Origin of the sequence: Budvicia diplopodorum (assembly GCF_009800925.1) — a bacterium.
Classification (GTDB): domain Bacteria; phylum Pseudomonadota; class Gammaproteobacteria; order Enterobacterales; family Enterobacteriaceae; genus Budvicia; species Budvicia diplopodorum.
Genome location: NZ_WOYF01000003.1, coordinates 115344 through 173014 on the forward strand (window position 1 = coordinate 115344; position 57671 = coordinate 173014).

The 57671-nt window shown below is 45.6% G+C and carries 49 protein-coding genes and 1 other RNA gene (2 of these 50 cut by a window edge); 22 read left to right on the top strand and 28 right to left on the bottom strand.

Annotation, left to right across the window (positions count from 1 at the left end):
• Both dpiA and dpiB read right to left on the bottom strand, forming a co-directional pair.
• On the bottom strand, window positions 1-549 hold the 5' portion of the coding sequence (gene dpiA / locus GVI43_RS04530) for a two-component response regulator DpiA (protein WP_159565579.1). Its footprint begins 147 nt before the window's first position; only the first 549 of its 696 coding nucleotides appear in the window; the start codon lies at window positions 547-549; the stop codon falls past the left edge of the window.
• Window positions 536-2155, bottom strand: coding sequence for a sensor histidine kinase DpiB (gene dpiB / locus GVI43_RS04535; protein ID WP_425482121.1), 1620 nt, complete (start codon window positions 2153-2155; stop codon window positions 536-538). Before dpiB ends, dpiA begins: the two co-directional genes overlap by 14 nt.
• A gap of 367 nt (window positions 2156-2522) precedes the next feature.
• Here dpiB and citC point away from each other — a divergent pair, with 367 nt between their 5' ends.
• From citC to sspB, 12 genes are all read left to right on the top strand, one after another.
• A complete protein-coding gene (gene citC / locus GVI43_RS04540; protein WP_159565581.1) occupies window positions 2523-3599 on the top strand; it encodes a [citrate (pro-3S)-lyase] ligase in 1077 nt (358 codons plus the stop codon).
• On the top strand, window positions 3596-3892 hold the full coding sequence (gene citD / locus GVI43_RS04545) for a citrate lyase acyl carrier protein (protein WP_159565583.1): 297 nt from the start codon (window positions 3596-3598) through the stop codon (window positions 3890-3892). Before citC ends, citD begins: the two co-directional genes overlap by 4 nt.
• Window positions 3889-4785, top strand: a complete 897-nt coding sequence (gene citE, locus GVI43_RS04550) for a citrate (pro-3S)-lyase subunit beta (protein ID WP_159565585.1) — start codon at window positions 3889-3891, stop codon at window positions 4783-4785. Before citD ends, citE begins: the two co-directional genes overlap by 4 nt.
• Window positions 4786-4805: 20 nt before the next feature.
• The gene (gene citF, locus GVI43_RS04555) at window positions 4806-6359 is read left to right on the top strand and encodes a citrate lyase subunit alpha (RefSeq protein ID WP_159565587.1); all 1554 of its coding nucleotides are present in this window, start codon (window positions 4806-4808) and stop codon (window positions 6357-6359) included.
• A 7-nt stretch (window positions 6360-6366) separates the two neighbouring features.
• Window positions 6367-6906: a citrate lyase holo-[acyl-carrier protein] synthase gene (gene citX, locus GVI43_RS04560; RefSeq protein ID WP_159565589.1), complete on the top strand. Its 540-nt coding sequence runs from the start codon at window positions 6367-6369 to the stop codon at window positions 6904-6906.
• On the top strand, window positions 6890-7795 hold the full coding sequence (citG, locus tag GVI43_RS04565; RefSeq protein ID WP_159565591.1) for a triphosphoribosyl-dephospho-CoA synthase CitG: 906 nt from the start codon (window positions 6890-6892) through the stop codon (window positions 7793-7795). Before citX ends, citG begins: the two co-directional genes overlap by 17 nt.
• A gap of 34 nt (window positions 7796-7829) precedes the next feature.
• Window positions 7830-8969 carry a 2-methylaconitate cis-trans isomerase PrpF family protein gene (locus GVI43_RS04570; RefSeq protein ID WP_159565593.1) on the top strand — a complete coding sequence of 380 codons (1140 nt, stop codon included), beginning with the start codon at window positions 7830-7832 and terminating at the stop codon, window positions 8967-8969.
• Between the two features lie 442 nt (window positions 8970-9411).
• A complete protein-coding gene (locus GVI43_RS04575) occupies window positions 9412-10845 on the top strand; it encodes an anion permease (RefSeq protein WP_159565594.1) in 1434 nt (477 codons plus the stop codon).
• Between the two features lie 423 nt (window positions 10846-11268).
• Entirely contained in the window at window positions 11269-11697 is a 429-nt protein-coding gene (gene rplM, locus GVI43_RS04580; RefSeq protein WP_159565596.1) for a 50S ribosomal protein L13, read from the top strand.
• A 15-nt stretch (window positions 11698-11712) separates the two neighbouring features.
• Window positions 11713-12105, top strand: a complete 393-nt coding sequence (gene rpsI / locus GVI43_RS04585; protein ID WP_029097064.1) for a 30S ribosomal protein S9 — start codon at window positions 11713-11715, stop codon at window positions 12103-12105.
• A gap of 332 nt (window positions 12106-12437) precedes the next feature.
• On the top strand, window positions 12438-13079 hold the full coding sequence (gene sspA / locus GVI43_RS04590) for a stringent starvation protein SspA (protein WP_159565598.1): 642 nt from the start codon (window positions 12438-12440) through the stop codon (window positions 13077-13079).
• 5 nt (window positions 13080-13084) lie between these two features.
• Window positions 13085-13591, top strand: a complete 507-nt coding sequence (gene sspB, locus GVI43_RS04595) for a ClpXP protease specificity-enhancing factor (RefSeq protein ID WP_159565600.1) — start codon at window positions 13085-13087, stop codon at window positions 13589-13591.
• A gap of 158 nt (window positions 13592-13749) precedes the next feature.
• On the opposite strand, the gene GVI43_RS04600 is transcribed toward sspB, so the two are convergent.
• Window positions 13750-15168, bottom strand: coding sequence for a glutamate synthase small subunit (locus tag GVI43_RS04600; protein ID WP_159565602.1), 1419 nt, complete (start codon window positions 15166-15168; stop codon window positions 13750-13752).
• A gap of 14 nt (window positions 15169-15182) precedes the next feature.
• Window positions 15183-19646: a glutamate synthase large subunit gene (gltB, locus tag GVI43_RS04605; protein ID WP_159565604.1), complete on the bottom strand. Its 4464-nt coding sequence runs from the start codon at window positions 19644-19646 to the stop codon at window positions 15183-15185.
• Window positions 19647-20529: 883 nt separating this feature from the next.
• Between gltB and arcB the strand changes: the two genes are divergently transcribed.
• The 3 genes from arcB to mtgA all read left to right on the top strand — a co-directional run bounded on the left by arcB (window position 20530) and on the right by mtgA (window position 24385).
• Window positions 20530-22860 (top strand): aerobic respiration two-component sensor histidine kinase ArcB, encoded by a 2331-nt coding sequence (gene arcB / locus GVI43_RS04610; RefSeq protein ID WP_159565606.1) that lies wholly within the window; start codon window positions 20530-20532, stop codon window positions 22858-22860.
• A 152-nt stretch (window positions 22861-23012) separates the two neighbouring features.
• Window positions 23013-23663, top strand: coding sequence for an isoprenoid biosynthesis glyoxalase ElbB (gene elbB, locus GVI43_RS04615; protein WP_159565608.1), 651 nt, complete (start codon window positions 23013-23015; stop codon window positions 23661-23663).
• On the top strand, window positions 23663-24385 hold the full coding sequence (gene mtgA / locus GVI43_RS04620) for a monofunctional biosynthetic peptidoglycan transglycosylase (protein WP_159565610.1): 723 nt from the start codon (window positions 23663-23665) through the stop codon (window positions 24383-24385). The genes elbB and mtgA overlap by 1 nt, the downstream gene beginning before the upstream one ends.
• A gap of 102 nt (window positions 24386-24487) precedes the next feature.
• On the opposite strand, the gene dolP is transcribed toward mtgA, so the two are convergent.
• Genes dolP through GVI43_RS04640 form a run of 4 tightly spaced genes read right to left on the bottom strand, consistent with a single transcriptional unit; the run spans window position 24488 to window position 27857 of the window.
• Entirely contained in the window at window positions 24488-25066 is a 579-nt protein-coding gene (gene dolP, locus GVI43_RS04625; protein ID WP_425482122.1) for a division/outer membrane stress-associated lipid-binding lipoprotein, read from the bottom strand.
• Between the two features lie 11 nt (window positions 25067-25077).
• On the bottom strand, window positions 25078-25668 hold the full coding sequence (gene diaA, locus GVI43_RS04630) for a DnaA initiator-associating protein DiaA (protein WP_159565612.1): 591 nt from the start codon (window positions 25666-25668) through the stop codon (window positions 25078-25080).
• A gap of 54 nt (window positions 25669-25722) precedes the next feature.
• A complete protein-coding gene (locus GVI43_RS04635) occupies window positions 25723-26124 on the bottom strand; it encodes a YraN family protein (RefSeq protein ID WP_159565614.1) in 402 nt (133 codons plus the stop codon).
• Window positions 26082-27857 (bottom strand): penicillin-binding protein activator, encoded by a 1776-nt coding sequence (locus GVI43_RS04640; RefSeq protein WP_159565616.1) that lies wholly within the window; start codon window positions 27855-27857, stop codon window positions 26082-26084. Before GVI43_RS04640 ends, GVI43_RS04635 begins: the two co-directional genes overlap by 43 nt.
• A 64-nt stretch (window positions 27858-27921) precedes the next feature.
• On the opposite strand from GVI43_RS04640, the gene rsmI reads away from it, so the two are divergent.
• Together rsmI and rnpB are read left to right on the top strand one after the other, a co-directional pair.
• Window positions 27922-28797 carry a 16S rRNA (cytidine(1402)-2'-O)-methyltransferase gene (rsmI, locus tag GVI43_RS04645; RefSeq protein ID WP_159565618.1) on the top strand — a complete coding sequence of 292 codons (876 nt, stop codon included), beginning with the start codon at window positions 27922-27924 and terminating at the stop codon, window positions 28795-28797.
• 47 nt (window positions 28798-28844) lie between these two features.
• Window positions 28845-29221, top strand: an RNA gene (gene rnpB, locus GVI43_RS04650) — RNase P RNA component class A.
• 144 nt (window positions 29222-29365) lie between these two features.
• Here the strand turns inward: rnpB and GVI43_RS04655 are convergent.
• Complete coding sequence (locus GVI43_RS04655; RefSeq protein ID WP_159565620.1) at window positions 29366-30508, bottom strand: glycosyltransferase family 4 protein; 1143 nt, start codon at window positions 30506-30508, stop codon at window positions 29366-29368.
• A gap of 248 nt (window positions 30509-30756) precedes the next feature.
• On the bottom strand, window positions 30757-32115 hold the full coding sequence (locus GVI43_RS04660) for an asparagine synthase-related protein (RefSeq protein WP_159565622.1): 1359 nt from the start codon (window positions 32113-32115) through the stop codon (window positions 30757-30759).
• A gap of 126 nt (window positions 32116-32241) precedes the next feature.
• On the opposite strand from GVI43_RS04660, the gene GVI43_RS04665 reads away from it, so the two are divergent.
• Window positions 32242-33477, top strand: a complete 1236-nt coding sequence (locus GVI43_RS04665) for an oligosaccharide flippase family protein (RefSeq protein ID WP_159565624.1) — start codon at window positions 32242-32244, stop codon at window positions 33475-33477.
• Here the strand turns inward: GVI43_RS04665 and GVI43_RS04670 are convergent.
• From GVI43_RS04670 to GVI43_RS04695, 6 genes are all read right to left on the bottom strand, one after another.
• Window positions 33474-34478: a hypothetical protein gene (locus tag GVI43_RS04670; protein ID WP_159565626.1), complete on the bottom strand. Its 1005-nt coding sequence runs from the start codon at window positions 34476-34478 to the stop codon at window positions 33474-33476. The two genes, GVI43_RS04665 and GVI43_RS04670, sit on opposite strands and share 4 nt — an antisense overlap.
• 68 nt (window positions 34479-34546) lie before the next feature.
• On the bottom strand, window positions 34547-36685 hold the full coding sequence (locus tag GVI43_RS04675; RefSeq protein WP_159565628.1) for a polysaccharide biosynthesis tyrosine autokinase: 2139 nt from the start codon (window positions 36683-36685) through the stop codon (window positions 34547-34549).
• A gap of 160 nt (window positions 36686-36845) precedes the next feature.
• Window positions 36846-38003, bottom strand: a complete 1158-nt coding sequence (locus tag GVI43_RS04680; RefSeq protein ID WP_159565630.1) for a polysaccharide export protein — start codon at window positions 38001-38003, stop codon at window positions 36846-36848.
• A 779-nt stretch (window positions 38004-38782) separates the two neighbouring features.
• On the bottom strand, window positions 38783-39088 hold the full coding sequence (locus GVI43_RS04685; protein WP_159565632.1) for a heavy-metal-associated domain-containing protein: 306 nt from the start codon (window positions 39086-39088) through the stop codon (window positions 38783-38785).
• Entirely contained in the window at window positions 39085-39447 is a 363-nt protein-coding gene (locus tag GVI43_RS04690) for a mercuric transporter MerT family protein (protein ID WP_159565634.1), read from the bottom strand. Before GVI43_RS04690 ends, GVI43_RS04685 begins: the two co-directional genes overlap by 4 nt.
• Window positions 39425-40558 (bottom strand): transglutaminase domain-containing protein, encoded by a 1134-nt coding sequence (locus GVI43_RS04695; protein WP_159565870.1) that lies wholly within the window; start codon window positions 40556-40558, stop codon window positions 39425-39427. Before GVI43_RS04695 ends, GVI43_RS04690 begins: the two co-directional genes overlap by 23 nt.
• A gap of 398 nt (window positions 40559-40956) precedes the next feature.
• Here GVI43_RS04695 and GVI43_RS04700 point away from each other — a divergent pair, with 398 nt between their 5' ends.
• Window positions 40957-41853, top strand: coding sequence for a LysR family transcriptional regulator (locus GVI43_RS04700; protein WP_159565636.1), 897 nt, complete (start codon window positions 40957-40959; stop codon window positions 41851-41853).
• A gap of 111 nt (window positions 41854-41964) precedes the next feature.
• Here the strand turns inward: GVI43_RS04700 and GVI43_RS04705 are convergent, their stop codons facing one another.
• The 8 genes from GVI43_RS04705 to crcB form a co-directional block, all read right to left on the bottom strand.
• The gene (locus tag GVI43_RS04705; protein ID WP_159565638.1) at window positions 41965-42819 is read right to left on the bottom strand and encodes a pirin family protein; all 855 of its coding nucleotides are present in this window, start codon (window positions 42817-42819) and stop codon (window positions 41965-41967) included.
• A 4-nt stretch (window positions 42820-42823) separates the two neighbouring features.
• Window positions 42824-43822, bottom strand: a complete 999-nt coding sequence (locus tag GVI43_RS04710; RefSeq protein ID WP_159565640.1) for a glutathione S-transferase family protein — start codon at window positions 43820-43822, stop codon at window positions 42824-42826.
• Between the two features lie 196 nt (window positions 43823-44018).
• On the bottom strand, window positions 44019-44414 hold the full coding sequence (locus GVI43_RS04715; RefSeq protein WP_159565642.1) for a DoxX family protein: 396 nt from the start codon (window positions 44412-44414) through the stop codon (window positions 44019-44021).
• 285 nt (window positions 44415-44699) lie between these two features.
• Window positions 44700-44987, bottom strand: a complete 288-nt coding sequence (locus GVI43_RS04720; RefSeq protein WP_159565644.1) for a YqjK-like family protein — start codon at window positions 44985-44987, stop codon at window positions 44700-44702.
• Complete coding sequence (locus GVI43_RS04725; protein WP_159565646.1) at window positions 44984-45379, bottom strand: phage holin family protein; 396 nt, start codon at window positions 45377-45379, stop codon at window positions 44984-44986. Before GVI43_RS04725 ends, GVI43_RS04720 begins: the two co-directional genes overlap by 4 nt.
• Window positions 45380-45381: 2 nt before the next feature.
• A complete protein-coding gene (locus GVI43_RS04730; RefSeq protein ID WP_159565648.1) occupies window positions 45382-45693 on the bottom strand; it encodes an ElaB/YgaM/YqjD family protein in 312 nt (103 codons plus the stop codon).
• Between the two features lie 266 nt (window positions 45694-45959).
• Window positions 45960-46625 (bottom strand): DedA family protein, encoded by a 666-nt coding sequence (locus GVI43_RS04735; protein WP_159565650.1) that lies wholly within the window; start codon window positions 46623-46625, stop codon window positions 45960-45962.
• Between the two features lie 458 nt (window positions 46626-47083).
• Window positions 47084-47470: a fluoride efflux transporter CrcB gene (gene crcB / locus GVI43_RS04740; RefSeq protein WP_159565652.1), complete on the bottom strand. Its 387-nt coding sequence runs from the start codon at window positions 47468-47470 to the stop codon at window positions 47084-47086.
• Between the two features lie 432 nt (window positions 47471-47902).
• Between crcB and GVI43_RS04745 the strand changes: the two genes are divergently transcribed.
• Together GVI43_RS04745 and GVI43_RS04750 are read left to right on the top strand one after the other, a co-directional pair.
• On the top strand, window positions 47903-50734 hold the full coding sequence (locus GVI43_RS04745; RefSeq protein ID WP_246201514.1) for a DUF2339 domain-containing protein: 2832 nt from the start codon (window positions 47903-47905) through the stop codon (window positions 50732-50734).
• Window positions 50731-52167 carry a DUF3999 domain-containing protein gene (locus GVI43_RS04750; protein ID WP_159565654.1) on the top strand — a complete coding sequence of 479 codons (1437 nt, stop codon included), beginning with the start codon at window positions 50731-50733 and terminating at the stop codon, window positions 52165-52167. Before GVI43_RS04745 ends, GVI43_RS04750 begins: the two co-directional genes overlap by 4 nt.
• Before the next feature lie 94 nt (window positions 52168-52261).
• Here the strand turns inward: GVI43_RS04750 and GVI43_RS04755 are convergent, their stop codons facing one another.
• From GVI43_RS04755 to parS, 4 genes are all read right to left on the bottom strand, one after another.
• Entirely contained in the window at window positions 52262-52699 is a 438-nt protein-coding gene (locus tag GVI43_RS04755; protein WP_159565656.1) for a DUF1622 domain-containing protein, read from the bottom strand.
• 164 nt (window positions 52700-52863) lie between these two features.
• On the bottom strand, window positions 52864-53133 hold the full coding sequence (locus GVI43_RS04760; protein WP_159565658.1) for a hypothetical protein: 270 nt from the start codon (window positions 53131-53133) through the stop codon (window positions 52864-52866).
• 277 nt (window positions 53134-53410) lie between these two features.
• Window positions 53411-53875 (bottom strand): RES family NAD+ phosphorylase, encoded by a 465-nt coding sequence (locus GVI43_RS04765; protein WP_159565660.1) that lies wholly within the window; start codon window positions 53873-53875, stop codon window positions 53411-53413.
• Window positions 53872-54333 (bottom strand): type II RES/Xre toxin-antitoxin system antitoxin, encoded by a 462-nt coding sequence (gene parS, locus GVI43_RS04770; protein ID WP_159565662.1) that lies wholly within the window; start codon window positions 54331-54333, stop codon window positions 53872-53874. The genes GVI43_RS04765 and parS overlap by 4 nt, the downstream gene beginning before the upstream one ends.
• A 697-nt stretch (window positions 54334-55030) precedes the next feature.
• Between parS and GVI43_RS04775 the strand changes: the two genes are divergently transcribed.
• Window positions 55031-57671 carry the 5' portion of an autotransporter outer membrane beta-barrel domain-containing protein gene (locus GVI43_RS04775; RefSeq protein WP_159565664.1) on the top strand. It continues 482 nt past the right edge of the window, so the window shows 2641 of its 3123 coding nt (coding positions 1-2641); the start codon lies at window positions 55031-55033; its stop codon lies beyond the right edge, outside the window.

Sequence of the window (57671 nt, forward strand, 5' to 3'; positions counted from 1 at the left end):
TGCAATGTCTTCTGCGGTATAGCTGATTTCTGCATCGCGAAAGGCTTCTTGCACCACTTTAAGGGTAATTTCATCAATGCCAATGGGCATGCTCGGTTTAGCCTGAATTCTGGCAAACGTATTAAACATTTCATCTACTTGCCATTGGCTGACGTCTTCGGTCTGCTTACGTACCCGATGCAGGTAGTTGAGCCGTTCCAGCGTTTGCTCTAGCCTTTCGTACGCCACGGGTTTTATCAAGTAGTCAAATACGCCACAGCGAATGGCCTCTGAGACCGTATCAATATCGCTGGCAGCGGTAATAAAAATAACTTCACCCTGATATTTTTTAGCAGAAAGCTCTTGTAGTAGTTCGATTCCTCTGCCGTCAGGAAGGTAGTTATCAAGAATGATAAGGTCGGGCTTAAATGAACCAATCATCATTCGGCCCTGTTCTAGATTGCCAGCTAGCCAGACTTGGCGGCATGCGCTATGGCGTTTAATAAACTCCGCATGCATTTCAGCTAATGGGGTTTCATCCTCAATAATCAAAATATTAAGATATTTCATTTTTGATTCTGTCCTTTCTTTTGGGGATAAATATAGAAAATACTGTTCCACACGGATCGTTATCTTCCAGCATTATAGTACCGTGATATTGATCTACGTAGGTTTTAACCAAATATAATCCGATGCCGTGATCGCCATTGTTTTTAGACGTCACGCCGCGGGTAAAGAGCGTTTCTCTGATTTGAGCGTCTATGCCCGATCCGTTATCCGATACTTCAATAATCAGTTCCTCTCCTTCGTCAGAGAGGTAGCACTCAATCACTTTGTTACTGTCCGGGTTTTTTAGCGTTGCTTCGAATGAGTTATCCAGCAAATTGCCTAAAATGCTTGCCAGTTCATTCTCATTTATTGGCGTTGGCTGGGTGCTAAGTGAGCAGCCTGATGTGAAATGCATTTTCAGGCCAAGTTCGTTTGCCCGATGGAATTTCCCGAACAGTAAGCCAGCAATGAGCCGGTTTTGAAACATGCTACTAATATTATCGATGAGCGACTGCTGATTTGATGATTCAAATTTCACCATTTCTAATGCCCGCTCATATTCTTTCATCTGTAGCAGGCCGCCGATGGTTGAGATCCAGTTTAGATGTTCATGGCGCAAGGTGCGCAAATTCTCAACGTATTGCTGAATTTGAGAAAGCTGGGCGCTTAATATGTGAATTTCGTCGTGACGACGAAAGCTGATAACCCAGCCCTGAAATCCACCGTCGATCCAAATTCCGACCCGATTAGCGACGATCTTTAGCCCGTTAATCATTAATAGGTCATCGACCCGATTATTTCCCTTGGCTTCAAGAAAATAATCTGCGGGTGTAATCAACTCTTGTACCAGACTACCGACCAGATTTTGTTGTGTGTCGGTTAGTTTCAACATTTTTTGAGCATTTTGGTTGATAGCCGTAATTTGACCCAAGGTATTAACGGCCAATAGGCCTTCAAAAACCGCACCAAACAGCGCATCTTGTTGGCGCTGTACTCGGGCAATTTCGGCTGGTTCCATTCCCATCATTTGCTTTTTTATGTGGGCAGAAAATCGCCATGAGAAGAAAATCAGTACGAAGAGAATGAGTATCAGAACGCTGGTCAGAGGGATGATTTGGCTTGAACGCCACATATCAATCTTGCTATTGAGATAGCCAAGCGAGATAACGCCAATGACTTTGTTATCTTTGCTCCAGATTGGGGTTTTCGCGCGCATGGCCAGCCCCATGGAGCCTTCGCTGGAGATGATATAACTTTCACCACGCTCCATTGCTCCCGGCTTATTCCACTGCATGGTATAGCCAATTTTGGCCGGATTAGGGTGGTAAAGACGAATGGATTTTTCATCACCAATAACTATGTAGCTAAAGTTAGATTCCATGCTGATCCTGTCAGCAATCTTTTTTAGCCTAACGGTATCTCTTTGCTCTACGCCTTCAACGATATCGTCCATTGAAGCAATAATTCGAGCCTGATTCATCGCAATTTCACCCACCTTATCAGTGATGTAACTATTTATGCGACGCGTCATGAATTCATTTAGAGCGCCCATAATCAGCGAAAATACGATGAGCAATAATAAGAATACTCGCCATTGGAATGACATATTTTTTAACATATTATTCATATATATTTATTATTATTAATACGCCTTTAACATTATTGTTTTTATTATTATAACTTGAACGAATAAATATAATTAATTTATTTATAAAAGCTATTTAATTAATTAAGAAAATTAAAATCATTAAGACGTTAATGTTTATTAGGCTAACTGTGAAGCAGATCAATTAACTCCAATTGTGTAATTACTATCATGTGATTCAGCCGTTTGCCGATCAATTAACTCATTGTTTTGCGCTAATAATCAGGTTTGTTTAATAAATGTTAGACAAGTTAATTGATATTTTCTAATTTCCCGTTAATTACTGGGCAGATACAGTATTTTCTTTTTACACAAAATACGCACAGAGAATGCGCACAGAGAATGAATCATGTATAACTCAACAATATTCAGTCAGGTAAAGCGATCCGACTATAAAAAAATAGCGGAGATCGCTAAGTTTCTTCGTAAGAACGATCTGAATATTGATACTTCAGTAGAGGTTTTTATTACCGTCACCCGGGACAGTCAAATAATTGCCTGCGGTGGAATTGCTGACAACATTATTAAGTGCGTTGCTATTAATGAAAACGTTCGGGGAGAAGGCATTGCCCTGTCATTAGCGACCGAATTAGTCAATCTGGCTTACGAAAACCATCATACTAACCTGTTTATATACACTAAAACGCAAAACGAAGTTTTGTTCCGCCAGTGTGGCTTTTTTCCAATAGCCTCAGTGCCGGGCATCGTTGTTTTGATGGAAAATAGCAGTTGCCGCCTGCGTCGTTATAGTGAACAGCTATCTAAAAGCCGCCAGCCGGGTAAAAAAATTGGCTGTATCGTGATGAATGCTAATCCCTTTACCTTAGGGCATCAGTACTTAGTACAGCAGGCTGCCGCGCAGTGTGACTGGCTGCATTTGTTTTTGGTGAAAGAAAACACCTCGACTTTCCCTTATGTAGATCGGCTAAGGTTAGTGACTGAAGGCACTTCAGCCATCGCTAACTTAACGGTACATCCGGGTTCTGAATATATGATCTCTCGCGCAACGTTCCCTTGCTATTTTATTAAAGATCAGGGAATTGCCGATAATTGTTATACCGAAATTGATCTGAAAATATTCCGTCAGTATTTGGCTCCTGCATTGGGCGTCACCCATCGTTTTGTGGGCAATGAACCTTTCTGTGAAGTCACCAGTAAATATAACGAAGACATGCGCTACTGGTTAAATACGCCTGAATTATCACTTCCACCAGTTGAATTGGTTGAAATAGAACGTCTCCAGTATGAAGGAACGGCTATTTCAGCCTCTTGGGTTCGCCGGCTATTAGCTAAAAAGCAGATGGATGTTATTTCCCATCTGGTGCCGGATTGCACATACAACTATCTGATATCAAATCCAAATATACGTCAGAAGAGTGCATCACTACCCTCAGAAGAATCTGTAATTACTGTAGGTGAAATATGAAAATTATCAAAGAAGCCGTTGCCGGCACGCTTGAGTCAAGCGATGTCATGATACGGGTAGCTCCGCTGGATGGTTCTGAAATCGATTTACAACTGAACAGTAGCGTTGAAAAGCAGTTTGGCGATGCCATTCGACAGACTGTATTGGATACGTTAACCCAGTTGGGCGTAAACGGTGTTCAGCTCATTATTGACGATAAAGGCGCTTTAGAATGTATTTTACGCGCCCGTTTACAAACCGTGTTGCTTAGAGCCAGTGACAGTAAAGAATTACCTTGGGGAGCATTGAAATGAATGTAGAACTCAAGCAGCGGGTTCGCCGCAGCATGCTGTTTGTTCCGGGCGCTAATGCCGCTATGGTCAGCAACTCTTTTATCTATTCTGCCGATGCAATCATGTTCGATCTGGAAGATTCAGTAGCGCTGAGAGAGAAAGATGCCGCACGTTTGCTGGTTTTTCATGCGCTACAGCACCCTATGTATCAGACGATAGAAACGATTGTTCGAGTCAACGCACTCGATTCCGCGTTTGGTATTAACGACCTTGAAGCCGTCGTTCGCGCGGGCGTTGATATTGTTCGTCTGCCTAAAACCGATACCGCCCAAGACGTTATCGATATGGAAAAGCATATTGCGCGTATTGAAGCTGAATGTGGTCGCGAAGTCGGTAGTGTTGGCATGTTGGCTGCGATTGAATCAGCCGAAGGTATTAATAATGCCGTTGATATTGCACAGGCTTCACCACGCCTGATTGGTATTGCTCTGGGGGCGGAAGACTATGTCCGTAACCTGCGTACTGAGCGTTCACCTGAAGGTATTGAGCTGCTGTTTGCTCGCTGTACTATTCTTCAGGCGGCCCGCGCTGCTGGTATTGCCGCTTTTGATACCGTCTATTCAGACGCAAACAATGAGCAGGGTTTTTTAAACGAAGCCGCTCATATTAAGCAGTTAGGTTTTGACGGTAAATCGTTGATAAACCCTCGCCAGATAGAACTTCTCCACAACCTTTATGCTCCGACCGGCAAAGAGTTAGATCACGCTCAACGAGTGATCGAAGCCGCTGATGCTGCGGCATTAGAAGGCTTGGGTGTGGTTTCTCTCAACGGAAAAATGATTGACGGCCCGATTATTGAACGTGCCCGTCTGGTATTACAGCGCGCAGCGCTTTCCGGCATTCGTGAAGAATAATAGGGTGAGGTAAATTCGAAATGGCTCGTCAAAAACGTATATTAAATTTGTGTAACAGTATCCAAAATACCGTGGAGGCTAATGAGGGTGAATCTCAGAAGCAACCGCTGGTACTGACTCCTTATAGGGATACCTCTAAAGCTAACCTACAGTCAAAAAAACCTCGGGACAAGAAGCTGTGCTCTTCGTTAGAAGATGCTATTCGGCGTTCAGGTTTGCAAGACGGCATGACCATCTCTTTTCACCACGCTTTTCGCGGTGGCGATCTGACGGTAAACCTGGTGATGGACCAGATAGCCCTGATGGGATTCAAAAATTTAACGCTGGCATCAAGCTCTTTGGCTGACTGCCACGCGCCGTTAATTGAACATATCCGCAATGGTGTCGTGACCAATATCTATACCTCAGGCTTACGTGGTCCTTTAGCCGAAGCGATTTCTCGCGGTTTACTCAAAGAGCCAGTACAGGTTCACTCACACGGTGGCCGGGTTAATCTGGTTGAATCAGGTGAGCTTTCAATTGACGTCGCGTTTTTGGGCGTTCCTTGCTGCGATGAGTTCGGTAATGCTAACGGCTACACCGGCAAAGCCTGCTGTGGTTCGCTGGGGTATGCCAAAGTCGACGCTGAGCATGCGAAAAATGTGGTTATGCTGACCGAAGAGCTTCGCCCTTATCCGCATAATCCAATCAGTATTGCTCAGGATCAGGTGGATTTGATCGTTCAGATCGAAAGAGTAGGGGATGCGGCCAAGATCGGTGCCGATGCAACCCGTATGACAACCAACCCTCGTGAGCTATTAATTGCCCGTAGAGCTGCCGATGTGATTGTACATTCTGGCTATTTCAAGCAGGGTTTTTCTCTACAAACCGGAACCGGTGGCGCTTCTCTGGCAGTAACCCGCTTCTTAGAAAGCAAAATGCGCAGTAAAAATATTACTGCCGGTTTTGCCTTGGGCGGTATTACTACTGCCATGGTCGATCTGCATGAGAAAGGCCTGATTGATAAGTTACTAGACGTGCAGAGCTTTGACAGCGGTGCCGCTGCTTCTCTGGCCCGTAACCCTAATCATATTGAAATCAGCGCCAACCAATATGCCAACTTTAGTTCTAAAGGCGCATCGGTTGACCATCTTGACGTAGTGATTCTCAGCGCATTAGAAATTGATACTCAGTTCAATATCAACGTGCTAACCGGTTCTGATGGGGTATTACGCGGCGCATCCGGTGGTCACTGTGATACCGCCGCCGCATCTAAGCTGTCTATCATTGTTGCACCGCTGGTCAGGGGCAGAATCCCTACCATCGTCGAAAATGTAACGACTTTAATTACCCCGGGTACCAGCATTGATATTTTAGTTACCGACCATGGTATTGCCGTCAATCCGGCACGACCTGAGCTGGCTGAACGATTACAGAAAGCCGGAATTAATGTGGTCAGTATCGACGATCTGTATCAACGCGCACTGGTGTTAACCGGAAAGCCTAAACCTATCGAGTTTACCGATCGGGTTGTGGCCGTGGTTCGCTATCGCGATGGTTCAGTGATTGACGTGGTTAATCAAATAAAAGAGTAACGATATTATGCTGCTTCTCCCGGAACAGGCGACCAACCACAAAGTGACGCTACTCGAGATTCTGCTTAGCAGGGAGTCCCGACAGCAGCGTCAGCGTATTTGGTTAGCTGATTACCAAACAACGGTTGTCTCTTTAACCATGGTGATCCCGGGAGAAATCAAAGACAGCGAATTGTCGCGAAAGGCGTTTAATCAAGCCTGGGATGAGATCAATCAGCTTTGTAATCTGCAGAGCTGGATGATTCAGGCGAGTGAAGTTTTTAACTTACCAACCGGCGCTGAAGGGCTATTGGCCATAAAGCAATCGGCTGATGTTGTTAAGCACGCCTGCGTTGCTATGGAACAAAATAATCCGCTGGGCCGACTGTGGGATATCGACGTTATCGGTGAACAGGGATCTATTTCGCGGCAGGCCATTGGTATGCCACCGCGTAGCTGTTTTATTTGCGATCTCGATGCTCGAGTTTGTGCCCGCCAGCGGACTCATTCTATTCAGGATTTACATGCTGCTATGGAGGCGTTGTTTCACCATGCTGACGTCGTTTAATTCTGAAGATGCAACATTTCGGCTAGAAATTAACAGGCTGCCTTGGGTGGCCCGTTACGCCAAGCTGGCTAATAGCGCCATGCTCAACGAAGTTAACCTTACGCCAAAGCCCGGCTTAGTCGATATGCATAATACCGGTGCCCATAAAGATATGGACGTGACGGATTTCTATCGTAGTGCGGAAGCGATAACCGTCTGGATCCCTTACTTTATTGAGTACGGGATGACGACTCACCTACAGCCAGCCGATGTGGTTTTACAAGGTATTCGCCCGTTAGGGTTAGCCTGTGAAGCGTCAATGTACAAAGCTACTTCGGGAGTTAACACCCATAAAGGAACCGTTTTCTCGTTAGGGCTGCTTGCTACCGCGATTGGTCGGCTAGTTTCTCATCAGCGCGCGGTGACCCAACAGACCGTATGTCAGGAAGTTGCTGCAATAAGCCAGGGTTTAGTTAACCGTGAGCTGGCTGCGAATAATCAAGGAAAAACTGCCGGTCAGCGCCTGTTTCTTGAGTTTGGCCTTGCTGGTGCCAGAGGGGAAGCGGAATCAGGCTTTCAGTCAGTGCTTCAGGTGTCATTGCCGGTTTACCAGAGTTTAATTGCTCAGGGAATTTCTCAGAATAAAGCCTTACTGCAAGCGTTATTGAGCCTGATGGCAGTCAACGGTGATACCAATGTCGCTTCACGAGGTGGTATTGAAGGCCTGCTTTGGCTACAGGAAAGCGCTCAGGCATTTTTAGCTGCGGGCGGCGTATTTCAGCCCAATTACATCCAAAAATTGCAAGAATTTGATCGACAATGCATCGGGCTAAATTTAAGTCCGGGCGGGAGTGCCGATCTATTAATTGTTACTTGGTTTTTGGCCCAGTTGCCTGAAAGCCAAAAATAAGAATTTTAATTAACTATTGATAGAGGGATCCATTATGCAAAGTATTCCATGTTTCTGGATGCGCGGAGGAACCAGTAAAGCTGGTTGTTTTATTGAATCAGACCTTCCTGATAGCATTACTGAACAGAACCATATTTTATGTAAAGTCTACGGTAGCGATGACCCTACAGGTCGCCAAATTAATGGTATCGGCGGTGGCACTTCCACAACCAGTAAAGCGATGATTATTGATAAAAGACCGGAAGAGGTTAACGGCATTAATTACACTTTCTGTCAGGTTGATGTAGCAAACAATCAGGTTGAACGTAAGGGCAATTGCGGAAATATATCTTCAGCCGTTGGCCCCTTTGCTATTGAAGCCGGACTGGTTGATGAAATTACTGAGCCGGTAACTCAGGTGCGGATTTTTAATACCAATACTAAAAAAACTATCGTATCCCATGTGCCGGTAAAAAATGGAAAAGTCGTTTATAACGGTGATTATGCCATTTCAGGCGTGCCGGGAACCGGTGCCAGAATTCGTTTAGACTTCGTATCTCCTGACGGTGCCGTAACCGGTAAGCTATTGCCAACGGGTAATGTAAAAGATCTGCTCGACGTTCCCGGATATGGAAAAATAGAAATCTCTATCGTTGATGCGGCTAATCCATTAGTTTTTGTCAGGGCTGCCGATCTGGGAATTACCGGGCGTGAAATGCCAGCAGCCGTTGATGGCAATCCTAACTTATTGAATCATATGTTAGCTATCAGAGAAGCCGCTGCGGTTTTAATTGGTCTGGCTAACGATATGGAAGATGCAAAGCTAAACAGTCAGGCAGTGCCTAAGTTTTGTTTTATTGCTGCGCCGGATGATTACGTCAGCCTTGCGGGTGGCAAGATTGAAAAACGGGATATTGATATACAGGCAAGAATGTTATCAATGGGCAAATTGCATCCTGTATTGGCGATAACTGGCGGTATTTGTATTGGTGTTGCCGCGAAAGTTCCCGGTACGCTGGTCAATGAGGTTGTTGGCGTTGCCGCTGACAAAGATGAATTAAATATCGGCCACTGTAGCGGAATATTATCCGTTGGCGCTCAGGTAAAAATTGATGGAGCAGCGTTTCAGGTATTCAACGGAACCGTTTATAGAACGGCCAGAGTCTTGATGAAAGGTTGCGTTGAGCTAAATTAAGAAATTATTTTTATAAACTTTAATATTTAGGAAATTTAATGTTAAAAATTATGCTTGGTTTAGCAAGGAATATGGTTACTTTATATTCAATGTAATTGTTGCGGCTCCTTTGTGGTGCTTATTCGAACCATAGTAAGCACTACGTTATGAATAATAATTTTTATCAATCAGGTTCTATTGTTTAATAAGATTACAAAGAACAATAAAAAACATTAAATTTATAATTTCTATTCATTCTACATCACATAATTTATATTTTATTAAGTGCATTATTTCAAATGCCCTATAGAGGATTAATGTAATCAGTAAGCTGGGTGCCAGAGATATAAAATATAAATAACCATCTGGTGTGAAAACTACGTTGATACCGAATTTTAATGCTTATATCTGGATGTATAAGCATCGCCGTCATTCTGTTTTTGTCTTAAGGAGAATGTAAGTAATGAGTAAAGATAAATTGTGGAAATTGTTATTATTATTGGCTATTCCAATAGTAGTAGCATTACTTCCAACGCCGGCTGGCTTGCCAAATATAGCATGGCTATTATTTGGTTTATATTTGTCAGCAATTGTTGGTTTAGTGTTAAAACCTTATTCCGAACCAGTGATATTATTAGGAACAATTGCAGCATCTGCCGTTGTTATTGGTAATTTCGGTGGCGATGCGTTAAAGGTTTCTGAAGTTCTTAAAGGCTATGCTTCCGATACTACATGGTTAGTATTTGCCGCATTTACTTTAAGTGCAGCTTTTGTACTTACCGGTTTAGGAAAGCGAATTTCCTATATTCTTATCGGTAAGTTAGGAGGCACGACGCTAGGTTTAGGGTATGTAACAGCGATACTCGACCTGTTAATTGCTCCGGCTACCCCATCAAATACGGCTCGCGCCGGGGGAATCGTCTTTCCAATTATCAACAGCGTAGCGGTAGCATTAGGCTCCGATCCGAACGATAGTCCGCGTAAAGCTGGCCACTATCTCATGGTTAACATTTATATGGTCACTAAAACGACCAGCTATATGTTCCTGACTGCGATGGCACCAAATGCGCTGGCATTAGCCATGATGTCGGATATTTTGAATATCAAACTGAGCTGGACCGGATGGGCATTAGCTGCATCTGTACCCGGCATCATCATGTTAATAATAACTCCGTTCCTCATTTATAAAATGTATCCGCCGGAGTTGAAAAAAGTTAACAACAAACAAATTGCTGCCGAAGGTCTTAAAGCGCTTGGTCCTATGACGATTCGCGAAAAGATGTTAGGCGGGGTGTTTTGTTTAGCGCTGCTTGGTTGGGTTGGCGCAGATTTCCTTAACGTTGAAGCATCAACGGTTGCTATCTGTGCGATGGCGATTACGCTGCTGTTAGGCATCGTGACTTGGGATGACGTTCTTAAGAATAAAGGTGGCTGGAATACTCTGATATGGTACGGCGGTATCATCGGTATGTCAGGCGTGCTGACCAAGGCCGGATTCTTTAAGTGGTTAGCTAAAGTACTTGGTGAGAATCTATCTTTTGGCGATCACGCGATTGTTGCGCTATTGGTTGTGATGTTTATCAGCGTGCTTATTCGCTACCTATTCGCATCAGGTGGTGCTTATGTGGCGGCGATGGTTCCGGTATTTGCTACCGTGGGCTTGGTTGCTGGTGCTCCTCCTATGCTTCTGGCGTTAGGTCTACTGTTCTCTAACTCCTACGGCGGCGCGTTAACCCATTATGGCGGCGCTGCTGCACCAATCGTGTTCGGTGCCGGTTACAACGATATCCGTTCATGGTGGATTATCGGTGGCGTTCTTGCCTTCTTAAGCCTGTTGGTCCATATGACCATTGGTATTGGCTGGTGGGAAATGCTAATCAGCATGGGCATTATCTAAAAATTTAAGATAAGTCCGTTTGTTGAGTCGCCCGAGGGTAGCTATCTGCCCCCGGGCGATTTTCTTATTAAGCTCCGGGCAACACGCAAGAAAAGCCGGGTGAATGTGTAATCTGCCGCTTAGGTTAGTGAAGATTTATCTTCTGAATTGGGCATAAATGTCAGGTTACCAGCGCTATCTTGAGCTAAATCGTCAATAAATGGATTTAGCTGCAAAAACAGGTCGATCTTTGAGGTCGACTTCCCTATAATCTTGCGACCCCACGTTACAACAAAGTTTTTTTCCCAAAAACTTTAATAGTGCCGGCATTGACTGCTCGAAGGGGTAGGTTTGCTGGACTCGATGGTCGTGTGAGCCTCAATAATGTTTCTTAACGTTTTGGTGTTCGCCAACGTGTAACTTTAGATTGGGTAAGTTATTTAAATGAAAACTTTTTCAGCTAAGCCAGAAACAGTAAAACGTGACTGGTATGTTGTAGATGCGACCGGCAAAACGCTGGGCCGCCTCGCTACTGAACTGGCTCGTCGTCTGCGCGGCAAGCATAAAGCGGAATATACTCCGCACGTTGATACTGGTGATTACATCATCGTTCTGAACGCAGAAAAAGTTGCTGTAACCGGCAACAAGCGTTCTGGCAAGATTTATTACCATCACACCGGTTTTATCGGTGGTATCAAACAAGCGACCTTTGAAGAGATGATTGCCCGCCACCCTGAGCGCGTGATTGAGATCGCGGTAAAAGGCATGTTGCCTAAGGGCCCGCTGGGTCGTGCAATGTATCGTAAACTGAAAGTTTACGCAGGTACTGAGCACAACCATGCGGCACAGCAACCGCAAGTTCTGGACATTTAATCGGGATTATAGGCAATGGCAGAGAATCAATACTACGGCACTGGTCGCCGCAAAAGCTCTTCCGCACGCGTCTTTATTAAGCCGGGTAGCGGTAACATCGTTATTAACCAGCGTAGTCTGGATCAGTACTTCGGACGTGAAACTGCCCGCATGGTAGTTCGTCAGCCGTTAGAACTGGTCGATATGGTTGGTAAATTTGACCTGTACATCACCGTTAAAGGTGGTGGTATTTCTGGTCAAGCTGGTGCTATCCGTCACGGTATTACTCGTGCGCTGATGGAATACGATGAATCACTTCGTGCAGAACTGCGTAAAGCAGGTTTTGTTACTCGTGATGCTCGTAAAGTTGAACGTAAGAAAGTCGGCCTGCGTAAAGCTCGTCGTCGTCCTCAGTTCTCCAAGCGTTAATATTTGGCCTTTTAGGCAACTTGTTAATGTTAAAAACCCGGTTTATACCGGGTTTTTTTATTGAGTCAGAGAAACCGAACTCGCTGCTGAAGTTTGCATGTATTTATACTGTTACGGCTGTTAAATCAGAATAGTTGAATAAATCATCAAGCCCCCTGAACAAGATGGTTAAAATCTGCTAAACTAGCGGGCGCTTTGTATGTTTTATCGATTTAAATCTCAAATCAGACCGTTCTGATAATTCATAGTCGAAAGCAAAAAAATTGAGAGGGATTGTCATATCAGGCAATTTTTCGCCATTGGTCATTATTTAGATAAACTTGGAGGTTTTCATGGCTGTCGCTGCCAATAAACGTTCGGTCATGACGCTATTTTCCGGCCCAACTGACATTTTTAGCCATCAGGTTCGTATCGTTCTGGCTGAGAAAGGTGTGAGCGTCGAGATTGAACAGGTCGACATGGATAACCTACCGCAGGATTTAGTCGATCTGAATCCTTATGGTTCTGTACCTACTCTGGTCGATCGTGAGCTGACGCTGTATAAATCCCACATCATTATGGAATATTTAGATGAGCGTTTTCCTCATCCTCCTTTGATGCCGGTTTATCCTGTTGCGCGAGGGACTAGCCGTCTGATGATGCACCGTATTGAGCAAAACTGGTATTCATTACTGGACACTATTCTGACCGGCAATGCTCAGGATGCAGAAGCAGCGCGTAAGCAATTACGTGAAGAGCTTTTAGCCGTTGCGCCAGTATTTAATGAAGCGCCGTATTTTATGAGCGAAGAGTTTAGTCTGGTTGACTGCTATTTGGCTCCATTGCTATGGCGTTTGCCGCAAATGGGTATTGAGCTTTCAGGCGCGGGTTCTAAAGAGCTTAAGCTTTATATGAATCGCGTTTTTGAGCGAGAAGCATTTCTTGCGTCGCTGACTGAAACTGAGCGTGAAATGCGCCTGCATATGCGGGGCTAAGCCTGATGGAGCCAACGCAGATGACACCGCGTCGCCCCTATCTGTTACGTGCTTTTTATGAATGGTTGCTTGATAACCAGCTAACGCCCCATCTGGTGGTTGATGTTTCTGTCCCCGGAATTTCGGTTCCGATGGAGTTTGCTCGTGATGGTCAAATTATTCTTAATATTGCCCCTCATGCGGTAGGTAATCTTGAACTCGGCAATGATGACGTTCGTTTCAGCGCCCGGTTCGCCGGAATACCTCGTCAGGTTCAGGTACCTATGGCGGCTATTATGGCCATTTATGCCAGAGAAAACGGTGCCGGAACGATGTTCGAACCGGAAAGTGACTACCTGAGCGGTGATGAAGACTATGATGAGCCATTGGCTGACGGTCAGGCATCTTCGATCCATTTAGTCTGCGCTGACGATGTTGAAGAGCCAGATAGCAATGAGATCGATGAGAGTCATGATGATGAAGAGCCACCTCAACCACCTCGCGGTCGTCCTGCTTTACGGGTTGTTAAGTAGTTAATTCAGCGATCTGAAATAGATAAAAAGGCGGATATCATATCCGCCTTTTTGCTGCCTTTGATTCAACCAGCTAATGGTAATCTGCTTAATTATCATCGGACCCTCCCCGCCGTCACCGGGATGACGACAGGGTAAGTCAACATGATGTACCAATGCTAAACCTCAAGGTAAGTCATAATCCCCTCGGCGGCTTTACGCCCCTCCGCAATGGCCGTTACCACCAGATCGGAACCCCTTACCGCATCGCCGCCAGCAAAGATTTTCGGATTAGTGGTTTGGTATTGAATTTCGGCCTGTTCGAGAGCGGTGATTCGCCCCTGTTTGTCCAGCGCGACCTGATGTTCTGATAGCCATGGCATGGCGTGCGGCTTAAAGCCAAATGCCATGATCACGGCATCGGCATTGAGTAAATGCTCAGTGCCGGAAATAGCCTGCGGGCTACGGCGGCCGTGAGCATCTGGTGTACCCAGCTCAGTACGCACCACCTTCACGCCGCTGACTTTACCGGCCGAATTAACTTCAATACTGATTGGCTGCAGGTTGAATAGAAATTCAACGCCTTCTTCCCGCGCATTTTTCACTTCACGGCGGGAGCCCGGCATGTTCTCTTCATCGCGGCGATATGCGCAGCTCACGTGGGTTGCACCCTGACGAATAGCGGTTCTGACACAGTCCATGGCCGTATCTCCGCCGCCTAATACCACCACTCGTTTTCCTTCAAGGTTGATATAAGGTTCGCCATCGCTGGTCGGATGGCCCATCAGATGCTTGGTATTGGCAATCAGGTAAGGAAGCGCGTTAAACACACCCGGAGCCTCTTCATTCGCTAAGCCACCCGCCATTGACTGGTAAGTTCCTACGCCGAGAAATACGCTGTCGTATTCGGCCAGTAGCTCACTCATCTGGATATCCTGACCGATTTCAACGTTCAGGCGAAACTCAATGCCCATATCGCTGAATATCTTACGGCGTTTGACCATGACGTCTTTATCCAGCTTAAACGAAGGGATGCCGAAGGTTAATAGCCCGCCAATTTCAGGATGCCGATCAAAAACGACCGACTGCACCCCATTACGCGCGAGTACGTCGGCGCAGGCTAAACCTGCTGGGCCGGCACCGATAATAGCGACACGCTTACCGGTCGGGTGAACCTGTGACATGTCAGGCTTCCAGCCCATCTCCAGCGCTTTGTCAGTAATATAGCGTTCGATATTACCAATGGTTACGGCACCAAATTCATCGTTCAGGGTGCATGAACCTTCACACAGGCGATCCTGAGGACAAACCCGGCCGCAGACTTCCGGCAGGCTATTGGTCTGGTGAGCGAGATCGGCGGCTTCCATAATTCGCCCTTCATTGGCCAGTTTTAGCCAGTTGGGGATGTAGTTATGTACCGGACACTTCCACTCACAGTACGGGTTTCCGCATGATAAACAGCGGTCCGCTTGAGATTTAGCCTGGGTGTCCAGAAAGGGTTCATAGATCTCAATGAACTGAACCTTCCTGATATTCAGCGGCTTCTTCGGGGGATCAACGCGCTGTAGGTCGATAAATTGATAAACATTTTCACTCATGGCTTATCTTCCTCTCACTGCGCCTGAATCCGCAGCTCGGATGCAGAACGACTGCGGTGTCCGAGCAGCGCTTTGATATCGCTGGATTTTGGTTTTACTAAGGCAAATTTCGCCGCCCATTGTGACCAGTTGGCCAGAATCTCTTCTGCTCGGTCCGAGCCGGTATTCTGAACGTGTTCAGTCAGTAAGCCACGCAGGTGTTCTTCATGGATGGCTAGCTCGTCAACGGCTAACACTTCCACCAGCTCCGGATTTACGCGTTTACGGAATTCACCATCCTCGTCCAGCACATAGGCAAATCCGCCGGTCATACCTGCACCAAAGTTGATGCCGGTGCGGCCCAGAATGCAGACAATACCGCCAGTCATGTATTCACAGCCGTTATCACCGATACCTTCAACCACCGTTATCGCTCCTGAGTTACGTACGGCAAAGCGCTCTCCGGCCCGGCCCGCAGCGAACAGTTTGCCGCCGGTGGCACCATATAGACATGTGTTGCCGATGATGGTTGCTTCATGGCTACGGAAGGCTGAACCGACCGGAGGACGGATAATAATCATGCCACCCGCCATGCCTTTGCCGACGTAGTCATTGGCATCACCGGTCAGCGTCAGTTCAACGCCTCCGGCATTCCATACGCCAAAGCTTTGGCCTGCGGTTCCGGAGAAGTGGACCTTTATCGGATCGCTGGCTAAGCCCTGATCGCCGTGTTTTTCAGCGATAGCGCCTGACAGCGATGCGCCCACTGAACGGTCAGTATTACGAATATCAAAATAGAATGATTTACTTTGCTTGGATTCGATATAAGGCCCGGCCTGACTCAGCAAACTATGGTTAAGAATGCCTTGGTCAAACGGCGGATTATTTTCGGTGCAATACAGCGCTTTGCCCGGATGCGGCTGCGCGCAGGCCAGCAGGCTGGACAGGTCTAAGCGATGCTGCTTAGCGGTGAATCCTTCAAGCTCGGTGAGTAGATCGGTGCGGCCAATGAGGTCAATAAGCTGAGCAACGCCCAGTTCGGCCATGATTTGTCGGGTTTCTTGTGCAATGAAACCGAAGTAATTAATCACGCGCTCAGGTAGGCCGTGATAGTGGTCTGCACGCAGCTTTTCATCTTGGGTGGCTACGCCGGTAGCGCAGTTATTCAAATGGCAAATACGCAGGTATTTACAGCCTAATGCCACCATTGGCCCGGTACCAAACCCAAAGCTTTCTGCACCAAGAATGGCCGCTTTTACAATATCCAGACCGGTTTTTAAGCCGCCGTCGACCTGCAGGCGTATTTTGTGGCGTAGTCCGTTGGCGACCAAAGCCTGCTGCGTTTCCGCTAAACCTAGTTCCCAAGGGCTTCCGGCATATTTGACCGAGCTTAGCGGGCTGGCTCCGGTTCCACCGTCGTAACCGGCGATGGTAATCAGGTCCGCATAAGCCTTGGCTACGCCGGTAGCGATGGTTCCGACTCCAGGTTCTGACACCAGTTTGACCGATATCATCGCCTTATGATTAACCTGTTTGAGGTCAAAAATTAGCTGGGCCAGGTCTTCAATCGAATAGATATCGTGGTGAGGCGGCGGTGAAATCAGGGTAACGCCGGGAACGGAATAGCGTAGTTTCGCGATATATGGCGTGACTTTATCGCCCGGCAACTGACCGCCTTCGCCGGGTTTTGCGCCCTGAGCGACTTTGATCTGAATAACATCGGCGTTCACCAGATAAGCGGGCGTGACCCCGAAGCGGCCTGATGCGACCTGTTTAATTCGAGAGACCTTCTGGGTGCCATAACGCACGGGATCTTCGCCGCCTTCGCCCGAGTTAGAACGCCCGCCGATGGTATTCATGGCAATAGCTAAAGACTCGTGGGCATCCGGGCTTAAGGCGCCGATAGACATCGCTGCGCTGTCAAAGCGGGTAAACAGCGATGTTGCTGATTCCACTTTATCAATGGTGATGGCGTTCGCCGGATCCTGTGGTTTCAGCGCCAGTAAATCGCGCAGCGTGGTGACCGGGCGGTTGTTTACCAGATCGGCATATGTCTGATAATCCTGATAATCACCGCTTTTCACCGCCGCCTGTAAGGTGGTCACCACATCCGGGTTATAGGCATGATATTCACCGCCGTGAATGAACTTGAGTAAACCGCCCTGATCCAGCGGTTTGCGCTTTAACCATGCGCGCTTCGACAGGTTCAGCAGGTCTTGCTGGAAGTCGCTAAAGTGAGCGCCGCCAATACGGCTGGAAGCACCTTTAAAGCACAGGTTCATCAGGCTTGAATGTAGGCCGACGGCTTCAAACAGCTGAGAACAGCGATAAGAGGCCACGGTAGATATGCCCATCTTAGACATAATCTTATATAAGCCTTTGTTGATGCCGTTACGGTAGTTCAGCATCACGACCCGCTGATTTTTATCTATCACATTGGAATCAACCATTTTTGCCAGCGTTTCGTAGGCTAAATACGGGTAGATTGCCGTCGCGCCAAAGCCCAGTAATACGGCGAAGTGGTGTGGATCTCTGGCGCTTGCTGTTTCAACAATAATATTGGCATCGCAGCGTAAATTGCGTTCTACCAAGCGCGTTTGTAACGCGCCTACGGCCATTGGCGCTGGAATTGGTAAGCGGTCAGGGGCAATGTTGCGGTCTGATAATACCAACAGCACCGTTCCCTGACGGACCTTACTTTCTGCGTTATCACACATGGCGATCACGGCGGCTTCAAGATCGCCTTCGGCAGGGTTGTAGGTTATGTCGAGGATATCCGAGCGGTAGTGCTCTGCCTCTAAGGTGGTCAACTGCACAAAGTCGGAGTACAGCAGTATCGGGGAAGGAAAGCTAAGCCGGTGAGCCTGACCTTCCGCTTCGCAAAATACGTTCATTTCGCGGCCAATATTGGTGGCTAGCGACATCACGTGCGCTTCCCGCAGAGGGTCGATTGGCGGGTTGGTCACCTGAGCAAATTTCTGACGAAAATAGTCATAGATAATGCGCGGGTGGCTTGATAGTACGGCAAACGGCGTATCATCCCCCATGGAACCCGTTGCTTCTTGACCATTTTCACCCAGAACCCGAATGATTTGCTCAAGCTCTTCATTGGTATAGGCAAACTGTTTTTGGTAGGTTTCTAACTGCACGTCGTCAAGCTCACGGCTGCCGACTCGATCGTCGGGTAGCGCTTCAAGCTGCGTCAGTCTGCGAACGTTTTTTGTCATCCAGCTTAGATAAGGGTGACGGCTTTTTAAATCGTTGTCCGTTTCGTTCGAGTGAAGAATTTTTCCTGTTCGGGTATCAATAACCATTAATTCACCCGGACCAACCCGACCTTTTTCGACCACCTCATCGGGTTGGTAGTCCCAGATGCCGATTTCAGAGGCACAGGTGATGAGCTTATCTTTTGTTATCACGTAGCGGGCAGGGCGAAGGCCGTTGCGATCGAGGCTACAGGCGGCGTAACGACCGTCAGACATCACAATGCCGGCAGGGCCATCCCACGGTTCCATGTGCATGGAGTTAAAGTCAAAGAATGCCCGCAGCTCTTCGTCCATATCCGGATTATTCTGCCATGCAGGCGGTACTAACAAACGCATGGCCCGAATCAGGTCCATACCACCGCTGAGAAACAGTTCCAGCATGTTATCTAAAGAGCTTGAGTCAGAACCGGTTTCGTTAACAAACGGCGACGCATCCTGCAGGTCAGGGATCAGCGGCGTTTTAAACTTATATGAACGGGCTCTGGCCCATTGGCGGTTACCCGTAATGGTGTTAATTTCACCGTTGTGCGCTAAATAACGAAAAGGCTGAGCCAACTGCCAGCGGGGAACGGTATTGGTGGAGAAGCGCTGGTGGAATAGGCAAATGGATGACTCTAAGCGTAGGTCTGCCAGATCGAGGTAAAAGCGCGGTAAATCAACGGGCATGCACAGCCCTTTATAGATACTCACCACGTTGGACAGGCTACAGACGTAGAATGTCTCATCCTGTACCCGTTTTTCGATACGGCGACGGGCCATAAACAGGCGGCGCTCCATATCTAATGAACGCCAGCCGGCTGGGGCATTAACGAATATTTGTTCAATGCGCGGTAGCGATGAGAGGGCTATTTCACCCAGCATATCGGGATTGGTCGGAACCTCTCTCCAGCCGATAACTGACAGGGTTTCGCGCTGTAGCTCTTCTTCGACAATGATACGGCTGGCTTCAGCCTGCTGCGGGTCTTGGCTTAAAAACAGCATACCAACGGCGTAGTTTTTTGCTAACCGCCAGCCTTTCTCTTCGGCTATCAGGCGAAAGAAGCGATCGGGTTTTTGTAATAACAGACCACAGCCATCACCGGTCTTTCCATCAGATAAGATTGCGCCGCGGTGCTGCATTCGTGACAGACCATGAATCGCGGTTCTGACAACTTTATGGCTCGGTTCGCCTTCTATATGGGCGATAAGGCCAAAACCACAGTTATCACGTTCGTTCGACGCGTCGTATAGCATAATCGTGCTCTCCAATTACCCCGGTTGGTGTCCTTGGTATTTGACGTCGCAGCGACGCTTATTCTCCCGAGTTACTGGCGGGAGTAGGTCCTTCTGGCTTCGCTCACTCGCTGCAACCCCAATTACTTTGGGTTATACATAAATAATTATTGTTGTGATGTTGTTGTTTTTTTTAAGGCCTCATCCAGCCAGAGCATAGTCTTGTGGGCACCGTTCAGCCACGCGGATACGTCGCGTTAACGCGTCCTATAATGGCTTAAAATTAGTTTGCCCAGAGAGGAATGTATTAGTGCTGAAAATACATAACACAACAGCTTCTGACTATCAGAGATCCTTGAATGTCCAACTTATATATAAAGAGAATTAAGGTCAAATATGATTCAAAAACTATGGTTTTTAGCATTTTTATGTTTAATTAATTGATTATTAATGTTTTTTATCAATATTTTGTACTGTTCTTTAGGTTTTTAATCGACTTAAAATGTGAGCTAAGTCACTATGTTAAGGGGCTGAATTAAGTTCATGTTCTTCAAATACTAATAAGGCTAGATAGATATCCTGACTTTTGTTTTATATTTGAAGTTTCATGGCGTTATTTGTTGTGAATATGTTATCGGCCAAGCGGTCGACAGTATAAAAAGAAATCATAAATTCAGTGGGATCTTTACGTTACCTTATACCGAAGAGGAATTGGCGCTTAAGGTACTTTTCTGGTTGGAGATATCACTCGCTGAATTAATTTAGTATGGTTCTATTTTTTATGTATATATTGATAGCTCTTAACGCCGTCGCCTGATTTTTCATTCAGATTTAACATGCTTTATTCTCTACTTAAGCCATATTTACGGTATTATTCAGACGACAGTAAATCTTGGGAGTCACCATGAAGCAGTTGCGGAAATTAGCCCAATACTATGTAGATGCGATGGTTAAGTTGGGCCTTGTTCGCTTCTCTATGCTTTTAGCATTTATTCTTATTGTTCTTGCCTTCACCGTTCAAATTTCCGTTACCGTTGCTTTGCACGGTGAGATTGAACGCATTGACGTTATTCGTTCTATATTTTTTGGTTTATTGGTTACCCCGTGGGCCGTTTATTTCCTTTCGATTGTTGTTGAGCAACTTGAAGAATCACGCCAGCGATTGGCCCGTTTGGTGAAAAAGCTAGAAGAGATGCGCGATCGCGATTTAGTGCTGAATCATAAGCTGCGCAATAATATCGAACTGCTCAATCAGGAAATCAATGAACGTATCAAAGCTGAAGAGGCAAGAGAGCAGGCTATTGATGAACTTCATGTTGAAATCGCTCAGCGTCAGCAGGCTCAGATTGAATATGAGCAGCAGTCGATTTTCCTACGTTCATTTCTCGATTCCTCTCCAGACCTTGTTTATTACCGTGATGAAAATGGTCAATTTTCTGGCTGTAATCGGGCGATGGAACTGCTGGCTGGCAGAAGTGAGAAACAGCTGATTGGCCTGACGGCTAACGATATTTATAACAAGGAAGTGGCTGAAAAAGTTATTGAAACCGATGATAAAGTGTTTCGTCACAACGTTTCATTGACCTATGAGCAATGGCTGGTTTATCCGGATGGTCGTAAGGCCTGCTTTGAAGTGAGAAAAGTTCCGTTCTATGCGCTTGACGGCAAGCGTCATGGCCTGATGGGTTTTGGCCGTGATATTACCGAGCGCAAGCGTTATCAGGACGCATTAGAAAAAGCCAGCCGGGATAAAACCACATTTATATCGACTATCAGCCATGAATTAAGAACTCCGCTCAATGGCATTGTTGGCCTTAGCCGTATCTTGCTGGATACTGAATTAAATAGCGAACAGCTCAAATACTTAAGAACGATCTATGTCAGCGCGACCACTCTGGGATATATTTTTAACGATGTGATTGAGCTCGATAAGTTGGAACGCCAGAAAACCCAGCTGGATGTTAATCCGCTTGATTTGATCGATTTTCTGTGTGATTTAGAGAACCTTTCTGGGCTACTGGTCGAACCTAAAGGGTTAACTTTCACGCTTGAGTATGACAAAAATTTACCGGCCTATATTTTGACTGACGGCACACGCCTGAGGCAGATCCTGTGGAATTTGATTGGTAATGCGGTCAAGTTCACCAGTCAGGGGGGAATTATTGTTAGGTTGAGGCGTGAAGGTGAAAGCCGGTTCTATTTTGACGTTGAGGATTCCGGTATTGGTATTCCGTCTGAAGAGATCGATAAGATCTTCGCCATGTATTATCAGGTTCCAAGCATACACGGTGGGCGTCCGGCAACGGGAACCGGTATTGGGCTGGCAATATCTAGGCGATTAGCTCAGGCGATGGGCGGCGATATTATTGTTAAAAGTGAAGTCGGTAAGGGAACCATATTTACGGTGTTTATTAATGCGCCGATAGCGGTAAAAGAGATCGCCCAGACAGAGGAGTTACCTGCACCTTCTTTACGCGTATTATTGGTTGAAGATATTGAGCTAAACGTGATTGTTGCCCGCTCGGTACTGGAGAAATTAGGACACAGCGTTGACGTAGCGATGACGGGAACCGCAGCGTTGGAACAGTTTAAACCCGATCTGTATGATTTAGTTTTACTGGATATTCAGTTACCTGATATGACCGGTTTTGATATCGCCAAACGGTTTAGACAAACCTACGGGACATCAGAATTACCCCCATTGGTTGCCCTCACTGCTAATGTGTTAAAGGGCAAGCAAGAGTATTTAGATTCAGGGATGGATGATGTTCTGAGTAAGCCGCTTTCAGTACCGGAGTTAATGGTAGTAATAAAGAAAATTGGCAACGCTCAGCCAAAAATTTTACCTAAATTACAGGAGCAAGGTGCTATGAAATCCAATGAGTCTATACTCGATTTAACCATGTTAGAGCAGTATATGGAGTTAGTTGGTCCGCAGCTTATCCTTCAAGGCTTGGCGATGTATGAGCAGGTTATGCCCAGCTATCTGTCGGTATTAGAGTCGAATATGACGGCGAGAGATCAAAAAGGTATCACGGAAGAGGCCCACAAGATCAAAGGCGCTTCAGGTTCCGTTGGTCTGCGCCATCTGCAGCAGCTTGCCCAGCAAATTCAAACACCAACCTTACCGGCATGGTGGGATAATGTTGAAGACTGGATTGATGAGCTAAAAGGCGAATGGCGTAACGATGTCAAAACGTTACACGAGTGGGTAGAGTCTCAGGAGAAGAAGTAAGTTCTGGTACTTCACTTTTCGCGCAATTGATTGTTAATAATGCGGCAGACCTCAGGGATGCCGCTTTGTTCATGGCATCGGTATTATTAGCCAGCTTTGGCTCCGTTAAATAAAATTCGTCAACAACGTAGAGTGTGTAACAGGAGTTAGTAATGAAACGGGTTGCAGTCGTATTAAGTGGATGTGGCTTTTTAGATGGTGCAGAAATTCATGAGTCGGTACTTACTCTGCTCGCATTGGATCGTGGCGGAGCTCAAGTGACCTGTTTTGCGCCAGACCAGCCTCAGGCTCAGGTTATGAACCATTTTACCGGCCAGCCAGCGTCAGAAAGCCGGAACGTTTTAACGGAATCCGCGCGCATTGCCAGAGGTAAAATTCAGCCGCTTTCACAGGCTGATGCTTCGCTGTTTGACGCATTGATTGTTCCCGGTGGGTTTGGGGCGGCTAAGAATTTGAGTACCTTTGCGACTCAAGGCGACGCGTGTGAAGTTAATCCGGATTTATCCCGGTTGGTTAAAGCGATGCATCAGGCTGGAAAACCGATGGGTTTTATTTGTATCGCTCCGGCTATGCTGCCTAAGCTACTGGGCGTTCCAGTCAGGCTGACCATCGGCAATGACATTGATACCGCCGAGGTTATTGACAGCATGGGCGGAGAGCATGTGACCTGTCCGGTTGATGACATTGTGGTTGATGCCGACCAAAAGATCGTCACCACTCCGGCCTATATGCTAGCGCAAAGCATTTCTGAAGCGGCTCTGGGTATTGATAAGCTGGTGGCGCGGGTGTTGGTGCTGAGTTAATGAGAAAATCGGCCCGCTTTCGGGTAAAAGGGCGTTTTTTCTTTTGGATTACGCGGATCTGTCTGGCTGTTTTACTGCTCTGGGCGGCAGGCATTCTGCTGTTTGCATTTCTGCCGGTGCCATTTTCTGCCGTTATGGTACAAAAGCAGCTTGGCGCTTGGGTAGGCGGCAATTTTTCCTACGTTGCCCGGCATCAGTGGGTTTCTATGGATGATATATCGCCCAATATGGCGCTGGCGGTCATTGCTTCTGAAGATCAAAAATTTCTTATCCACTGGGGCTTCGATGTTAATGCCATCGAGTCAGCTATTAACCATAATGAGCGCAGGCCGAATAAGATCCGGGGCGGGTCAACGCTCTCGCAGCAGACGGCAAAAAATCTATTTCTCTGGAATGGTCGTAGTTGGGTGCGTAAAGGGCTTGAAGCCGGGCTGACGGTAGGCATTGAACTGGTTTGGACTAAGCGGCGAATACTAACGGTTTATCTCAATGTCGCCGAGTTTGGTGACGGGGTTTTTGGCGTTGAACAGGCCGCTCAGCAATATTTTGGTAAATCGGCGAAAAATCTAACTCAGGCTGAAGCGGCACGTTTAGCTGCCGTATTACCTAGCCCCGTCCGGCTTAAAGCCAACAAACCCTCTGGCTATGTGCTCCAGCGCCAAAATGCGATTATGCGGCAGATGAACCTGCTGGGTGGAAGGGAATTTATTAAGGATTTATAACTTTCAGCGATGGCCCATTTTGATAATGGGCAGCTTTGATAACGAATAGCAAAAACGCCTCATTTGAGGCGTTTTTGATTTAAACAGGCGCTAAAGCTAAACCTATTTCACATACTGGAACACGGTAATCACGCGTTTTACGCCGCTGACGTTACTGGCAACGCTTGCGGCTTCCTTACCTTGGTCTTCGGTTACCAGACCCATCAGGAAAACTTCGCCGTTTTCAGTTACTACTTTGACATTGCTGGACTTCACTTTATCGCTGGTCAGTAACTGGGAACGAATCTTGGTTGTGATCCAGCTGTCGGTCGATGCCGTACCCATATCAACCTTTGAGCCTTGGCGTATGGCGTTATGAACGGTTTCTGCACCGTCGACACCGACGGCAATATTTTTGGCTCGCTCAGCAAGCTCTGCTTTTGGCGATTGGCCGGTGAGCAATACGGTACCGTGATATGCCGTCGTAATAATGCGCGCTTCTTGTTTGATCTGCTCATCTTTGGCAATGGCACTGCTGACACGGGCTTCTAATGTGACATCATCGACCTGAGTTCCCACAGTGCGCGGGTCGGTTGCAGTTTTCGTCGCAACGGCAGCACCACCGGCTACGAAAGCAATACATCCATGCAGCATGGTGGTGGTGAGTAAAATTGCAAGAGCCGTTAGGGTACGAATTTTCATTAAAAACTCCTTCAGTCATCCTGGTGAGGGAATAGGGTGAAATCAATCAGATCGCAAAGACAGTTTACAATCAGCATATGCATTTCTTGTATCCGGGCTCCCCGATAAGAAGGAATGCGAACTTCAACGTCTTGTTGACCGAGTAAACCAGCTAGTTCACCGCCGTCACAGCCGGTTAAGGCAATGATGGTCATATCGCGCGTTACTGCAGCCTCAACGGCTTTGATAATATCACGGCTGTTGCCTCTGCTCGATATCGCCAGCAATATGTCACCGGCCTGGCCTAACGCGCGAACCTGTTTGGCATAAACTTCGTCTTTTAGGCCATCGTTACTGATGGCCGTTAGCGTGACGTTATCAGCGCTAAGAGCAATGGCCGGTAAGCTCGGCCGCTCAGTTTCATAACGGTTAATTAAGTTAGCCGCAAAATGCTGAGCGTTAGCGGCAGATGCGCCGTTTCCACAGGTCAGTATCTTATTGCCATTTAACAGCGATTGCACAATGGTCGTTGCCGCTAAGGAAATGGGAACGGGTAATGCTTCGGCGGCGGCAATTTGTGTCTGAATACTTTCTGTAAAACAGCCTTTGATTCTTTCCAACATAGTATGAGTTCTGCTTACGTATTTCGCTTATTGTGACCCACGATGCCAGAAAAGTTACGATTCTCCGTTGGCATCAAAGGCGTTTGGCAACCATTGTAACTGATTACCGGTGATCGCTAAAACGTCAAATCGACAGTTTGCCGTATCAATGCTTAATTGCCGTTGACTTAGCCAGCGGGAAGCCGCTGATAACAGCCGTTGCCGTTTATGCCAATTGATTGAATCTGTAGCATAACCAAAGTATGAATTTCGCCGATATCTGACTTCCACAAACACCCAGATATCTCCGTCTTGCATAATTAAGTCAAGTTCACCCGAGCGAAACTTGATATTAGCTGCAATAAAAAGCAGGCCCGATCGTTCTAAATGGCGACGCGCTATAGCTTCATAGCGCGCCCCGACCGTATAACTGGCTATTTTACGGGTACTAGCTGGCCCTGACGGTATTGTATCCATGGCAATTGACGGTTAATCACACAGTTTTTGTCTGCCGTGAGTATGCCTGTCGCTCCGGCAACTTGGAAGTCTGGCTGCTGACGCATTTCTGAGAAATGCGAAGCAAGTTCCCAAGCATCGGCACCCAGGCCGTAAAGACGAAGCTGTGAGTAGTCATTGCTGTATTTAGTTCCGGCCTGCTGGTTTATTGCCGGAGATAAACCGACCAGTATTGGAATTTCACTAAACTGCACGCCTTCCATTTCAAAACGGAAATCCGGGCCCGAGCCTGCCTGATAGCTGCGCGAACTGGCATATAGCGACGCTGACGCCGATGCTTTAGAAATATCCAGCATTGGTTTTATCAACGCCAGTTCAGGCTGTGTGGCAATAATATAGATGGCGTCTACCGCGCCTGCCGGTGCTCCGGTTATACCCGATGCCAGTGTGATTGGCTGGCCCTGCAAACGCATTCCGCCACCGCCGGCAATCGCGTCTTTTAAGTCACCCAATTTACCAAAATATTGAACCTGAGCCGCACCGCTGCCGGTAGTGCTCCACTGTTCAGCGAAGGCTTTAGCCGCCCGGGTTCCTAAATCACCGCGTGGAGCAATAATCAGCGGCGATTTTTTTCCTTGAGCAAAAATATGGCGGGCCGCATCCTTCGCTTCATCTTCCGGCGATAGGGCAAAATAGCAGACGTTGAGGCGATCGGTTACTTTCTCTGGTTTGTTCAGCGCCAGAATAGTTAACGTTGAAGGCGATGCGGCTAATTGCTCAACGTCTTTTTTCAGCAACGGGCCAACGATTATCGTCGCTCCTTCCTGCTCAGCCTGAGTTAATAGTTCAGCCAGTGGTTTAGCACCGGTATCGTAAACTTTAACCTGAGAGGCCGCTTTGCTTAGCGATTTGGCCGCGTTAAACCCGTCTTGAATGGTTGGTCCAAACTGTTTACCCGTGCCGCTTAGAGGTAGTAGTAGCGCAATACTCGCGTTAGATGATTTCTGAAAGCTTAACGCACGGGAAAGCTGACTTGGTAACACTTTAGACGCCGGGTGGCTGGCATAACGGTTTTGCCAGTCTTTAATCGCAGACTCTAGCATTTGGCGATCGGCTTTATTGTTCTGGTAAGCCTGCAGCAGCTCTAACCAACTGCTCAGCGTATTTTCATCTGCGTTAATCACTAACGTATTGAGCGTAGCCGGGGTGAACTGCGTTAGCAGATTCCAAGTTTGATCAATTACATTGGGGTGCTCTTTATCGCTAACGAGCGGTTCAATGTTGATGTAAGCCCGTAGCTGAGCCAAAGGATCTTTACCCTGATTAGCCATAATCTGAACTTGGTAATAACGGGCTTTTTGAACGTTAGAAAGATCGGGGACTTTAATGTTTTTTAGCCATAAGAAGGCGTCTTTGTTATCCTGTCGCTTCACCGCGAGTTCTGCGCGCAGAAGCTGCCTTTCTTGATCTTGTGGGATAGGTAATATATTCGGCAATTTTTGCAGAATATCGAACGCTTGTTTGGTGTTGTTTTCAGTAATTAGCGCCCGAACGGCCAGTAGCTGCCAGTTAACTTTGGCATCACCAGAGCTCTGCTCTACCTGTTGTAGATAGTAAGGTGATTTTTCAGCAATCTCACCCTGAATACTATTCGTTGAAGTTTTTAAGCTAGGGCATCCTGCCAGAAACAGCGCAGCCACTACTACTGGCAGCGCTCGGCTTGCCTTGGTACGGAGGTATGTGATTAAACGCATGCTGTATCCAATTTTATTTATATGTTGAGATCGTTAATATTAAATCGGTCATCCGGATGAAACAATGAGCCAACACAATCAAGCAGCGATTTCACCTTCGACACTTTACGTTGTTCCCACACCCATCGGTAACCTCAGCGACATTACCCAGCGGGCATTAGCCGTTTTGGGAAGCGTCGATCTAATTGCAGCGGAAGATACCCGCCACACGGGCTTACTATTGCAACATTTTGCCATTAATGCTCATCTTTTTGCATTACACGATCACAATGAGCAGGCTAAAGCAGACATCTTAATCGGAAAACTAAAAGATGGACACAGTATTGCACTTGTTTCTGATGCCGGAACGCCATTAATTAACGACCCGGGATATCACTTAGTACGCCGCTGTCGTGAAGAGGGCATTCGCGTTATTCCGCTTCCCGGTGCCTGTGCCGCTATAACCGCCATGTCTGCCGCGGGTTTACCTTCCGATCGCTTTTGCTATGAAGGCTTTTTACCGGCTAAAACTAAATCCCGCTGCGATACGTTACGTAGTCTGGAAGAAGAGCCAAGAACGCTGATTTTTTATGAATCCACACATCGGTTGCTCGATAGCCTACAGGATATGGTCACCGTCTGGGGCCCTGAGCGTTACGTAGTATTAGCAAGAGAGCTGACAAAAACTTGGGAAAATATCAAAGGCGCACCGGTTGGGGAGCTTCTTGATTGGGTAAAAGAAGATGAAGTTCGCCGTAAAGGGGAAATGGTACTGGTTGTTGAAGGCTATAAAGTACCAAGCGATGATGCGCTACCTTCTGAAGCGCTGCGCACGTTAGCGTTACTGCAAAAAGAGTTACCGTTGAAGAAGGCTGCTGCGCTGGCCGCTGAAATTCACGGCGTGAAGAAAAACGCGCTGTATAAATATGCGCTGGATCTTCAAGGAAGCAGCGACGAGTAACGATCTCGTTCTGGTATATCTGCCAAGGCGCATGTATACTGCGCGCCGGAGTCGGCCAGACAGTCGCCGCTTCACCGTAGTCCTTTCGGGGAGACGGGTGGAGGGGAGGAAAGTCCGGGCTCCATAGGGCAGGGTGCCAGGTAACGCCTGGGAGGCGCAAGCCTACGACAAGTGCAACAGAGAGCAAACCGCCGATGGCCCGCGTAAGTGGGATCAGGTAAGGGTGAAAGGGTGCGGTAAGAGCGCACCGCGCGGCTGGCAACAGTCCGTGGCACGGTAAACTCCACCCGGAGCAAGGCCAAATAGGGGTTCACATGGTACGGCCCGTACTGAACCCGGGTAGGCTGCTTGAGCCAGTGAGCGATTGCTGGCCTAGATGAATGACTGTCCACGACAGAACCCGGCTTAACGGCCGACTCCCTCATCTTATAAAACAACGTGTTGATGTAATTCTCGCCGTGTCTCAGATAATGGGATACAGAGTGGGATACATCGACAGTTGCCTTTCAGGACAATACGTTCCTTATACTTTTCGGCGAAACGGGATTTTTGTATCTCGGCTGGTGTCTTATATTTCCTTATTGAGTAATAGGTATATCGATTCTATATATTTGGCGATCACGATGTTTTCATCGAATTCACGGGCGATCTTTAGCCGACTGTTACGCCCCATTGACAGCCTTTTTTCATGGCTCAGATTGATCATTCGCTCGAGCGATTCGACTAAGCTTTCAGTGGATTGAGGGGTACACAGGAAACCGCTAATTTCATCATCAACGGTTTCTCTGCAACCAATGTTTCTGGTGGTAATAATGGGTTTACCCATGGCGCCCGCTTCCAACAGCGATTTAGGAACACCTTCCCGATAGTACGAAGGTAAAACGACACAGTCGGCGATAGATAGCTCTTGCTCCACTCGATCGGAAACGCCAAGGTAATTAATAATGCCCTCTTTAACCCATGACTCGATTTTTTGCTTTTCCACTGCGCCGGGATTATGACAATCCAGAAAGCCAAGTAGCCTGAATTCACATCGTTCGCCATATTTAGCCTTTAATTGTCGGGCGGCCTCTGCGTAATGCTCAATGCCTTTGTGATAAAGCATTCTGGCGACCAGAATAAACCGGACCACGCCGTCATCAGGCGCTTCTTTAACTGAGAAACGGGTTAAATCAACGCCAGAACCTGGTATGCGATCGGTGTTGCTGCCGTCTCTAATGATATTTCTCAGAAATAGCGCCCGGTCATCTTCATTTTGGAAAAATATCTTATCAACGTGGCTCTGGCTGAACTTGTACAGAAATGTACAAATTCTAGAAATAACCCCCTTTTTGACAAAGATAATACCCAACCCGGCAATGTTATTAATTACGCGAATATCAAAGCGCTTGGCTAGAATAGAGAAATAGATGTTATTTTTAGGCGTAAAATTAAGAAGCAGGCTAAAACTATTTCGGTAAAGAAGCATTGCCATTTTTGAAAAGGTTATGAGGTCTTTAATCGGATTGACTCCTCCCTGATCGATATCAATAGGAATATATCGGCACCCTAGCTCTGACAATGAAACTGAATAACTGTCTCTGGGGGCAATGGCAACAACGTTATAACCCATATCTAATAATGAGTTTATGGTGTTTTTCCTGAAGTTATATAAATACCAGCTGGTGTTAGCTGTGATAGCTATAGTGTATTTCCTATTTTTTCTGAACATCTCAATTTCCCTATGATGCAATATAAATTCGAATGATTTATAGGCGTAGGGATGCTCACCAGTATTTAGCTGATGGTTTGTGCTATCGCGGTCTTTCCCTACGGATTATCTTTTATTGATGCGTCTGATTTTTAAATAACTACTAAATTTTGATATGGTAGGAGAGCCTCGGTTTCTGATTGCCTATAGTCTGAATTTTGAGGTTGCTATAGCATTAACCGCGCTACGGCAATTATTCAGGTATCTTATTATTTTGTATTTTCTTTTGTTTTTAATAGTGATAATTCTTTTATGCTGATGTTTCCGATGCTGAAATCAACCTGAAAAGGGCTGGTTTTACTATCATTAAAAAAGCCAGGCCAGTAAGTTTGTGCAATTTTAATCATTGGATATTTATATATCCCGTATTTTATTGTCTGGTTACTAGGGATATAAAAATGTTTCTCAATAAAATTATTTTCTAAGAATGGCAGCTTGAATCTATAACCGTTATTATTGGCGATGATATATTTTTGCATTTCTCTTGCAGGTATTATTCTGAACATAAAGATGTATCTTATTACCATATGGAAATCGTTTAATTCATCTTTCAATATCTCTATTTCATCATAAAATCTTTTAACTATAATATTGCCGCGTGAAGTTTGTTGATTCCTTTCTTCAACCAGCGAGTTTAGTAGCATTTCACTGTCTGACGGTGATGAGAGGCAATGTAAAATTTTAGTGATTCTATATAATAGACGGCCCGCTTTTGTTTTTTTATTTCCCCAAATAGGAAGTATTGAGAAAATTTTCGCAATAAAACGAATGAATTTCTTATGGTATAAATCATATAGCCTATCGTGAGGAAGCCCGCACAATAGGGAATCGGCCCCTTGCCCATCGAGGATTAAATGATTTTTGTCTAATTCAAGCTGGTCTGTAATTGCAGGAATAACCAGTGATATTTTATCGGAAATGGGTTCAGCTGCCAGATTCAGAAAGGTGTTAGCCTGACTCTCCAAATTATGGCTTACGCTAACAATCTTAATCGGTATTTGTTTTGACTCGCAAATTTTACCGGCCTTATTGCTTTCATCTGGCATAGAAGACATAAAGCAGTTTACTGCGTTGTCTACTTTATTTAGCTGTTCTGCAATTCCCAAAAGGACCGCGGAATCAACGCCGGCACTGAATAATACGTTATATGGCCCGCTCTGTTGCTCGAGGGAAGCAATCAGGTCAGCTTTAATTTGTTCCTGATAGTCTACTATTTTTGTATTTACATCTTCTTTGTTATCTGGAAAAAGAGTGGTAGTGCCAAACTGCTTTGATAGTGAAAATCCTATATAGGGAGCCATGATGAAAATGTCAGAATATAGTGTGTATGGCGGTAGTATAAAGCCGTATCTCATATAGAAATCGGCAGCGTCCGGTTCGATTTTTGCACCGATCTCATTGATGAGTTCTTTTAACCTATCAGAAATTATTATTTTTCCGTCAAAATAAGTAATGTAAAGCCTATTTGTCAGGCTGTTATTAGTAATGAAATCATCTTTTCTGGTTAAATTCATCGAATTGATAATGGTATCGTCAACGGATATCGTCAGGGGGTCTATGATGATCATGATTTTCCTTTATTTAGAGTGTTGAAAGTTAATTTATATGATTTTTTATTATTTAAGATATTGATAACCACATGATTTTGAAAAATGGTTATAATACGATTAACTCAAAAAAACTTGGTTCTAACGGTGAAAATTTCATCCAGATATAAAGAAGTCCTGTCTAATTTTCTGGGACTCTCTTCGATAAATATGCTGAGCCTTTTGGTTACATTGATAACCATGCCCTATCTTTCAAGAGTGCTCGGTCCTGAATGCTATGGAACGTATTTTATTTATTTCACGGCATCAGCTTTTGCTATTATTGTTACCGATTATAGTACTAATATTACCGGCGTCAGAGACGCTGCTCTAACCAAAAATAATCATCAGTTACAGACGATTTATTCTTACACCCAATCGGTCAGATTTATCTTTGGTATTTTATCTTTTGTGATTTTTAGCAGCTATACGCTATGTGTTACTGGCGATCGAAATGTCCTATTTGTGTTGTCTTACTATTTTATTAGTCTATTCGGTTACTATTTGACTGCTCCGTGGTTTCATCAGGGAACGTCTAATATGATTTTTCTTGCTCTGTCATCGCTAATAGCCAGAATAATACAGATTGCGACTCTATTTTTTTTGGTAAAATCGCCCAATGATTTAGCTTATGCCATTATGTCTAATGCCTTGGTGTTTATTGTTACCGGGATAATTATTTTTATCTATCGACACACTCGTATGGGTATAAAAGAAGAAGTTCGCTTTACCAATTCACTGGATAAAATCAAATCAGGTTTTGATAGCTTTATTGGTGATTTCGCCCCCAATCTTTACAGTAATATTCCTTTATTGATTATCGGGGCATTAACTACTCCGGCTATTTATGCCAGCTATTCCATCGCAATGCGTTTGACAGGGATCGCGGGTTCTATCCAGATTATGTTATCAAAAGCGGCCTATCCGGTGATTGTGAAAGGCAACGGTACGCTGAAATTATTGCTGTTGCTTAATATTATTCTTTCCCTACCTCCTATTGCCGCCATTGTCTTTTTTGGTGACTTCTTGGTCAATATCTTTCTTGGCCCCGGTTATTCTGATGCGGTGCTGTATTTGATCTACCTTTCGGCAGGCATTCTGTTCAACGGCATATTGAACGCTTTTTCTTACGGTTATTTTCTTGCTAACGGTCTTGACCGGACCTTCCGAAATATATCTCTATTTGTATCCGTTTTTTCTGCCCTATTCGGTTATCTGATGATTTATTTTTTTGGCGTTGTTGGTTCTCTTGTAATGTTGGTTTTTGCCAGGTTCTTATTTGTAATCTGCTATTTTGTTGTATACCGCACTACTCAGAAAAGGGTTGATTCACGTAGTAGTTAATCAGAATTATGGTAGCCGTGCCGGGTAGTAATATATTGTTTTAAGTAAATTAGAAATACGCACATGGGCATGATTAGTCCAGAACGGTATCTCATGGCTGAACCGGCATTGAACACGCCAAAAGGGTAGTGAGCTATCAGCAATACGCAGGTAAAGGATATAAACAAAGACAGTGCCATTGTATTGATATTCTGGTTTCTTATTATTGACGTTGCGCTGTAAAAGATTATCAGCAGAAACAAAAAGCAGCCTTCAAAGAAAAAGGGGAGTAATTTTATATTATTTATCGACTCAGGTAGCGTGGGTCCGATGAATGCCATCGGCAGGCCGAGTGGTATAAAGGTGAAGAAATCATACTCACTGTTCCAGAACTCATTGATTCGGGTTGTTCCCCCATTGCGAGAGAAATGCTTTGGCATTATCTGAGTGTATTCAAAGATCGCCTCGATATAATAAATAGATGCCAGAATAATCAGACAAAATATGATGATATTGACGCTAATAGCCAGCTCAGACTTTATGCCATTTTTATAGGCCAATATCGTCAGCATCGATGAATATACGGCTACGGCATAGTGAGGTTTGATAAAGGTTAACAGTGCCAAAGCCACAATTTGAAAAATAGAGAGAAACGATCTTTTTCCGTTAATTAGCTCGATTAGTCCGCCAGTACAAATGCAGAATGAAAAAAGCACAAATATCTCTTTAGAAAAAATGGATGTCCATACGCCAAACGAAGGTAAAGAGAGTAATACCAGAACCAAAACAAGTTGGTTATTACCTAATCGGGCCTTTTCCAACATATAGAGGATGCCGGTTATTGATAGCAAGAGCGATAGGAGAAAGCTGCCTACGGTTCCAAGCAATGAACCAATAACCGACATCAGGTATGCCGTGCTGAAGAGATCATCCCGATCGAGATAATATCCATTGATATAGTCGTTGGTATCTCCCAACGAAGAGAATTGGGCAAAAACAAAAACGGCCAGAAATGAATACAATATTTTGATCAAGACAATATAATAAATTTTGTTTTTAGGTGTTGTTATCAATTGGTTAAGCCTGTCTATTAATAGCTGTAATACTCGCAGCCGCCGTTGCCGTAACGTTTAGCCGCTCTGTGCTCAACCGCATTAAGAACAATCCCTTTAATTTGAATGCTATTTTGTTCGAAGCGTTTGACCGCTGCTTCTATTTCGCCGATCGAGCTGGTTTCAAATCGGGTGACGATGATATTGGTTCCAGAGTATTGTCCGAGAATGGTTGAGTCAGTCGTTGCCAGAATTGGCGGCGTGTCTACGACCACTAGGTCATAGTTATTATTTGCCCACGTAAGAAATTCAGACAGCGTATTGCTCATTAATATCTCTGATGGATTGGTCGGGAGTTTGCCTCTGGGAAGAAAATCCAGACCTTCAACCGTGGTCTGATACAGGCATTGAGTCATTGGCCTGTGGCCTAATAGTATGTCTGATAGGCCATTTTCCGAAGGTCGGTTGAATAAGGTATGTAAACTTCCTTTTCGCATATCCGCGTCGATGAGCAGCACTTTCTTGCTTGACTGGGCGACGACGGCCGCAAGATTACTACTAACAAAACTGTTGCCTACGCCGGAGGTGGCTCCTGCAACCATTAGAATTCGGTTTTTCGTATCCAGACCAGCGAAGCGAATGCTGGTTCTTAGGCCGCGAATGGCTTCAATCGCCAGATCGGTTGACTGCGTTACCGCCAGTAATGCTGGCGTATTCAGCTTCGGTAATAGTCTATTTTTCTTACCGGCTTTGAGTGCATTCTTTGACAGTGGAATATTGGCATAAAGGTTAATGCCAATATTCTCAAGCTGAGAGGAATCATTAATACATCGGCGAAAATACTCTCTGCTTAAAACCAGTGCGATCGACACCAGCAGGCTAAGGATAAATGCCATGCCAACCAGTGATGAATTTGGCTTTATTCTATTTGGCTGAGCTGCCGCGTTATCAATAATTCTAACGTTGCCTACCATGCTGGCCTTGCTGATACTGAGTTCCTGTTGTTTATTTAATAGCAGCATATAAATTTCCTGATCGGACTGCGCATTCCGGGTCAGGCGTAATATTTCTTGTTGGGTTGTTGGTAGCGCGGTAATTCTCTGATTTAGGCGATTTCTTTCCTGTAATAAAGCCTGTTTTTTCTCCAGTAAAGCGCGATAGGCCGGATGTTCTTTGGTATAACGTTTGGATATTTCAGCCTCTTCGAAGATGGCTTCATTGATCTGAGAGGTGATTGATACCATAGACGCCAGCTCGGATTTTGTTTCTAAGGTTAAGTCTATCGACTCATGGGTTTGCCTGAACTGGTTTAGTTTGCTTTCAGTTTGTTCTAACTGAAGCTTTGTCATTGGTAGCTGTTGCTCTAAGAACATCAGGTTTCTGGCGGCTTGTTCCGATTTTCTTTCAACGTTTTGCCGTAGGTAATTATTGCTGATGCTATTGATGATTTTTGATATTTCATCTTTATCTTCACCTTTAAGCTGTAGCTTTAATATTCCTCCGCCCTTAGTAATCTCAGATACTGAAAAATTAGCCTGTAGGTTATTCATTACCGTAAGCCGATCTCGCTTTTTTATCTGGAATTGGGTTCCGACAGGTGCATCGATATCACTAATCAGAATAGTCAATTCATCCTGTTTTTTGATGATATTAATCTGGCCGTCTATCCGAATGTTACTGGCCGTTAGCCGGTAATTTTTTTCTGGTAACACTGTCAGGGTAAATTCTTCATCGTACATTGATTTTGGTATTTCAAATTGAGATATAGCTATCTTTGCCGCGGGACTTCCCTGCATTTGGGCCATGATTTTGCCGAAAACCGGAAAATATTTCTCTGAAGCTTCTATATCTAACTTAAGTTCGTCGATCGTTTTTCCTATAACCATTCGGGATTTAAGTAATTCAATTTCAGTCGCCGACTGCGATTTTCCATCGGGCAGTACTTCGGAGAATTGCTTTAAAATATTGGTAGGCGTATTACTTTCGATTTGAATAAGGATGTCAGCCAGATAAACCGGCGTGGCCAGCAGGCTATAAAGGATGCTGATACCAGTACAGAGTAGGGTGAAAGTAATGACTATCCATTTCTGATCTATGATAATGCCAATAATCTTTCCTAGGTTTACTTCACCATTTTCTTTTAAGTGATGATGCGAATTGTGGTGCTTACACGTCATTCTTATTCCTTTAATTTCACGCTTGTATGTTTAGCTTTTATTTGAACGGAGAGCTTTATTTAGCTTTGTAATACTGCTTTTCACATTATTGCTGAGTTTGCTAAGCGTTGAAAAATGAGTTCGAGCAGCGCTAGATAAGCTGCCCGCATTGAGTCAAATATCACAGTGACCAGTTCCTCATCCAACGGGCAGACTCGGTCATATAGTTAACGCCGGTAATGGTAGGGATAAGCTGAGATATAACGCGGTTCCAGCGGGTGATAGGGGCTGTAGTAATATAGACGATGTCATAAGGCTGTAGCTGAAATTCGTTGCCTAATATCAATGCGGTTGCGTCTTTTGCGTTGAGCTGGTAGATATTGGCCAGTTTCTTTCCTGCCTGTTTATCTTCTTTATTGAGGCCTTGCTCTGGGCGGATAACAAAGATCCCGCTGGCATCACTGACAGTTTGCTCGATACCTTGCGCATTACCCAAGGCTTCGGTCAACGTCATGCCGCTGCGATCCATGCGTAGTGTGCTTTGCTTTCTGACTTCACCCATCACAAAGATTTTCAAATCGTCGTTTCTTGGTATATAGAGAATGTCGCCAGCGTACAGTAGCCGGTTTTGTGTCAGGTCGCCGTTTTGCATTAACGCCTGAAGTGATATGGGATATTTTTCACCGTTCCGGGTCAGCGTTACGTTACGCCAGTCGGCGTTTTCGGTTAGTCCACCGGCCTGATTCAGCGCATCAATGATGGTGAGTGGAATATGATTAATCGGCTGTTGGCCGGATTTTGTTACTTCGCCGGTGACATAAACTTTCTGCGACCGAAATGCGGCAATGCTGATGTCAATTTGTGGTGATTCAATAAACTGTGCTAGCTTTTTGACTAGGATCTCTCGTACCTGATCCATCGTTTTACCTTTGACATACAGCTTACCGGCATAAGGATAGAAAATAGTGCCATCGAAATGTACCCAATTACCCGAGTCGCTAGCGCTACGATATTGGCCCGCTGGCATCGTGAGTTCAGGATGATTCCATACCGTTACCGTTAAGATATCGCCGATACCAATGCGGTATTGATAGTTTTGTAGTTCACTATCCAGCTGTGGGTTGGGCTGCGCCGTTGCAGGATGAATGCGTATGTTTTCGATTAGCTGAGGAGTAATAGGATAGACATTGACCAGCTGATTAATATCAAAATCACTATCGGATTGCTCAATAACGGTTTTATCTGTGATGTTAAAATTAGTTCCGGGAACAAGCGTACAACCATTTAATAAGGTTAATACCGCTACAAGTATGCTAATTCCGTATTTCTTTATCTTCATTCCATTAATACCTAAATAAGTTATTAAATTAAATAATACATAAAGTATTTGATTGCTATTACGAACCAGATTTTCCACGCTACCGCCCATGGAATATGGGTTCCGTATGGCTAATTATTAAATTAAGCTTAAGTTTTAATTTTGAATTGATATGAAAACAACGAGCATCCCTATGTATTAAATAGAGCTGATTTACGTTAATTATAAAATTATTTTTATAAGTTAATTATATCAATGCTGTAATTTTCATGAGTCTATGGAGGCGGGTGGTAATTGTCAATGGTGTGTTTGTGATTTAACTATCGGCGCATTTATTTGGGTTTTTATTATATATTCACAATGAAAAATTCATTATTGATAACGATGATTTTTGTTTATATCTTCTTATTTTTAGTGAGACTGTAGTTTTTAATTACATTGTTTTTGATGTGTTTATCTCGACTTTTTTATTTATTTCTATATGTATAATCAATGTGTTGTAGTGATTTTTGTTTCATATTTGCCCTGAATTAAATAAGCTGTTATAGCACTTTATGATGGACGCTAAATTGTCATTGATTACTTTTGATTTTATTTATTAAGATTTCTTATTTTAATTATGTGAATGTGATGTCAGAAGATTGAGGGATTTTGAGAATGAATTATCTATAAGTGAAGTGAATTTCATAACCAATATATTTATTAATGAGGATACAATTAATTAACGTTTTTATTCTTTGGATGAATATCTGGCGTATGCGGTAAAAGGATTCATCGCATACGTCAGCTAACTGATTGAGCTATTTATTTTCAGATGGGTTACTTTCTTGCTTCACTACTTGATTAACCGTTCCGCTATAGCCAGTTTTATCTATTGATTTCAGCAGTTGGTTTAGGTCATAACCTTCCGGCACTATCACTTCGGCCTGTCGCGTTTTTAGCGATGCTTTCGCTTTAATCACTCCGTCGGTTTTACGCAATGCCTGATTAATTGAGGTTACGCAGAGCGGGCATGTCATACCGTTCACATCAATAATCACTTTAACGTTTTGTGCATAAATCAGCGGAGAGAAACAAAATAGGGTGGCAATGAGTAGCCGTTTCATTCAAATACCTCAAACAACCAGGGTAAGACAAAGGGGTAGAACTGGAGCATTAGTACAATGGGTACGGCCATCCAATACAGGGTGAGCACCTGAGCTCGGCTCAGTCGACCAGTACAAAAGGGCTTTTTAGAAAAATAGAGGCGCCAGAAGCCTGAAATAATCAGGCCCAGAGAGATCGCTATCATCGGTATCTGTAGCCAGCCTAATTGCTCTATGCCGGAAAGACCGGCAGCAGATACGCCAAATACCAGATAAATCAATGGCCCGATGCAGCACAGGCTCGACGCTGCGGCAGCGATTATTGCTGCCGCTAAGGTCGCTAAAGTGCCTTTATTACTACTCTTGAGATTGGTAGTCATAGACAAAAACTTTAGGTTCATAGTAGTTGACCGGATCGCCGTCTACTTCGGCATACGGATAGCCAAAGTTATTGATTGGCGCTTGCTCGGCATCCGGTGATAGATCAAAGTCTCGGCCGTAGTTGAAACCGACCCAGTTCATTTCCCAGTTACCAAACAGATAATCGTTAACCGCCTGAACGTTGGCGTCACTGTGCTCTTTCTTTTCGGTCAGGCGCATTTTTGTCACGTCTGCTGGATCGGCAGGTAACCAGCCATAGCCAGCCAGATAAAACTGAGCCCGGCAGTGTTGCCCGCCGCTGACGTTAGATAGTCCCGCCGTATCGGCGCTGCCAAACGCGGTTCTAGAGTATTTGTCTAACTTGATCGATTTCCCTAAGCGTATGCCAAACATTTCACGGGCTGGAATACCGACTGAACGGCAGAGCGCAACAAAGACTGAGTTAATGTCGGTACATTTCCCTCCCAGCTTGCCGCTTGCAAGAATAGTGGCAACGTCGCCGCTACCGCAGCCAATAACGCTATTATCGCGGAACATATTGGCGCTAACCCAGTTATAAATGAGGTGCGCCTTTTTTAACGGATCGGTTTCACTAGCAATTATTTTATCTGCGGTCTGCTTCACCAGACCGGTGGTTGGCATGTGGGTTGTCGCAAGCAGATACCGTTCTACATCGACCGGATAGCGAATTTTTTTCGGTGTTTTATAGGCTTTCAGATCACCGCTCTTTTCCGGTTCCCAATCCAGCGTTTCAATCACCATTTCTACGGTCATTTCCATTTTGCCTTTGGAATCAGGCCAGGTAGCAAACAGCGTTTTAGCACCATAGCTGTTATCCGCCGTGATGTAGGCATCTTTATAGTTGCCGCGAAACGTTAACTTACGTAACTGCTGGAAATGGGTCTCTTCAGGCACCGGGATCCAAAGTTTAACTACGCCAGAAGAGCCTTCCGGGGCGGTGACATTATAACTCTGAACCAGCGTAAAACGGCGACGACCGTCGGTTGAGCACGTTTCCTGTGCGTGGGTGGTGGTGGTTGCGATAGCTGGCGTTATTAGACCAGCCGTCGACAGAATAGCCGCACTTTTAAGAAAGCTACGCCTTTTCATCATTGAGATCCTTAATATTGGATGGAATGTCACTAATTCACGGATGTGGTCGCGAGCGTTACGCGGGAAAAGATTATCTGACTAATGTACGGAGGTATCAAGCATTATCACCGGTGTAATGAGGCCTATAAATAGCTGTGCGTTTGCCGTTCCGGCAACCATAATTAGACGTTTATCTACATAACTAGATGATTTATCCTATTGCTGGGGTAGGCTAAGGCAGTTGTATAATTTTCAGCGACAATGAAAATCATATATGTTGAGCGTGATAGGCGGGATGACCGTGTCATAAAAATAGCCAACTGTAGTTATTGTCTCTGGACGCTTATTCATTAGCGCGTTAGTCTGGTACCCATTATGTTAATCACTAGCATCTTACGGATTATTTACCCATAGCTATGAATAAAGATAGAGCACTAACGCTTGAAGCGTTGAGAGTTATGGATGCCATCGATCGCCGCCGTAGCTTTGCTGCCGCTGCCGATGAGCTTGGCCGTGTTCCTTCGGCGCTCAGCTACACTATGCAAAAATTAGAAGAAGAGCTCGATGTGGTGCTTTTCGATCGCTCTGGTCACCGGACTAAATTTACCCCGGTCGGGCGCTTATTGTTGGATCGCGGGCGAGTATTACTGGAAGCGGCAGATAAGCTAACGTCGGATGCGGAAGCGCTGTCCCGCGGCTGGGAAACCCACATAACCGTGATTACCGAAGTTCTGGTACCGGCTTCCCGGCTGTTTCCGTTAGTTAACCGTTTGGCAGAAAAGTCCGATACTCAGATATCGATTATTACTGAAGTGCTTGCCGGAGCGTGGGAAAAGCTAGAGCAAGGGACCGCAGACATTGTTATTGGCCCGTCCGGTGCGTTCAGGCAGTCTTCCGAAATTAATTCCAGCCTGTTATATAAAATTAGAAGTCTGTACGTTGCGGCACCTGACCACCCTATTCATCAGGAACAGAATCCTTTGGATGAGGCTACTCGCCTTAAATATCGCGGTATTGTGATTGCCGATACTGCACGCGAGCGCCCGATATTAACCGTGAAGGTGCTGGAAAAGCAGCGTCGGCTGACGGTAAGTTCAATGCAAGATAAACATCGGGCTTTGATTGCCGGGCTGGGGGTCGCTACGCTGCCTTCCGACCTGATTCAGGACGACCTTGCGGCGGGCCGCTTAAAAGTCATTGGTGACGATCCGGGGGCGGAAGTTGACATTATTATGGCCTGGCGGCGCGATCAGATCGGTAAAGCAAAAGCTTGGCTATTGCGGGAAATACCTAAATTACATATCGGGGCATAGCCCCCCGCCGTTAAAGCTATTACTTCCTATGCAGGCTGGAGCATATAGTAATAGGGCCTAACAATACCGACCTATCGCGAAGCCCTTCAGCTATTAACCGCGTTGAATCAATTACGGGAACTGCCCGCTGTTGTAATCGTGAATCGCTTGCTGAATCTCTTCAATGGTGTTCATCACAAATGGCCCATACTGAACGACGGGTTCATTCAGCGGTTTTCCTGCCAGTAGCATTGCTCGTCCGCCCAGAACATCGGCTTTCAGGTGAAGCATATTACCATCGGTAAGTACTGCGGTTTGGTCAAACTGCAGGGTATGGTCGTCGACTTCAATTTCGCCTTCAAACAAAAACAGCAAGGCGTTCAGTCCGGCCGGAATTGGAATATGAATCTCCCCGTGCGGTGACAGGTCAATATCAGCAATTAACGGCTGAGTGACGTGAGCCTGAACTGGGCTAGAGTAAGTTTCGCCATCCATAGTCAGAGAACCGGCAATCAGCACTATCTGGCCGTTTTCCAGCAGTGAGATGTTTGGTAGCTCCTCAGCGGTAAAATTCTGATAGCTGGCTGGTTTCATTTTTTCTACTTTTGGCAGGTTTAGCCAGATTTGAAAGCCGCGCATTTGCCCATCAAGCTGTTGAGGCATTTCGGAGTGAATAATGCCTTTACCCGCAGTCATCCACTGAATGCCGCCGGTTTTTAATTCGCCCCGATGCCCGGCATTGTCTTCATGCAGCATGTTCCCTTCAAGCATATAGGTAATCGTTTCAAAGCCACGATGCGGATGGTCCGGGAACCCGGCGAGATAGTCTTCGGGGTTATCAGAGAAAAAAACGTCCATCATCAGGTACGGATCCATTCTCTGATCGTTAGTCTGGCCCAACGCCCGCTTTAGACTGACGCCTGCGCCGTCTTCAGTGGCCTGAGCGTGGAAGATTTGCTCGACGGTACGGTATTGTAGATTGCTCATACGATTATCCTTTCTGATTGGTGAAGCGGCCATGGCGATCGTGAGGGGTATTCAGATCTTGCTCGGGTCCGATAGATATGATGCCCGTCGGATTGATCGTAGTATGACTGCAATAATAGTGATGTCGGATATGCGAGAGGTTTACCGTTTTTGCAACGCCGGGCAGTTGGTAAATATCTCTCAAAAACCCAGATAAGTTGGGGTAGTCGCTAATGCGCCGGTAGTCGCACTTAAAGTGGGTAACATACACCGGGTCGAAACGTACCAGAGTGGTCCATAGTCTGAGATCGGCTTCGCTTAACTGCTGGCCGGTTAGGTAGCGCTGGCGAGACAATATGGATTCTAGCTTATCCAATGCCTGAAAAACCTTGATGACCTCAGTTGAGTAGACTGCCTGACTGGTTGAAAAACCGGCTTTATAAACACCATTGTTAACATCTTTATAGATCCAGCCGTTCAGGCTATCTATTTCTTCTCGTAATGCTTCAGGATAATAATCTGTCCCTTCCGCACCTAAATGGGCAAACGAGGTGTTAAACATGCGAATGATTTCAGAGGACTCATTGCTGACAATGGTATTTTTTTGTTTATCCCACAGAACGGGAACGGTTACCCGGCCGCTGTAGCCCGGTATAGCCTTAAGATAAATTTGGTAGAGATAGTCTAGGCCGAAAAGCTCATCACCGGTTGTGGCTTCAAAGTTTGTGTCAAAAGTCCAGCCGTGTTCCAGCATTAAAGGGTGAACTACCGAGACCGAAATAACGTTTTCCAGCCCCTTCAGCTTACGCATGAGTAGCGTTCGGTGAGCCCAGGGGCAGGCCAGCGATACGTAAAGATGATAGCGGTTGGGTTCAGCTTTGAATCCGGCATCACCGGTATTGCCTGCGCGGCCATCGGGGGTTATCCAGTGGCGAAACTGCGGTGATGTGCGTTGAAAGTGGCCGTTGCTCGATTTTGTGTCGTACCAAACGTTTTGCCAGATTCCGTTAACGAGTTGTCCCATATGTACCTCCGCCGATAGCCGAGTGGTTATATATCCCTCGTACTTGCAGGCGCATCAGCATTAGTTGCGAGCTCTTTTGAGTATAAAAGATATTGTACGGATTAGCCTGATGGGCCTTTCCATCTCTGTGGGTTCGACTGTTGAATGAAAATATACGGGCTGCGGTAAAACGCGCAGCCCGTTAGTTCAAACTAAATTACCATTTCTTTTTTAGCAGGCCGTCGATACTCCACGCGCCCGGGCCAGTGACGGCTAACAGCAGATAACCACCGGCAATAGTCAGGTTCTTCATAAACATTAATTGGTTAACGCCTTCGGCAAAGTTAGTATGAAGAATAAAGGCCGTTGCCAGCGTAAAGAATGCGGTAATCAGTGCGGTTGTACGGGTCAGTAGGCCAAACAGCACGGCCAAACCGCCGCCGAGCTCAAGTAAAATAGTTAAAGGTAACAAGAATCCGGGAATGCCCATCGCCTGCATATACTGTTGTGTACCCGCATAGGCGTCGCCCAACTTACCGTAACCGGCCATAATGAACAGGATTGGCATTAAAATACGAGCGACAAGTATGGCCAGAGAATTAAGGTTTTTCATTTTTACTCTAGAACTCCATCAGAATTGTTTAATGTGTTTGCCCAGATAACCTGTGCAAGCCTTGTTTGGTTAAGATGGCGTAATCGTAATTTAACGGTGAACGATATGTTAGCTAGAAGAATTGCATAATTAATTCAAAAAAATTGATGTTAAGTTTTGAGTGTAACTTAATGATATTAAATATATTTTATATTGGCGATGTAAAGGTGGATCTTAATGGACTCAGATGGCAGCAGTTTTATTGTTGATATACAGGGGAGGGCTGGAAAGCGGTGGCGGAAATGGTTATTTGGCGTTGAGGCTATTTCTGACTAAGCGCAGGGTACCCCATATGCCCAGTGCTCGTCGGCCCCAAAGCATCAGTTTACGCGGGTGACGTAATACATAAATTGCTATAACTCCGGCACCTGCAGCCGTGATCTTCGGGTATTTCATCAAGGTCAGGCAGCCGTTATCAAACGTCGACGTATATTCAATAAATGCCTGACGATTGACCGCTAATTCAGATCGCTGCCGCGCTATTTTATGCAGTAACAGCGCTTTTTTTAGCTCCCGGCTCTGCTGTTTACTCATTTTCTGTTCCTCAGTAATGAGCTATCCAGCTTTAGCTGATTGCGAGTCTCTTTCAAAAATGTTGACTGACGGGCTTTGCTTATGGCCCATAGGCCGCTGGCCAGAGATAGAACAAACAAAATGCCGGTAAGAATTGACAGTGCCATGAGCCGATATGCGGGATCGATAGCAAAGCAGATAAGAATGAACAGCCCCATGAGGAAAAAACCGGCGAATAACAACGTCAGGCCGATGACGATTAGCAGCTGGGTCAGATGGGCCTTTTGTTCTTCTAGTTCAACGCAAAGCAGTTCAATACGGGTTTCAACCATGCCTAACAGCAGGGCGAGTATGCGTTGGATAGTGCTCAGGGCTCCTTTAGCAGGGCCCTGAGGGTGCGAGTTATCCAACATGCTTAACGACGGGTTAACAGAACGCCGAGCACCACACCTACTGCTGCTCCGATGCCAACGCCTGCCCACGGTTTTTCATGAACGTAATTGTCAGCTCGACCGGCAATTTCTTTAGTTTGGTCAACAATTTTTCCACTGGTATCGCTTAAGCGGGCGCGGGTGTCTTTTAACATACTTTCAGCTTTAGAACGGAGTTTATCGAGTTCAGCTTTAGGTTTGTCTGCGGATGAACTGAGGACCTCTTCTAACGTGTTAGCCAGCGTTTCCAGCTCGCTACGCAATTGGTCTGAAGTGCTTTCTTTTTGCTGTGCCATATGGATATACCCTTAACGTTAGTGAAATGTACTATTAAACATAGTCCATAATCAGAGGTTGTTAAAGGAGAAATTGTGTAATTAGCCTGACCGGTAGGAAAAGAAGTCAACGGCAGGGCGTGATAATATCTTTTTGTATCAGTTAATTACGGCTGGTGAGTGTTTCGAAGGATTTGTTTACGGGCCAGTGCTAGCGCTGCTATGGCCCGGGTGGCACATTTACTTTTGGTTTAAGCGTTTTGGCTATTATAAATCTGCGTTATGCGCTACTTTTTGCCATGCGAGTGTTTTTTGCGCCAGATGACAATAATTGAGCCGATCAGGCCTACAACCAGTAAAACGACGGGTAATAGCACCAAGCATTTCATCAGTTGATCTTCATATAAATCAAACAGCTTGGTTTTTCCTAATCCGTAGCCTAAGCCGGTAAGAATCAGTACCCACAGGAATCCACTCATCCAGTTGAATAACTGGAACCGGCGCGGGCTTAGGCCTGATATACCTGCCAGCGTAGGCAAAAGAGTACGGACAAACGCCAGAAAACGACCGACAAACAGTGCGGCAAGGCCGTGTTTATGGAAAAGATTATGGGCGCGTTGGTGATAGTGTGGAGGAATATGGGACAGCCAGTTTTGTACTATTTTAGTATTGCCGACCCAGAGGCCCTGAAGGAAACCAAGCCAGCTGCCTAGGCTTGCACCGGTGGTAAGAATCACAATCACTAATGGGTAATTAATCGCGTCTTTGGCAACCAGAACGCCCACCAGAAGCAAAAGGCTATCGCCGGGTAAGAATGCCGCAGGTAATACGCCATTCTCTAATAATAAGATAACAAAAAGTATGCCGTAGAGGGTCCATGTCAATGATGGATTAGTGAGCATTGCTATGTCGTGATGCCAAAGTGCTTGCCAGAGCGTTTGTATTACATCCATTTGTTATTCCTAAATCGCTATAACCGGAACGGGTTCCCGAGGGGCTATAAGCTATAAACTGTTGCTAGAGATTGATCTTGCTAAAGTAAGGCTTGGTATCTGGCATTGGTCATAACCTGAACATCCACAGACTTCTTTCAACGTTAAGTAATCTAGAGCTGAATGGGTAAACCATTACGGTAATTGGTACCCTTATGTATAACTTGGGTGAAAATAACACTATCTGATTGATAAAATTTATACATTTTTGCGCTCTCACTTTTTTAGTGTGCTTTATTCGTCAACGGGAGAGCAAAACCTGATGCGCACTGTACCAAAGTTCATCTGACTGAAACAGGGGGAAAAAACCGTTTCAGGCCGATTATGCGGTTCTTTTAACATCTTTACAGAAATAGAGAATGTCAGGATATCATGGGTTCATCAATGGATTTTTTATAAAAACCAAACAAGTCATCTAGTTATTGAGTTTTTATCAGCAATAGATAGCCAATAGACACCGCGGCTAAACAGAGTACTACGTTGAGCATGATATTTAAGCCAGCTTTTAGCCATTCGCCCTGAGTAAACAGCAGCATAGTATCAAAGGAGAAGGTTGAGAAGGTGGTGAGTGCGCCGAGAAAACCTATGCCAATCAGTGGTTTCCAAGTTGGAGAAATTAGCGTTCCGTTTGTCAGGGCAGACATCAGCAACCCCATAATTAGCGAGCCGACAACGTTAACCGCTAAGGTAGCATAGGGGAAATTGGTGCCAAACCAGACCGAAAACCAGTTAGTTATCTGAAAACGGCTAACAGCCCCGACTGCACCACCGAACGCAACAATTATTAACGTTATGCTATAGCTCATTATTTTTTCTCATATCAACGCGATTTTTAACCGGAAGGTAACGATGGAACGCTATCACCGGTGGTTAAGTATAGCGTGTGGAAAATCTGAGGAACAACTGAAGTTTGTCATGGTAAGCCAGCTTTATTCGCGGCTACGGGGTTGGAATTAAGACGTTCTGTTTAATCAACCGACCGATATCTTCTTTTTATGGATGTTAAGGCATTATCGACTATGCCATCTTGTTCTCCTAAACGTGCTGGAGGCGGTTTTATCCATTCAGGAGAATAACGGTCGGTGCGTATTTGGCGCGATATGCTCTATGATTTATTCTGCTTTTTATCGAAAGTTACAATAATCGAATTATGCTGCTATCAATATAGAATACCGGCTGTAGACGACGGTCATAATTCCTGTAAGACTGAAACAACTTTTTATTCAGGATGAATAAGTATGGATTCGTTGATCTTATTTGGAATACTGATTCTTATGGTCATTGTAGCCTCTCCGATTATGGTAATTATTGCTTTAAATCGGAGTCGTGAAGCCAGTGATGCCGTATCTCGTTTAAAGCAACAGGTTGAAGCTCTACAGAAGCAACTGGCGGCCAGAGAAAAGGAATGGGCCGATATTCCGGTTGCTCCTCGTCAAAATGCGACAGCCTCGTCGGTTTCAGAATCCGTCGATCAAACCGTTGGCATTGACGATCGGCCAGCTATTGCTCCGGTTGAAGCGACGCGTCCACTTCCAGACAAGGCGCTACCAGCGCCTAAGCCAGAACCTGCGGTTGTTCAACGCCAGTCGGCTGCTCCTATTGATACCCGCGTTCTGATAGCTGCTACAGGGCCTAAAGCCGTTCCAAACCCGGTCACGCCGGGAACGACACCGACCTCGACGCCTAGAGTACGCCCGCCAGAAGCAGAGCCGGTAGCTAACCCGCTGTCTGGCGTGATGACGTGGCTGTTTAAAGGTAATCCGGTCGCGAAGCTTGGCATTTTGCTGCTGTTTTTTGGTATCGCTTATTTACTCAAATATTCAATCGATCGGAACATGTTCCCGATTGAACTGCGTCTGGCCAGCGCCGCGCTCGGTAGCGTGGTACTGCTGGCGCTGGGCTGGCGTTTACGCCATAAGCAACCGCTATATGGTCTGATTTTGCAAGGCGGTGCGATTGGTGCGCTTTACATTACGGTGTTCGCTGCCTTTAAGCTCTACTTCCTGTTACCTCATCTGTTTGCCTTTGCTCTGATGGTGATTATTTGTGCCGCCAGCGTAGGGCTTGCCGTGATGCAGAGGGCGTTGAGTCTGGCGGTGTTGGCCAGTATCGGCGGCTATCTGGCTCCGGTGATGCTGTCTACCGGCAGCGCCGATCATATCGGGCTATTCTCTTACTATTTGCTGATCTCAGTTGGTATTTTGGCGATTAGCGTGTGGCAGTCGTGGCGAGTGCTTAACCTGATTGGTTTTGCGTTTACCTTTGGCATTGCCGCACTGTGGGGCGCCGAGCATTACCGGCCGGAATATTATCTCTCCTGCCAGCTATTCCTAGTTGCTAACCTCGTGCTGTTTAGCCTGCTGGCCGAGCTGTTTGCCGTGAAGCACCGTATTCAGCAGCATATGGCGATTGACGCCACGCTGTTGTTTGGCCCTGCGCTGATCGGTTTTGGCATGCAGTATATTATTACCGAGCACTGGCCGTTTGGTCCGGCGTTTTCCGCTCTTGGTTTTGGCATTATCTATCTGCTGATTACGTTGGGAACGCTAAAACGCTTTCCGGAACACGGTCGTCGTCTGGCGATTGGCTATTTGGCTCTGGGGGCAAGCTTTGTCACGCTGGCCATTCCTCTGGCGCTGTCGGCTCAGTGGACGGCGTTGGCATGGTCGGTTGAAGGGTTGGGTATTTTGTGGTTTGGCCTGTTGCAGGGGCAGCGGCGAATCAGCTGGAGCGGTACCGGCCTGTTAGCACTGGCACTAGTGGCTCAGCTTACCGCTTATTTTGATAATCCGTGGGACGTATCCACCGCCTTTGTTTTACCGGTGCTTTTCTGCTGCTTTATCGCGGCCGGTAAGTTGTGGCGTCATTATCATCCGGAGAAGACTCCGTGGCAGGCACTGAGCTTAGGTGCGTTGCTTATCGGCATCGCCGTTTGGCTATGGTGGCTGGTGAGCGCGCCAGTTATCCTTTATCGAATGGTCTATCCGCTCGATCCAGAACTGATGTCCTACGTAATAAATACTGAGTTTATTTCACTGCTTGGCCTGAGCCTATCGGTATGGATATGGCGTAAGGCAGGGCTACGTTTAGCGTGGCCAGCATTGAGAAACATGGTCTGGCTGCTGTGGCCGGGGGCGCTGCTGGTTTTATTGGTTCAGCTTACTACCCATTCCCATCCGCTTTATAGCGGTATGTGGAATCTGGTATGGGTTGCCGCTATTGGCAGCGCGGGGCTACTGCTTAAGCGTGATAGTGAAACGCTACGGCCGGTACAAACCAAAGGGCTTCATTTATCTCTGTTCTGGATGATTCTTCTGCTGCTAGGTTCAGAAGTGGTATGGCGAATCGGTCGGTTAGCTTGGGGCATGGAAGAGTGGCGCTTCTATCTGTATATCATTAGCCTGTCGGTTGTTATTCTTGGCGTATGGATCGCCGAGCGCCGGAAATGGTGGCCGGTGGTTACCCATGCGGGCACTTACTGGCTGGGGACGCTCCCGCTGGCTTTAGCTATTCTTGGTCTGCTGGTCTTCGGTAATGCCCTTGACGGGCAAATCATTAACTGGACCTATATTCCGCTGGTCAACCCTTTGGAAGAGGGGGCGATTTTCGGGCTGCTGATGCTATTTGTGTACCTTCAGCGGGTTATTCCGTGGTCCGGTCAGGCTGAACCACTGCTCAAAACCTGGGGGTATTGGCTCATATGGGGACTTGCCGCGTGGTGGTTTAACGGTAGCCTTATGCGTACTCTGGCCTATTATGCGGATTTACCGTGGTGGTTCGATATGCTGTGGGCCTCGCGTCTGATTCAGACAACGTTTGCCATTGTCTGGGCTTTAGTTGCGCTGATCTGCATGATCTACTCTGCGAGAACCGGGCGTCGTAACGTTTGGTTTGCCGGTGCTGCAGTATTGGGCGCTGTTATCATTAAACTATTCTTGGTAGACAGCGCCCACGGCGGCGGTTTGGCCCGGGCCATTGCATTCTTGGGAGTTGCCGTGTTGCTACTGATTGTCGGATATTTTTCTCCATTACCACCCCGCGAGCCGATTGATAAGGAGTCAAAGGCATGATGTTTTTAAAGGATATAAGAAAATTAACATTTGGCCTAACGGCTATGGTGGCTATGGGATGCCTTCCCGCCGCCTTTTTCGCTCAGGCGGAAGACGCTCCATTAACTCCTCAGGAATTTTATCAGGGGGCACAGTTGACTACCGACCGGGTGGCGCCATTTTATCGCCTGACCCTGCCGGAATCGGCGTATTTAAATACCGCATGGGCCGATTTACGGGATATTCGGGTATTTAATAATGCCGGTAAAGCGGTGACGTTTTCGCTCCTGCGGGTTGATACGCCAAAAATTGAGCAAACTAACGTTCCATTACGCATCTTCCCTATGGACATGAACGTAGTGAAAGCAGATAAATCGAATCAGGGCGATTCCAGAGACAAGGTGAAGCTAAAATCGGCAAACGGCGTCGAAATTGAACTGTATCAGGATGAACAAAGCAGCGTAGGGACGTCGTATCTGCTACAGATGAGCGATGGTACGGAGCTAAGTGACGGCTTTAATCAGATTTTACTCAACTGGGCACAGCCAAAAAGCAACTGGCAGGCCAACGTATCGCTCTATAGCAGCGATGATTTGAAAGAGTGGGATAAGCAGGCCGACAATGCCCCGTTGATGGATCTGACTTCTGGATCGGAACGTTTACTGCTCAATCATATTGATATTAATGCCTACAGCGCTAGCCGGCATGCCCGTTACTGGCTGCTAGTGATTGAAGGGAATAAGCAATCGGTGGCTCCGGTTATTGCTAAAGCGGAAGGGATTGTTATTAGCCGCTATTCCAAAACCGAAACGCTGGAATTACCGTTCAGCGCTAAGCCAATATCCGATAGCGAAGTGGAGTATCAACTGGCTCGCCCTCAGCCTCTTTCCAGCTTATCTATTTCGCTGTCTGAGAGAAATACCGTTGTGCCCGTCAGCGTTGAATACCGTAGTCACGCAACGGATGATAAGTGGCTACCGCTGGCTAAGACGGTAGTTTATCAAATGGATGATAATCGCGTATCCGAACCGCTAGCTTTGGATCAGTCATTGGTTCAGAGCGTTCGCCTTAAAGCGATTAACGGCAGTTGGGGAGATTCGCCACCCCGCGTTATCGGTGAACGAAGCCAGGTTGACGTGATTTTTAATGCTCAAGGCAGCCCGCCTTATACGTTAGTTTGGGGGGCTAATTTGGCCTCTTCAGCCACTATCGATGCCAAGCTATTAGTTCCTGCCAGTGAGCTACCGGAAGGTGGTTTGGCTGAGTTACCAAAGGCTTATGTGGGTGAATTTATCATTATTGGCGGCGAAGAACGCCTGAATGCGGTAAGCCCGGCCGAGCGCGCCGGTCAATGGCAAACGTGGTTGCTGTGGGGCATATTGATTCTGGGCGTACTGGGTCTTGGTTTTATCATGATTAAGCTGGCCAAAGAAATGATGGGTAAAGAGAAATGATGGGTAATAAGGGGCAGTAGGTATTGCTTATAAAAAAACCGGCGTTAGTTAATACGCCGGTTTTTTTAACTCATCATCCGATTTAAACGAGCTATTAGCTCTGTTTTTCTAGCTTAGACCCGTCAGCTTTAGGCTCATCAATCTTGAATTCATCAACTGAAGGTTTGGGCAAATGCTGTTGCTCGGGTACGGCGATTGAAAGCGCTTGCGCAGAGCAATCGTCTTTGATGTCCAGATGGAGCAAAAGCGACAGGATTGTCCGGATAACCACGATGGTGAGCAGAGTGGCTAGCTGCCTGTAGCCTGGCTCAAGAATGGTTTTTAGAATTTCGGTGGCGATCAGAACATCAAGGCCCAGTAACAGGTATGAAGCCAGATTAACGCGGACTTTTCTCAGCCCCTTGAAATCGATGATTCCGTTTTTTATTTCACTTTTGATAAAACAGAATATCGCTCGAAATACGCCGTAAATAATAATTAATATACTGATAAATAATAGTATGTTAGCAATAAAATTAAGAATGTTTCCCATATTCATATCCCTATAATTGGTGAACTTTAAGTCGCATATAACCTTTTTCCTAAAGATTAGCTCATGAATTTGCTTCTCAAAATAGCTGTCAATATTCCCTGCTTTTGCCTTAGATATAGGCCACGATTAACGCTAAATGTTCCATGAAAGTAAAAAGATAAATATCAAGTGACCATGGTTATGATAAATAGCTTATCTTTCAGTACCTCTTCCGGTGCTGTAATGACCTTTATGTCCATTACTTTCAGCATGTAGTCGGTAGTCAGCGATAGGTAGGGGGCATTTTTGTTGGAATAGCGCAGCTTAAATAGTTCATGCATGTCATCTTTTCGCATCAAGATCAGTAGCTTATCTGGTGGGACTTTGCCGTACTGCCGATAAATACCTTCTTCCTTACGCTGAATATCTTCAATTAGCCGTTCAAGTAGGAGCATAGCCAATTCTCTGAGAAAGTAAGAATAAAAATATTACTATTTTTAGCGTTTATAAATAGTACGTTAGCATTAGGCGCGATGCGTGTGTTGGCGTGATGCATCTTTTCTTTGTGTTTACTACCGTTAAGTTAAGTCAATTAACGGCAAATAGTCCAATCATGTAGAGTTTATATTTTCGCGTGAATCAGGCGTTAGTGCAGCGCCTCTGATAGGCCAGTTTTAATGATGGGATTGGCACAGTGGTTTAGCCTATATAGCGATATAAATAACGATGTGTTTAGTCAGACAGAAAGCGTTGATCAAAACTTAATGGCTTTATTTCAACAGACTGAATGCATGTTATTAGCTCATGATGCCGAGGATTGAGTAGAGCATTGTACTCTGTTGGTACGATAACCGACGGGACCAGTAAACAGGCAGAGGAGTAGCTTTCGAGCCAACTGTCGCCGATGTCCATGGTTTCATCCGGGGCAGGGTAACTGTTCCAGCCGTTGCTTAATGAGGATATTTCCAGCGTTGTAATTTGTAGGTCGGGGATCTCAATGGCTAGCGTTACGTAATTTTCTAACAGCTGACTTTTTTGTAAATGTACCAGCATTTCAAGCATGGCTAGTGAAATGCTGGTTGCAGCATAAATTGCGGCATAGCCGGGGTGATTCCATCGCCCGCCGTACTGTTCTGCACCAAAGCCTGACCATGCAGAACCCAGATGTTTCGTTTTAACAATCCGGTAAAGCTTCATGAGAATACGCCGTGCTCCAGCCGGCCTATCAAGTTACTGACTTCCAACGCTCCGGTTTCAGTTGCCAGCATGTCTTTAGGCGATAGGCTTCCTAACGCAGTAGACGGGGTATTTATCCATTCAACGGCCGCATTTTTATCACCTTCAAACAGCGTAATAGCTGAATCCATAATACGAACCAGACGAGCGACTCTTTCGCTCTCTTCTGGTTTCAGCCTGCCGTGCTCATTTTTACGTCTGGCAAAGCTGCGTTCGTTAATTCCAGCTACGTTCAGGATATACATTTTTGAAACGTCCAGCTCATTATTGAGTTTAGCTATGATATCAACTGGCAATCCTTTTTGTATGGCGTTAATCAGCTTAATTCCGCCACTTGCGGGTAACCCTGCACTTTGCCAAAGCTTTGCATGAGAGTTATGCACTGGTTCTGTGATCTTGTTCTGAGATTTGATAGCCATAATTTTTTCTATCCTTACGATCGTGACACTTGTCATAATTATAGCATGACATCTGTCTGTTTAAACTGCGAGTGCACAAGTAATCATCAAAAAGCTAGGAGTAAGAATTATTATCAAGCCATATTTTTCATGGCAGGAAGGGGGTAATATAAAGGTATTTTTGATTAAGGAATTTAGCGTTATCTAATGCTAGTTTATTAAGATAATTATTTATTTTGATGAAAGCTAAATTTTCAATTATAAAACTAATAATCTTTACTTTCTGTAGGCCATAAAATATTAATGGAAATTACTATATTTATTTCTGGTCGGCTAAATATTTGTCTTTTTTTCTTATTTTAAACCATTCAATAGCGTTGCCATTTGATGATGCTTTGTTTTTTTATAATAAAAATCAATTAATTAAATAATTTTCAATAATATAAAAATTTATTTATAAATCAGATTTAATTACTCTTATTGATCGCTTATCTCTATGTAAAGCCGGTATTTGATAGTTTTTATCAATCAAATGAGTGGTTTTTTTAGATTCTAACGATTTGTATTGATATGGGTAAATAGTTAGTTTTATAGAAAATAAATAAAGTCAAAAGTGTTATTATGGATAATGACTAAACTCAGACGGGTCTGTCTGTCTTTATTTATACTCCATAATTTGTAATTAAATAGTTAATTAAATTAATATGGAGTGTTAATAATGAATAAAAGCTATCAGGTTATTTGGAATTCAAAAGTTGGCCGCCATGCGATAGCATTAGCGACTTGTGGATTAAGCGTAGTTGGCTCACTGAATGCTTATGCTACTGACTATGTAAATATTACTGCATATGCCGGTGATTCTGTTGTATTAAATGTAGGCGATCGAGTTACCGGCCCACCCCCTTATGCATTAACTGGCCTATTACACGCACTTGGTGTAGGTGCAAAAATTACCGCCACTGGCATTGCTGTCGATAATACGGTTGTCGGTGCCTATGGTATTATCTCAAGTAACGGTGCTTTGATTGATTTAACCAATACAACAATTACTTCAGTGGATTTAGGTATTTTAGCGATTGATAACGGGAATGTGATATTCACCAATAGTTCAGTGGCTAGTTCTGGCGCAGACACGGTCAATCTTGTTCGAGTTAATTTCTCCTCTAACGGTAGTAAAATTCAGTCCAGCGGGGATCATCGGGGTCTGTTCGCCACTGAGTCAACGGTAAACTTAATTGATACTAATGTGGAAACCAACGGGCTGGGTGCTAACGCACTAGATATTAACCATCTTAGTCAGGCAACCTTAACTGGTGGCAATATTCTTACTGAAGGCGATTATTCTACAGGCCTTCTTTTTCTCGGCGCTAGCCTGAATGTTAATGGAACCACTATCTTAACCAAGGGAAGTGAATCAACGGGCCTTACCGCTTCAGGCGATGTGACTATACTGAACGGCGGTAGCGTCACTACGCAGGGAGATAATGCTACCGGCATTTTAAGTGGAGGCCAGTTCCGTGCAAACGGGACTTCAGTTAGCGTGTCGGGTAACGATTCCCGAGCTTTGACAACCACGTACGGCACCTCTGATGTAGAGCATATGGATATCCGCTCTACGGGTAACGCAACGGCAGGTAGCAAATCTGCCGTTTTAGCTTCATATTCTGCAAATCTTACTATCAAAAATAGCCAGATTAATTCATCAGGTATCAAGATGGGTGGCCTTGAGCTACTGCGTGATGCTGACGTTCATCTTATTGATACCGATATTATCGCTACCGGTGATAATGCTTATGGTATATCGGCTCAGCGCGGCAAAGTCGATGTGTCCGGTGGCACTATTCATTCATCGGGTACTGGTATACAGGGTTCTAATTCTACGGTAGTTGCCAGCAATACAACGATCTTAACCACTGGAATTGGGGCGGAAGGGGTCATGGGGGCTACTGGCTCCAATATGACGCTGACTGACGTTAATATTCAAACTGGGGGAGCGTCTTCAAATGCGGTCGATGCGAATGCCGCTAATATTAATTTGAACTCTGTCATGCTTACGACTCAGGGTGAACAAGCCTCTGGGTTAATCGCTCAGGGCAACAATGCCACGATTAATGGTCGTAGCGTTATTGTGCAAACCGCGGGTGTTGATGCGGCCGGTATTCAAATTAGCCACTCAGCCTCGTCTGCCAGCACAATTAATTTGCAAAACAGTTTGTTAAATAGCGCACAGTCTGACGGTATGCTGGTCTCATCTGCCTTAGGTGCGATTAACTTAACTAACAGTATTGTCACCGGTGGTAACGGTAATGTACTCAACGCGGAAAATGCCTCCCAACTAACTCTGAAAGCGGACTCATCGATACTGAATGGCGATCTGCAAGTGTCTAATGATAGTACCGCCGACGTTAGCCTACGCAATGGCTCTGTGCTTAAAGGTGCTGCGCATAATGTTACCGTTCTGAATATGGACAATAGTCAGTGGCTGATGAGCGCTGATTCCGATCTGCGTTCATTGAACTCGAATAGCTCGGTTATTTCCTTTAATCAGCCTGTGCTTGGCGTGTTTAAAACTTTAACCATCGGCAACCTTTCAGGTAATGGCTCCACCTTTGTACTGAACACGGTACTCAATGAGGGTGATAGCAATGCTCAAAGTGATAAGATCCACATAATCGGTGATGCGACAGGTAATCATAGTTTAGTGGTCAACAATGCTGGTGGCCTGGGGGCTTTAACCGTTGGTGATGGTATTCAGGTGGTGTCTATTGATGGTACCTCTGGCAGCAAGTTTAAGCTGGGTAATACCGTTAGTGCCGGAGCCTATGAATATCAGTTGTATCAGGGAGGTTCAACCGATGCTAATGACTGGTATTTGCGTACTTACCTGCCGTCACCGACTCCGGATCCTACTGATTATGTGATTGCATATCGCCCTGAGGTGGCTGGCTACATTGCTGCGCCGTACCTGAACCAACAGTATGGTTTTGATACCATCGGTACATTGCATGAACGTATTGGCGATAACGTAACCCGTGGTAATAATGACACATGGGCCCGTATGGGTGGACAGCACCGGACCAATGACGCGGGCCGTTTTGGCTATCGCGGCGGCAGTTGGTTTGTGCAGTTTGGTTCAGATCTGTATCAAGATAAAACGGACTCCGGTACGTTGGTTAGTTCGGGCCTGATGGTGACCATGGGTACGCAGAGCACCGATACGCAAGACCGTTTGCGTTCGCTGAATCCAACTCTGTCGGTGAATACCGGTAAAGTGGTGAGCGATGCCGTGAGCTTAGGCGGTTATTATACCCGTATGGCTCAGGATAATAGTTATCTGGATCTGGTGGGCCAAGGAACCT

Bases quoted from the DNA above. Each gene is read 5' to 3' on its own strand.
- dpiB (WP_425482121.1), bottom strand. From the start codon at position 2,155: ATGAATAATATGTTAAAAAATATGTCATTCCAATGGCGAGTATTCTTA.
- citC (WP_159565581.1), top strand. From the start codon at position 2,523: ATGTATAACTCAACAATATTCAGTCAGGTAAAGCGATCCGACTATAAA.
- citD (WP_159565583.1), top strand. From the start codon at position 3,596: ATGAAAATTATCAAAGAAGCCGTTGCCGGCACGCTTGAGTCAAGCGAT.
- citE (WP_159565585.1), top strand. From the start codon at position 3,889: ATGAATGTAGAACTCAAGCAGCGGGTTCGCCGCAGCATGCTGTTTGTT.
- citF (WP_159565587.1), top strand. From the start codon at position 4,806: ATGGCTCGTCAAAAACGTATATTAAATTTGTGTAACAGTATCCAAAAT.
- citX (WP_159565589.1), top strand. From the start codon at position 6,367: ATGCTGCTTCTCCCGGAACAGGCGACCAACCACAAAGTGACGCTACTC.
- citG (WP_159565591.1), top strand. From the start codon at position 6,890: ATGCTGACGTCGTTTAATTCTGAAGATGCAACATTTCGGCTAGAAATT.
- GVI43_RS04570 (WP_159565593.1), top strand. From the start codon at position 7,830: ATGCAAAGTATTCCATGTTTCTGGATGCGCGGAGGAACCAGTAAAGCT.
- GVI43_RS04575 (WP_159565594.1), top strand. From the start codon at position 9,412: ATGAGTAAAGATAAATTGTGGAAATTGTTATTATTATTGGCTATTCCA.
- rplM (WP_159565596.1), top strand. From the start codon at position 11,269: ATGAAAACTTTTTCAGCTAAGCCAGAAACAGTAAAACGTGACTGGTAT.
- rpsI (WP_029097064.1), top strand. From the start codon at position 11,713: ATGGCAGAGAATCAATACTACGGCACTGGTCGCCGCAAAAGCTCTTCC.
- sspA (WP_159565598.1), top strand. From the start codon at position 12,438: ATGGCTGTCGCTGCCAATAAACGTTCGGTCATGACGCTATTTTCCGGC.
- sspB (WP_159565600.1), top strand. From the start codon at position 13,085: ATGGAGCCAACGCAGATGACACCGCGTCGCCCCTATCTGTTACGTGCT.
- GVI43_RS04600 (WP_159565602.1), bottom strand. From the start codon at position 15,168: ATGAGTGAAAATGTTTATCAATTTATCGACCTACAGCGCGTTGATCCC.
- gltB (WP_159565604.1), bottom strand. From the start codon at position 19,646: ATGCTATACGACGCGTCGAACGAACGTGATAACTGTGGTTTTGGCCTT.
- arcB (WP_159565606.1), top strand. From the start codon at position 20,530: ATGAAGCAGTTGCGGAAATTAGCCCAATACTATGTAGATGCGATGGTT.
- elbB (WP_159565608.1), top strand. From the start codon at position 23,013: ATGAAACGGGTTGCAGTCGTATTAAGTGGATGTGGCTTTTTAGATGGT.
- mtgA (WP_159565610.1), top strand. From the start codon at position 23,663: ATGAGAAAATCGGCCCGCTTTCGGGTAAAAGGGCGTTTTTTCTTTTGG.
- dolP (WP_425482122.1), bottom strand. From the start codon at position 25,066: ATGAAAATTCGTACCCTAACGGCTCTTGCAATTTTACTCACCACCACC.
- diaA (WP_159565612.1), bottom strand. From the start codon at position 25,668: ATGTTGGAAAGAATCAAAGGCTGTTTTACAGAAAGTATTCAGACACAA.
- GVI43_RS04635 (WP_159565614.1), bottom strand. From the start codon at position 26,124: ATGGATACAATACCGTCAGGGCCAGCTAGTACCCGTAAAATAGCCAGT.
- GVI43_RS04640 (WP_159565616.1), bottom strand. From the start codon at position 27,857: ATGCGTTTAATCACATACCTCCGTACCAAGGCAAGCCGAGCGCTGCCA.
- rsmI (WP_159565618.1), top strand. From the start codon at position 27,922: ATGAGCCAACACAATCAAGCAGCGATTTCACCTTCGACACTTTACGTT.
- GVI43_RS04655 (WP_159565620.1), bottom strand. From the start codon at position 30,508: ATGTTCAGAAAAAATAGGAAATACACTATAGCTATCACAGCTAACACC.
- GVI43_RS04660 (WP_159565622.1), bottom strand. From the start codon at position 32,115: ATGATCATCATAGACCCCCTGACGATATCCGTTGACGATACCATTATC.
- GVI43_RS04675 (WP_159565628.1), bottom strand. From the start codon at position 36,685: ATGACGTGTAAGCACCACAATTCGCATCATCACTTAAAAGAAAATGGT.
- GVI43_RS04680 (WP_159565630.1), bottom strand. From the start codon at position 38,003: ATGAAGATAAAGAAATACGGAATTAGCATACTTGTAGCGGTATTAACC.
- GVI43_RS04685 (WP_159565632.1), bottom strand. From the start codon at position 39,088: ATGAAACGGCTACTCATTGCCACCCTATTTTGTTTCTCTCCGCTGATT.
- GVI43_RS04690 (WP_159565634.1), bottom strand. From the start codon at position 39,447: ATGACTACCAATCTCAAGAGTAGTAATAAAGGCACTTTAGCGACCTTA.
- GVI43_RS04695 (WP_159565870.1), bottom strand. From the start codon at position 40,558: ATGAAAAGGCGTAGCTTTCTTAAAAGTGCGGCTATTCTGTCGACGGCT.
- GVI43_RS04700 (WP_159565636.1), top strand. From the start codon at position 40,957: ATGAATAAAGATAGAGCACTAACGCTTGAAGCGTTGAGAGTTATGGAT.
- GVI43_RS04705 (WP_159565638.1), bottom strand. From the start codon at position 42,819: ATGAGCAATCTACAATACCGTACCGTCGAGCAAATCTTCCACGCTCAG.
- GVI43_RS04710 (WP_159565640.1), bottom strand. From the start codon at position 43,822: ATGGGACAACTCGTTAACGGAATCTGGCAAAACGTTTGGTACGACACA.
- GVI43_RS04715 (WP_159565642.1), bottom strand. From the start codon at position 44,414: ATGAAAAACCTTAATTCTCTGGCCATACTTGTCGCTCGTATTTTAATG.
- GVI43_RS04720 (WP_159565644.1), bottom strand. From the start codon at position 44,987: ATGAGTAAACAGCAGAGCCGGGAGCTAAAAAAAGCGCTGTTACTGCAT.
- GVI43_RS04725 (WP_159565646.1), bottom strand. From the start codon at position 45,379: ATGTTGGATAACTCGCACCCTCAGGGCCCTGCTAAAGGAGCCCTGAGC.
- GVI43_RS04730 (WP_159565648.1), bottom strand. From the start codon at position 45,693: ATGGCACAGCAAAAAGAAAGCACTTCAGACCAATTGCGTAGCGAGCTG.
- GVI43_RS04735 (WP_159565650.1), bottom strand. From the start codon at position 46,625: ATGGATGTAATACAAACGCTCTGGCAAGCACTTTGGCATCACGACATA.
- crcB (WP_159565652.1), bottom strand. From the start codon at position 47,470: ATGAGCTATAGCATAACGTTAATAATTGTTGCGTTCGGTGGTGCAGTC.
- GVI43_RS04745 (WP_246201514.1), top strand. From the start codon at position 47,903: ATGGATTCGTTGATCTTATTTGGAATACTGATTCTTATGGTCATTGTA.
- GVI43_RS04750 (WP_159565654.1), top strand. From the start codon at position 50,731: ATGATGTTTTTAAAGGATATAAGAAAATTAACATTTGGCCTAACGGCT.
- GVI43_RS04755 (WP_159565656.1), bottom strand. From the start codon at position 52,699: ATGGGAAACATTCTTAATTTTATTGCTAACATACTATTATTTATCAGT.
- GVI43_RS04760 (WP_159565658.1), bottom strand. From the start codon at position 53,133: ATGCTCCTACTTGAACGGCTAATTGAAGATATTCAGCGTAAGGAAGAA.
- GVI43_RS04765 (WP_159565660.1), bottom strand. From the start codon at position 53,875: ATGAAGCTTTACCGGATTGTTAAAACGAAACATCTGGGTTCTGCATGG.
- parS (WP_159565662.1), bottom strand. From the start codon at position 54,333: ATGGCTATCAAATCTCAGAACAAGATCACAGAACCAGTGCATAACTCT.